A 53,075-nucleotide genomic window follows, 5' to 3' on the forward strand; every position below is an offset into this window, starting at 1 on the left:
CAGCGGCCGTTCGATCGCAGCGAGCGTCAGCCCGCGCTGTCCGGCAAGCATGCCCGCGCGGCGCAGAACCGGCGCGCGGAGCCGCGTCGGCAATCTGTCGACGTCAATCCGTTCGATAAAGCCGTTGACGATGCGGATGACAACCGTCCCGCCCGCTGCGATCTCCTGCGGCGGCACGGTGGCACGGACGAAGATGTAGCCGCGGCGGATGTGCGCAGCCTCGATCGCGCCGGCGGCGGCGTAGATCTCGGCGAGTGTCACCGTACGCCCGGCCAGACGGTCGGCGATCGCGTGCGCCGCCGCCGCGACTGCGGGCAGTGCACCATCAACGCGAACCGCCGCGATGCGCACCGACAGCCCCTCGCTACCCGGCGGCGGCGTCAGGCCACCGGGCGCGGGCAACTCTGGTGGAGCGTCGCCCCCGGTCACTGGCGGACGCAGGTTCGGCGGCGTGATCGAACTCGGCGCGGTCGCCTGCCCATGGGCGACCATGGGCAGCGTGACCGACACCGCGGCGGCTATTAGATGCCGCCGCAGCAGACGTTCCATCAGTTTGAAGTCTCGTCGAGACCATTGTAGCGACCACCGGCGCGGATAGTGCCGTAGCCGCGACCCCCGGCGGTGCCGTTGACCGATCCGGTCGACGACCCGCCGGTGACGGTTGCACCCTCGACGATGCCGACCAGGCCGCCGCTCTTGCCGGCCCGCCCGGTCACCGCGCCGCTCGCGCTGCTGTTGGCGACCGTCGAGTTGTAGAGCAGCCCGACCAGACCGCCGGCAGCACCCGTCGCGCTGACCGCGCCACTTGCGCTCGACGACGCGATCGACGTGCCGGACGCAAAGCCGACCAAGCCGCCGACGTACGCCGAACCCGTCGATCCGTTCACTCTCACCTGCGATGTTACCCCGCTAATGCTGCCGCCTTGCTGCAGGCCCACGAGGCCGCCGACGCTGACATAGCCGTTGACGGTTCCGGTGACCGTCAGGTTGCTGATGGTGCCCGCGGCACCACCGAACAGCCCGACGTTCTGCGTACCCGCGCGGTTCACGCTCAGGTTGGACAGCGTGTAGCCCGCGCCGTTCAGCGATCCGGTAAAGCCGGTCGCGGTACCCGCCCGTCCGACATCGGCATAGCCGACCGAAGTATAGCCGGTCCCGTTCCACAGGCCGCCGGTGCCGTTGCTGCCCAGCGGTACGAAGCCGGTCGACGCCCACATCCCCGCCGACGTCGCCGCGGTGCCGAGGTTCGCACCGGTTTCGGCAAGATCGATGCTGCGATCGAGCGTGAATGCACCGCCCTGCGTCGCGGCCGTTGCGTTGATCAGCTGCAACGCATGGCTGTTGGCGATCATGCCACCACTGGTCGGCACTTCCCACGCGCCGAACGGCCGCGTCTGGCCATCGAAGAACACCCAGTTGGCGGCAGTGAAGTTCGCGTAGGCCGATTTCCCGAAGGCGTAGTTGGCGGCGCCGGCCTGGGTCGGATCGCTGGTCACCGCCGTTGCCAGGGACGTGCCGTTGTTCGTTCCGATACCGACAGCCTGGCCGGTCGAGAAGCTGTCCCAATAGTTGTTGCCATTGACGGTGGCATTGTTGGACAGCGTACCGATCAGGCCGCCGCTGTTCGCGCCACTCACCGCGCCGCTGGCATAGGTGTCGGTCAGCATCGGATTGCCAAATCCGATCAGTCCGCCCACGGCGGTAGCGAACTGCCCCCCGCTCACCGCGCCGGTGGCGTAGCTGCGGGTAATGTTCTGGGCGAGTGCTCGTCCGCTAAGCCCGCCGACGGAAACGAAGCCGCCCGATTGCGTACCAGTGTAGCTGACCGAGCCGCTCGCCCAATTTTGATTGAGCGCCGAGGTACCGGACTGCCCGACCAGCCCGCCCACGGCGACGATCTGGCTGCCTGCCGGCGTCTGGCCGACCGTGACCGGCCCGGTCGCGAAGCTATTCGAAATGGCGGCACTAGTCAGGCCAACGAGGCCGCCAACATTCATGGGCGAGCTGGCGGTGTTGCCGGCGACGGTGACACTACCCGTTGCATAGCTGCCGGTGACCGCGCCCCGCGTAGTGGCAACGGCACCGACCAGACCGCCGGCGCCGACCTCCGACGGACCGGCCTCGACCGAAACATTTCCGGTTGCATAGCTGGATGAAATCGCGCCGGTCAAAAGAGCGTTGGAGCCGGTGCTCTGTCCGACCAGACCACCGGCGTACCGGATGCCAGTCCTGCCGGCGGCGACGTTGCCTGTCGCGAAACTGTTGTTCACCGTGTAGCCGTTGAGCAGCCCGATCAAGCCACCCGTGCTGACCGTGGCTGACCCGGCGCCGGTCACGGCACCCGATGCCGACGACCCGCTGATCGCAGCCGAACCGCTCGTGCGAACGGCTTGGCCGACGAGGCCGCCGACATTTGTCTGACCCGAAACGGCGCCCGATGCGGATGATGTCGTGATCGCACCGGCGCCGTCGGACCAGGCGATCAGTCCGCCGGCATTGTTGCCTGACCCCGTAACCGAACCGCTGGCGCGCGCGTTCGTCACCACTGCGTTATTCTTGATATAGCCAACCAATCCGCCGGTGTGGTTCACGCCGCTGACATTGCCCGTCGCATAGACGCTGCCCAGCGCCGTTCCCACGATGCTGCCGCCATCCTGATAGCCGACGAGGCCGCCGGTCGATGAGCCGGTCGAGGTAACGGTGCCGGTGGCGTAGGCGTCGGTGACGGATGCGGTGTTGTACCCGACCAGCCCGCCGACACTGCCGGCGGCCCCCGTATGGTTGACGGTGCCGGTCGTAAAGGCATTGGCGATCGATCCGGACGCGGCTCCGAACAGACCGCCCATATCGCCGCCCAGCGACGTGGCGTTACCGGTCGTCGATACGCGGTTCGCGGTCCCGCTGAACACACCGGCCAGGCCACCGGTCTGGCTTTGCGTGCTGGTGTTGACCACGTTCATGCTCGAACGCGAATCGGTCAGCGTGCCGCTGAACGAACCCGCCAAGCCCCCGACCGACTGGCCATTGCCCGAAATCGTCCCGGCGACGCTGGCGTTCGTGACGGTGCTGTTGCCGGTGATGCCGATCAGGCCGCCACTGCTTCCGGCGGCGCTGATGTTGACGCCGGTCAGCGCAATGTTCCGGATTGTCGCCTGACCGGCGCCGATCAGCCCTTGCGAACCGCTAGTCGGGCGCGCGATCGTCAGGCCCGAAACCGTTCGGTTCTGGCCGTCGAGCGTCCCGGTGAACCCGTTGCCGATGGTGATGCCGGCACCGTCGGTACCGATCGCTAGCCAGCCGAGCCCCGCGTTCCAGTTCGCCGAGCCGCTGGCATCGATGTTATTCGCCAGTGCGAAGCTGTTTGCCAGGAGGCCCGACGACGCGATCCCCTGGAGGCCATAAGCATCGGCGATCAGATACGGCGTGGCGGTGGTGCCATCGCCGCCGAGCGCGCGCAGGAAGCTGGCGCTGCCCGGCGAGACGCGGAAGTCGCGCGCTGCAAAGCCGGCGAGCGTCGCCGCGTTCTGTCGCCAGTTGCCCGAGGTCAGCGCAAACGTGCCGACATTGATCGCACCGGCCGCGGTGATCGGGCTGCCGGTCGCCGCGGACAGCGCCAGCGTGCCATTGGTGCCGGTCACCGTGCCGTTCAGCGCGATGGTATCCGCCGATTGAAGCCGCAGCGTGTTCGCGCTGGTCCACGATGTTGCCGCGCCAATCGTGATGCCGCCCGTCGTGGTGATCGCGGTCACGTTGCTGGCCGACAGAAGATTGCCCAACCTGGTCGGAGTATAGGCGCCTGCCTGTTGAAGCGTCAGCGTACCGGTCGAACCGCTCCGCGCGGTCGTGTCGACGGTAAGCTGCGAGGCATCGATGGTTCCACCCGAAAGCGTTATCGTGCCGCCGTTGAAACCGGCCGTAGTTGCGCCTGCATAGAGATAGCCCAGCCCGCTGATCCCACCGCCCCCGGTCGTCGATATCCGGATCGTGCCGCCGTCAGACGTCGCGCTGTCGGCATTAAGGAATCCGCCCACGTTGATCACGTTGCGAGTTGCATTCTGTGCGGTCGCTGCCGACACTTCGATCCGGTTCCCATTAATTCCGCCCGAGGCCTCGATCAGGGGCGCCCCGTTGGCGGTCAGTGCTGCGGTCGGCACGCTGACGCTCAGAAAATTGCCGCCGTTGATGTCGAGTGTGATCGCCTCACCGGAACCGAGCGCGACCCGCCCCCCATTCACGCGAAGCGTGCCGAAACCGTTCGACACCGTGCCGCCGAGCAGCGCTGCGAAGCCGGACGCGGTTATCGTGCCCTGGTTGTTCACCTGGGCCGACGCGCCGGTACCGGTGAAATTGTTGACGCCGGCATTAAAATCGCCGTCCGTGATGTTGAGCGTCGAGGCGACGAAACCGCCGCCGGTGTTGACGGTACCAGTCGAGGTGATCGCAATGCCGTTCGGGTTGACGAGGTAGACCGTGCCGTTCGCCCGGATGCTACCCGCGATCGTCGACGACGTGCTGCCGGTCACGCGATTCAGCGTTGCCGCCGATGCATTGGGCTGCCTGAAAACCACCGAGTAGCCCTGCGCGACGTCAAAGCTCTGCCAGTTGATTACGCTGCGATCGCTAGTCTGCGTGACCGTGAGCGTCGAGAGGTCAAAGCTCTTTTCAATCGTCACGTCTGCGGGCGTGACAGGCGTCCCGCCGACGGGCAGATTCTGCGCCTGCGCGACACCCGCTCCGAGCAGCATCACAGCGCCCAGCGCGCTGCTCGACATGACACGCGCCAACCGCACGCGACGTTCAACCTTGATCATTTTGAGCTTTCCCCGTCTCGAACCCCGCCGAAAGCCCGATCGCGGCGCATGATCGCGCCGTTCCAGCCGCCGACACCGGAAATCTGGCGGATCGCCTGACAGACGAAACGCGGCCCCCGGTTGCTAAGGCAAATGTAATATGGATTAGGCTCGGGCGTGTTGATGGCGTCGCGTCCCACAAGTGAGACGCAACGAAATAAGGTTGCGGGCATTGTTGCCGCCGCGGCTGATCGGCGCTTCGCGCGGCGGTCGGGCGGGCCGCACACGAGACTGGAAGGTACACGGCTCTTGAAGATGGATGTCAGTGACCGGCTGGATTTCGACAGCGATGCCTTCCCCGAAGACCTCCGGTTTGAGCGTTACCGTACGCTATACGGCATCATGACGGAGGTGCTGCTGACCGGGCCTGCGATGCGCGCGCGCGTCCGCGCGTGGCGGCTCGACCGGATATTGATCTACGATCGCAGGCTGCACGACGTCGGGCATAGCCGCGTGCCCGAGAGACTGGCCGCAGACAATTTCGATCACTTCACCGTCACACTGTTGATCAGCGGCGGCATCACCTTCCGATGTGACGGCACGACCCGTCGCCTTCAGCCCGGCGAGGCGATCATCCTGAGCACCGCGATTCCTTACGAAAACCGGATGGACAACGCGCATGTCGTGACCATCTCGATCGCTCGCGATCGGCTGACGAGTCTGATCGAGGATGTCGATGCGCTTCAGGGCGTGGTACTGCCGGCTGCGCGGGTGCGACTCCTTCAGGACACTGTCCTGGTTCTGTTGCAGAACCTGCCCGACATGGCACGTACCGTGGCGAAGTCCGCCGCCGACATGCTCATCGCGCTCCTGGCCGTGGTGATTGACAACAGCGGGATCGACCGCGGGGCGGCGCAATCGGCGGAAGCCGAACGGCTCGCCCAGCTGCGCCGGATCGTCGAGACGCATTTGGGCGATGCCGAGTTCGACGTTGCCGCTCTGATCCGGCTCTCGGGGCTGTCGCGATCGACGCTCTACCGCACGCTTGCCGCACAAGGTGGCGTTCAGGCGTTCATCCGGAGCCATCGCCTCGAGCATTTGCGACGACGTCTTGCCGATCCGGCCGAGACGCGAAGCTTCTCCGCGCTCGCGTCGGCAGCCGGTTTCGACGACACCAACGACGCCAACCGCGCGTTCTTCGATCGTTATGGCGCGCGTCCCGGAATGTATCGCCAGGTCATCGCGGCGGGCAGTGGCGTCGACAGTCTTCCTACGCTGCGCCTCTGGCTGAGCGAACTACGCTAGGGCGCTTAGGCGCCTATACGATCTACGACGCCGCCTACAGGGTGGCGCGCGGCTCGGCTCGACGACGATAGAGCATCAGCATCGCGGCCCAGGTGAGGATCGACCAGATCGCGCATGTCGTCGCGGTGGCTGCCAACGCTGCGCCAAGGTTGTGCAGATGGCCGGCGATAGCGCCGGTCAGGATGGGGCCCAGTCCGACGCCGACGAACGTCACCGTGCCCATCAAGGTCCCGTTACCTGACATCGCACCGTCCGCGGACAGGAGCTGCTGCCATCCGAAGATCGCGCCGAACAGCGCGATGGCCAACAGATAATAAGCCACGACGAAGGCTGCGACCGTACCGGCAATACCGTCTGCCGCGACCCCGACACCGATGAAGCCGGAGGCCAGGATGACAGCTGCGACCACGACGAGCGGTGCGATGTGAAAGCCCGTGCCCAGGCGTCGCATGAGCGTGCCACCTGTCAACTGACCGCCGGCACCGGCGACGATCGCCTGCACTCCCGCAACGGTGGCTGCGGTCGGAATGGTCAGCCCGCGTTCGTGCAGTAACGTCGGCAACCAGCCGACGAAGCCTTGAATGAGGACGAACGGCGCCGTAGCCAGCAGCAGGTAGGCGAACTTGACTCCGGTGGGCGGGATGATCGACGTTCCCGCCTCAACCGTCGGCGCTGCAACCGAACGCTCCCGCGCATGCCAAAGCACCGCAAGGAGGATGAGGTTTGGAACTGTCGTGACGGCGAATACCCAGCGCCACGGCGCCCCAGCCGCCACGAACCATTGCAACGCCGCGACGGCTGCCGCTACCAGAAGCAACCCGGCGCCCCGCCCCAATGACGCAGCTGCAAGAAAACGTGCCATCTGACGCGTGCGCAGTGGCAGAACGACGCTTGCATCCGCCAGCAACGTCAACGCCGCAGGAATAAACAGCGCCTGGCCGAACCCGAGAACGGCTCGGACCAGGATCAATTCGGTAAGCGATCGGACGAAACCCGTGGCGAGGCTCGCCGCAGCGCCAAGCCCGACACCGACCAGAATGCGCCACGTCGCGTTGTTCGAAAACCGCGGAGGCAAGACGGCTAGCGCGACGAGGCCGATAACATATCCAAGCGTGAATATCGTACCCAGCATCGCCCCGGCGACCGCATCCGACATGGGGATATCGTGTCGAATGAGAGGCAGCAGTCCGGCGATCTTCGACCGGTCCGCGAACGCCAACATATGCCCGATCGCGAGCCAGAAACCCATCGATGCGGCAGACGGCTTGGTCATCGAATCTGAGATGCGTTTAGACATTCCCGTGCCCAGTAGCGTTGACGTCGTTACCGCTGAAGGTGAAATCGACTTATCTCGCGAGTTTTAATCACAACGCCGTCGACGATCGCGTCACGTTCGAACGTCGCTCCACCGCTGTGTTCACTTTTTCCCGAGCCGGTATCTACAGGAGAGCGGCCGTGGCGCAGATTTGGGCACGATTGAAAAGGACTGTAGCTCTGATCGGGAAGTGATCTCAAACGGTCGGGCGCGTGCCGAGCTGCTCAAAGCGTTGCGCCTACTTATCGATCTGAAGCCGAGGCAGGGGGCGTGCTGGAGCGGTTCGTGGACCGGGCCGCTGGTGACGGCAGGGCAAGTAAGGGGGAGGCGCGGAATAAGATAGCCTTCCGCTTGCAGGGGCGCCTGAACAAATGGCCGAAGTTGGGAAGAAGGAAGAATGGTCTGAATGTCTGCCGATGGGTCATCGCGACAGCGTCATAACTTTTATCAGTTATCGTCCTCTTCTGGTAAAATGTTCGGACCAAAGATACGTATGCGTTCGGCGCGGGCTTCCTGACGCTCTCGCCTGCGATCCGCTTCAAATTCGGCAAACTCGTCGAGCTTGCCCGTTGCCTTGCACGAGAGCCGTTCGAGTTCTGTTAGCTCGTCATCTGAAAGATTCTCGAGACTCCAGACCAGCTCAGCCTCTTCCGGCTCTGGCGTCCCGAATCGCTCCATCAGTTTGAGCCCTTGCTCCGCTGCTCGCTTACCACCGCTCACCGCGTCCCGTAGCGTCCGCATCAGGATCGCTTCCCCGACTGACACGGTACGGGTGTGTCCATCCATCCGCACTTGCACGGTTCTAGCTAGGTTTTCTCGGACCAAGGCTGCAAAACCCTTTGCCCCCTTGGGCCTACCGCGGGGATTTCCCGAACGTCCTTTCTTAAATTGATGCTCCTTCGGCGGGCGCTTGTACCCGATCTGATAAATAGCATCGTCATCGTCGCCTGCGGTTTCATCGTTCACCGGCTTGACCTCGCTGCCTGCGGTCGCGTTTGTTCGAGACGATGGGCGGCGGTTTTGAAATCGTATATGTCGCCGGTGCTCGCATTGATCGGCGTAACGCCTTGCTCACGCGCAAACCGGAACAATGTGATGTCCACGTAGCCTGGGTCGAGCTCAATGAGCCGTGCACGCCGGCCTGTTCGTTGGGCTGCAAGCATCGTGGTGCCGGAGCCGCCAAACGGATCCAAGATAATGCCGTTCTGAGCCGAGCAGTCATAAATTGCATCTGCAACCAAGTCTGTCGGTTTGACGGTTGGATGCATCGCCAATGCTTCGTCCCGATCATGTCTGAAGCTGTTCATTCCAGCATAGGTCCAGACGTTGGTTCGGCTCCGTCCAAAGCGCCCAAGCTCGACATTGTTGATGTGACGGGCGGTTCCGACCTTAAAAACGCCGACCAGCTCGTGTTGCGAACGATACAGCGACCCCATTCCTCCGTTCGTTTTGACCCACACGCATATGTTCTTGGTTTCACTATAGACCCGTGCACCAGCGGCAAGCAGATCGCCGATGTGTCGCCAGTCCATGCATACGAAGTGAATGGCGCCGTTCGCGCTGGCTTCCGCGGCCAGTTGAAGTGAACAGGTCAGAAAACCGGCAAACTGGGAGGCAGTCATCTCGCCCGAGGCCATTGCAAACTCGCTGTGTCTAGCTTTTCCCAAACCAGACACATGACCCTTGATAGGCACATTATACGGCGGATCGGTAAAAACCATCTGCGCTTGCTCAGCCCCCAGCAGTGCCTGGTAGCTCGCAGCGTCAAGCGAATCGCCACAAAATACGCGGTGCTCTCCACACAGCCAAAGGTCGCCGCGCCGTGCTACAGGCGCCAAGGAACCGCGTTCGGGTAGCTCTGGCTCATCGGGCTTCGTAGCATTTGCGGCGACTGGTCCGACAAGCAGGTCGATCTCGGCAATCTCAAAGCCGATGTCCGTCAGTTCGAAATCGAGATCGATGTCGGCCAAATTCTGAAGTTCGATCGCCAGGATATCTTGATCCCACCCGGCAAGCTCAGCCAGCTTGTTGTCTGCAATGACGTAGGCGCGCTTCTGCGCGGCACTGAGATGTTCAAGGCGGACCGTTGGAACTACGACCATGCCGATCTGGATGGCTGCCGAGACGCGTCCATGCCCGGCGATAATTTCGTCGGCACCGTCGATCAGCACCGGGTTGTTGAATCCGAAAGCTGCAATGGATTTTGCTATTTGAGTGATCTGCTTGCGGCTGTGTGTGCGCGCATTCGAAGCATTCACTCGCAGCTCAGCGGGGTTACGATCAGTAATGTGCAAAGTGGCCATGGTGGTCTCCTCAGCCCCCCATTAATCAGCGAAATTACGGTACTGCAACAAGCTTCTAAGTGTGCCCTAGGAGGCCCGTAGAGGGGTCATAGAGCGGCTTTCTGGCGCCCGGATGAAATTTCATCCCAACGGATGACTTCCCATTTGTATGTCATACGCAAAAGTACGCATCTAAGTCGCGAATGCGGGTCGAAATGGCCTTTAAGGGCAAAAAAACTGACTACCACGCTTTCGTCAATCGTTGCGTTATCGAAACAACGCGCAGTTTTGCGTCGTTCACTGATTCGCGAGCATGGGATGTTCGGTGGGCGGCCTAGCAACCTGCGGCGCCGGGCGCGCGCTGTTCATAGTGCATTACAGCGCAGGCCTTGAGCCGATCGATGCAAAATTCCCTGGATATGTTTTGCCACTCGCTCTTCGAACGTCATATTTCCCTGATCCAACGGGTAGGGAACTCGATTAAAAAAGCCCAAGCATAAGCGGCTCAGGCGGCATGATCGCATTACGTATAACGGGTTTTTGATTATTTTCCCTGATAATGGGTATTTAGCTACGGAGACAGGTTCGCAGCCGACTGCGTCCCGCACCATTCTTCCGTGATCGTGTCGCCCGGCGGCGCCGGCGGCGACGTCTGCGGTGACTTCTGGCGAAACCTGCTCTCAACTGCGTATTCTTGCGACTGATCCGCGATGCACGTGCGCGTCAGTCGGGCGCCGCCAGCTGTGGCAGTAGCGTGATCGATCACCGGACGCTGTGACTACAGACCATCATTTTAAGATCTGTATGACAAATAATATGCGATGTGCAGGTCAGTCGGTGCGCCGATGCCGGCCGTCGCTCCACCGGAAACGCTGCCCGCGGCACAGGTGCGCAGCGCGACCGTCGCGGTCGCGCGCCGGATCTTTGCCGATCCGACCAATTTCGACGCGGCGGGTTTCCTGACAATCGGCTTCACCCGGGCGCAGCTGACGCTGGGCGACATCTGTTCGAACGCCGGGAGCACGTACATCACGTCCGAAGGCCTCGCCGCGCTGGGCCTGCAGGCAAGCGACCGCTACTGGACCGCGCCCGCCATGCCCTGGACGATGCGGCGTCCCTATTCCGGCGCGGATTTTCGCGAGGATTACGCGGTGGATTACTGACGATTGCCGGCGCGGCGCGGTGGCGCCGGGCAGGGCCATGCTTTCCTCCCCTGGCCGTCTTGGGCTTTTTCGCGCGCTTCGGCTAGGCAGGGGCCATGGATTTCGACCAGCTGCTCGTCCGCTTCTTCAACACCACCGAGATTCAGGATCTGCCGCCCGAGCAGGTCGCAGCCGGCGTCGACCGGCTGCGCCTGCAATTCGGGCTGGAAAAGGATTCGGGGCGGCGGTTCGCGCTGTGGTGCCTGATGTTCATGCTGGGCATAGCCCCCGACATCGACGAGGCGTTCGAGGACCCCGAGGACCGCGACGCCGCGCGCGACTTCATGGAAGCGGCGGAAGAGGAGATGGACGCGGAGGACGAGGGCGACCCGGCGTAATCGCCGCTGCATCATTTTCGTTGCCATACACCCTCTCGCGAAACAGCGGGGTCAGGTCGTGCGGTGTTGACCGCTGCATCGCGTGCTGGAAATCCAGGGACGTGACGGTGCCGCCGGCGTTGGCCCGCGTGTAGCGGCGCAGACCCGCCCAGAACGCCGCGTCGCCCATCGTGTCGCGCAATTCGGCGACGAACAGCGCGCCCTTCGAATATTGGATCGCGCGGCGTAGTCGCAGCGACGGATAGCGGCCGTCCCAGGCGAGCGGCCTGTCGAATCCGGCGACGCGTGCCTGATCGACGCGGGCGCGCGCGATATCCAGGCTGCGGCGATAGGCGGCTTCGCCGAAGCGCTGCTGCTGCCATGCGGCGACCATGAAGGTCGTGATCCCTTCGTTCAGCCAGAAATCGCGCCACGTCGCGCAGGTGACGAGGTTGCCCCACCACTGGTGCGCCAGTTCGTGCGCCATGACCCAGGCACCGGCGGGGTCGTCGCGGTCGCGCGCGAGTTCGTCCACGCCGATCAGCGAGAAGCTGGCGGTCTCCTGCGCCTCGCGGCCGGGGACGAGCAACTGGGCATAGCGGCGGTCGGGTAGTGCGACACCCGCACGCTCGGCGAGGAAGGCGACCATCGCCTGCGTTTCGGCCAGCTCCGCGGTCACGTCGCGCGCGGTGCCGGTCGCATCGGCGATCATGATCCTGCCGTGGCGTGTGTCGCGACCGCGCTGCGGAAGGGCGCCGGCGGCGAAGGCGAACAGATAGGGCGAATAGGGGCGGGTGGCGCGCCAGCGGTGGCGGACCAGCCCGCCACCCGTGCCGCGCATGGCAACCCGCCGGCCCGTACCGAGCGATTGCACCCCCGCGGGCAGGTCGAGATCGAGGTCGAACCACGCCTTGTCGCCGGGGCTGTCCTGCCGGCAGACCATCCAGTCGCAGGCGAAATAGCCGGCGTACAAATGCCCGGCGGTCGCGGTCAGGCCGCGGGCGGGTGTGCCGGACAGCGCGAACGATAGCGTGACGCGCTCACTGCGGCGCAAGGGGCGGGGCAGGGTGAAGCGCGTGGCCTGCGCGGTTCGCGTGACGGTGATCGGCCGGCCGGCGATGGTCGCGTCGGCGATCGCCAGGGCGTTGGGCGAAAAGTCGAGTGTCGCGACGCCACTGGTCGTCGCGCGCAGGATGATGCGTTCGCGTGCCGACACTGCGGCGGTCGCGACGTCGGGGCGCAGCGTCACCTGATAGCGCTCGACATCGAAGCCTTGGCCCGGAGGCGGGGCGGCTGCGAGCAGCAGGGGGGCGAGGGCGAGTGGTAGCAAACGCGTCATCGCGGATAAGGTATCGGCCGAGAGCGTCACGCGACAGCCGCTTGTGCTCACGGGGCAGGAACAACAAAAAACCGCCGCCCGGACATCCCCGGACGGCGGTTCCTCGATAGCTTAGGGCCACGCCGTTGGACATGACCGGCTGTGCCGGTCACGCCGCCCGTCGTGGCAGCTCTTGGGATTGCTGGCGCAATCCCAAGGTGCCCGCGCCTCAGTCTTCCGTGTTCAGATACTCGCCGGCATCCGCATCGGTGCCCGAGCCGCTGGGGACGACCGCCGCCAGCGGATCGTCGCCGGTGCCGACCTCGTCGCGCGGGCTACGGGCGGCTTCCGCTGCCCGCTCTTCCGCGGCCGACTGCGGTGCCATCGCCGCAACCAGCGCGCGCTGCTGCGCCCGCAATGCCGCGTCGCGCGACGATGCCGCCACGCGCAGGCGGTTCATGCCCGCACCGGTACCCGCCGGGATCAGGCGGCCGACGATGACGTTTTCCTTCAGGCCGTTCAGCGAGTCGATCTTGCCCTGCACCGAAGCCTCGGTGAGCACACGGGTCGTCTCCTGGAACGAGGCGGCCGAGATGAAGCTACGGGTCTGCAGCGACGCCTTGGTGATGCCCAGCAGGATCGGCTTGCCCTGGGCCCGCGCCTGCTTCTTGTCGAGCTTGGCGTTGGCTTCGTCCATCTCGTCACGATCGACCTGTTCGCCGGCCAGCAGCGTGGTGTCGCCGCCGTCGGTGATCTCGACCTTCTGCAGCATCTGGCGAACGATCACCTCGATGTGCTTGTCGTTGATCTTCACGCCCTGGAGTCGATAGACTTCCTGGATTTCGCTGACCAGATATTCGGCCAGCGGCTCGATGCCCATCACTTCCAGGATGTCATGCGGATCGGGCGAACCGCCGATCAGGTTGTCGCCACGCTTGACGTAGTCGCCTTCCTGAACGTCGATCACCTTAGACTTGGGGATGAGGTACTCGACCACATCGCCGCCGTCCTCCGGCATGATCCCGATCTTGCGCTTCGCCTTGTAGTCCTTGCCGAATACGACACGGCCCGAGACCTTCGCGATGATCGCGTTTTCCTTGGGCTTGCGCGCTTCGAACAGCTCGGCGACGCGCGGCAGACCGCCGGTGATGTCGCGGGTCTTGGCCGATTCACGCGCGACACGCGCCAGAACGTCGCCGGCCTGGACGGTCGCATTGTCCTCGACCGACAGCACCGCGCCCGGCGCCAGCATGTAGCGCGACCCTTCGCCTTCGCCATCGCCGGTCAGGGTCAGGCGGGGACGCAGGTCCTCCTTCGTCTTGGACGACGTGGCGCGATATTCGATGACGACGCGCTGGGTGATGCCCGTCGCTTCGTCGGCCTGTTCGGTCATCGTGCGGTTGTCGATCAGGTCCTGATACTTAACCGTACCGCCGGTTTCGGTGATGACCGGCATGGTGAACGGATCCCATTCCGCCATCCGGTCGCCCTTCGATACGATGTGTCCATCGTCGAACAGGACATACGCACCGTACGGCACGCGGTCGGTCGACAGTTCGCGGCCGTCCATATCCTTGATGACGATCTCGCCCGAACGGCTGAGCACCACGCGGCGACCCCGCTGGTCGACGATGACGCGCAGGTCGCGGAATTCGACCGTACCGTCGGCGTGCGCTTCCAGGTTCGACGTTTCGTTCAGCTGCGCCGCACCACCGATGTGGAAGGTACGCATGGTCAGCTGCGTGCCCGGCTCACCGATCGACTGCGCCGCAATCACGCCGACCGCTTCGCCGATGTTGACCGGCGTACCGCGGGCGAGGTCACGGCCGTAGCACTTGCCGCACACGCCGACCTTGGCTTCGCAGACCAGAGGGCTGCGGATCTTCATGCCCTGGACGCCCAGCGCCTCGATCTGCGCGACCATCGGCTCGTCGAGCAGCGTGCCCGCCGGGATGACGACCTTGCCGTCCTTGCTGACGACGTCCTCGCCGGTGGTCCGGCCGAGGATGCGTTCGCCGAGCGACGCGATGGTGCTGCCGCCCTGAACGATCGCCTTCATCTCGAGCATCCGCTCGGTCCCGCAATCCTCCTCCATCACGACGCAGTCTTGGCTGACGTCGACGAGGCGGCGGGTGAGGTAGCCCGAGTTGGCGGTCTTCAGCGCGGTATCCGCAAGGCCCTTACGAGCGCCGTGGGTCGAGTTGAAGTATTCAAGGACGGTCAGGCCTTCCTTGAAGTTCGAGATGATCGGCGTTTCGATGATTTCGCCCGACGGCTTGGCCATCAGGCCACGCATGCCGGCCAGCTGCTTGATCTGCGCCTGCGAACCACGGGCACCGGAGTGCGCCATCATGTAGATCGAGTTGATCGGCGCCTCGCGACCGTCATCCAGGCGCTTCACCGCCTTGATCTCGTCCATCATGGCCGCCGCCACCTGGTCGCCGCAGCGGCTCCAAGCGTCGATCACCTTGTTGTACTTCTCCTGCTGCGTGATCAGGCCGTCCTGATACTGCTGCTCGAAGTCCTTCACGAGCGCCTTGGTCTCGTCGACCATGCCGGTCTTCGCGTCCGGAATGATCATGTCGTCCTTGCCGAACGAGATGCCGGCCTTGAACGCGTGGCGGAAGCCCAGCGCCATGATGGCGTCGGCGAACAGCACCGTCTCCTTCTGACCCGTATGACGATACACCTCGTCGATGACGTCGGTGACGTCCTTCTTGGTCAGCAGGCGGTTGACGGTCTCGAAGGGCACCTTGTGGTTCTTGGGCAGCGTCTCGCCCAGCAGCATGCGGCCCGGCGTGGTTTCGAAGCGCTGCATGCGCTCGACGCCCTTCTCATCGACCTGCGGCACACGGCTGGTGATCTTGGTGTGCAGCGTGACGGCGCCGGCGTGGAGCGCCTGGTGCACTTCAGACATGTCGGAAATCAGCATGCCTTCGCCCGGCTCGCCGGTCTTCTCCATCGACAGATAATAGAGCCCCAGCACCATGTCCTGCGACGGCACGATGATCGGCTTGCCGTTCGCGGGGCTCAGGATGTTGTTGGTCGACATCATCAGGACGCGCGCTTCCAGCTGCGCCTCGAGGCTCAGTGGAACGTGCACGGCCATCTGGTCGCCGTCGAAGTCGGCGTTGAATGCCGAGCAGACCAGCGGGTGCAGCTGGATCGCCTTGCCCTCGATCAGCACCGGCTCGAACGCCTGGATGCCGAGGCGGTGGAGCGTCGGCGCGCGGTTGAGCAGCACGGGATGCTCGCGGATCACCTCGTCGAGGATGTCCCAGACTTCCTTGCGCTCCTTCTCGACCCACTTCTTGGCCTGCTTGAGGGTCATAGACAGACCCTTGGCGTCGAGGCGCGCGTAGATGAACGGCTTGAACAGCTCGAGCGCCATCTTCTTGGGCAGGCCGCACTGGTGGAGCTTGAGCTCCGGCCCGGTCACGATGACCGAACGGCCCGAATAATCGACGCGCTTGCCGAGAAGGTTCTGGCGGAAGCGGCCCTGCTTGCCCTTCAGCATGTCGGACAGCGACTTCAGCGGACGCTTGTTGGCGCCCGTGATCGTGCGACCGCGGCGGCCATTGTCGAAGAGGGCATCAACCGCTTCCTGCAGCATGCGCTTTTCGTTGCGGACGATGATGTCCGGCGCGCGCAGCTCCATCAGCCGCTTCAGGCGGTTGTTGCGGTTGATCACGCGGCGATACAGGTCGTTCAGATCCGACGTCGCGAAGCGGCCGCCGTCCAGGGGAACGAGCGGACGCAGCTCGGGTGGGATGACCGGCACGACGTCCAGGATCATCCATTCCGGGCGGTTGCCCGAATCGATGAAGCTCTCGACGACCTTCAGGCGCTTGATGATCTTCTTGGGCTTCAGCTCCGACTTGGTCGTCGCCAGCTCTTCCAGAAGTTCCTTGCGCTCACCCTCCAGGTCGAGGTCCATGAGCATGATCTTGACCGCTTCGGCACCGATCCCGGCCGAGAACGCGTCCTCGCCATACTGGTCCTGCGCTTCGAGCAGTTCGTCCTCGGTCATCAGCTGGAATTTCTCCAGCGGCGTCAGGCCCGGCTCGGTGACGATGTAGCTTTCGAAATACAGCACGCGCTCGAGCTGCTTCAGCTGCATGTCGAGCAGCAGGCCGATGCGGCTCGGCAGCGACTTCAGGAACCAGATGTGCGCGACGGGCGCGGCGAGCTCGATATGGCCCATGCGCTCGCGGCGGACCTTCGACACGGTAACTTCGACACCGCACTTCTCGCAGACGATGCCCTTGTACTTCATGCGCTTGTACTTGCCGCACAGGCACTCGTAATCCTTGATCGGACCGAAGATGCGCGCGCAGAACAGGCCGTCACGTTCCGGCTTGAACGTACGATAGTTGATCGTCTCGGGCTTTTTGATCTCGCCGAACGACCACGACCGGATGCGGTCGGGCGATGCGATGCCGATCTGGATCTGGTCGAAGGTTTCCGGCTTCGCGAGCGGATTGGCGAAATTGGTCAGTTCGTTCATTTTTCAGTCCCTCTACGGGGTCAAATCAGTCGGGCGGGGGGAGGGACCCCGCAGCGGTTTTCAAGACCGCTGCGGGATCACCGATCACTCCGCCGCGTCGGCCAGCGCGTTGCCGTCTTCGTCGACCTCGGCGGTCTTCAACTCGACGTTCAGGCCCAGCGAGCGCATTTCCTTGACGAGCACGTTGAAGCTCTCCGGAATACCCGCCTCGAAGGTGTCGTCGCCCTTGACGATCGCTTCGTACACCTTGGTGCGGCCGACCACGTCGTCCGACTTCACCGTCAGCATTTCCTGCAAGGTATACGCCGCGCCGTAGGCCTGGAGCGCCCAGACCTCCATCTCTCCGAAGCGCTGTCCGCCGAACTGCGCCTTACCGCCCAGCGGCTGCTGGGTGACGAGGCTGTACGGCCCGATCGAGCGCGCGTGGATCTTGTCGTCGACCAGGTGGTGCAGCTTCAGCATGTAGATGATGCCGACGGTTACCTTGCGGTCGAACGCGTCGCCGGTGCGGCCGTCGTACAGCGTCGACTGGCCCGACGTGTCGAGACCCGCCAGTTCCAGCATGTCCGACACGTCGCTTTCGCGCGCGCCGTCGAACACCGGGGTGCCCATCGGCACGCCGGTACGGATGTTGTGGACCAGCTCGGCGACCTGCTCCGGCGTCCGCGACTGGATGTCCTCGGCATAATGGTCGCCGTAGATCTCGACCAGGCGATCCTTGACCGCACCCGGCATTTCGCCGGCCTGCGCATCCGGGTTCGCCTCCCGCCAGTCGTCCAGCGCCGCCGCGACCTGCATACCCAGGTTGCGGGCGGCCCAGCCGAGGTGGGTTTCGAAGATCTGCCCGACGTTCATGCGGCTCGGCACGCCCAGCGGGTTGAGCACCAGGTCGACCGGCGTCCCGTCGGCGAGGAACGGCATGTCCTCCGCCGGCAGGATGCGGCTGATGACGCCCTTGTTGCCGTGACGGCCGGCCATCTTGTCGCCCGGCTGCAGCTTGCGCTTCACCGCGACGAAGACCTTGACCATCTTCAGCACGCCCGGCGGCAGCTCGTCGCCCCGCTCCAGCTTCTCGCGGCGATCCTCGAACTTCTCGCGGATGCGCTTGGCGGCTTCGTCGTACTGGCCCTTGACCGCTTCCAGGTTCGACTGGACGGCGTCGTCGGCTACCGCGAACTTCCACCATTCGTGGCGATCGACGCTGTCGAGCAGGTCCTGATCGATCACGGCACCCTTCTTCAGGCCCTTCGGCACCGCGGTCGCGGTCTGGCCGACCAGCATGTCCTTCAGACGCGACCAGGTGGCGCGGTTCAGGATGGTGCGTTCGTCGTCCGAGTCCTTCTTCAGGCGTTCGATCTCCTCGCGTTCGATCGCCAGCGCGCGCTCGTCCTTGTCGATGCCGTGGCGGTTGAACACGCGCACGTCAACGATCGTGCCCGATACGCCCGGCGGCAGGCGCAGCGAGGTGTCGCGGACGTCCGACGCCTTTTCACCGAAGATGGCGCGGAGCAGCTTTTCCTCCGGCGTCATCGGGCTTTCGCCCTTCGGCGTGATCTTGCCGACCAGGATGTCGCCCGGCTCGACCTCGGCACCGACGTAGACGATGCCGGCTTCGTCGAGGTTGCGCAGCGCTTCCTCGCCGACGTTCGGGATGTCGCGGGTGATGTCCTCCGGCCCCAGCTTCGTGTCGCGGGCCATCACTTCGAACTCGTCGATGTGGATCGACGTGAACACGTCGTCCTTCACGATCCGCTCGGAGATCAGAATCGAGTCCTCGTAGTTGTAGCCGTTCCACGGCATGAACGCGACGAGCGCGTTGCGACCCAGCGCCAGCTCGCCGAACTCGGTCGACGGACCGTCGGCCAGCACGTCGCCGACGTTCACCACGTCGCCGACCTTCACCAGCGGACGCTGGTTGATGCAGGTCGACTGGTTGGAGCGCTGGAACTTCATCAGCGTGTAGATGTCGACGCCCGATTCATTGGCATCGACGTCACCGGTCGCGCGGATGACGATTCGGCTCGCGTCGACCTGGTCGACGATGCCCGAACGACGCGCCGAGATCGCCGCGCCCGAATCGCGGGCCACGGTCTCTTCCATGCCGGTGCCGACGAACGGCGCCTCAGCACGGACCAGCGGCACGGCCTGACGCTGCATGTTCGAACCCATCAGCGCGCGGTTGGCGTCGTCGTTTTCCAGGAACGGAATCAGCGACGCGGCGACCGAAACGAGCTGCTTGGGGCTGACGTCCATCAGCGTGATGGTTTCCGGCAGCGCCATCAGGAATTCGCCGGCCTGACGTGCCGAGATCAGTTCCTCGGTAAAGCGGTTGCCGTCGTCGACTTCGGCGGAGGCCTGCGCGATCGTGTGCTTGGCCTCTTCCATCGCCGACAGGTACACGACCTCGTCGGTGACGACGCCGTCGTTCACCTTGCGGTACGGCGTTTCGATGAAGCCGTACTTGTTGACACGGCTGAACGACGCGAGGCTGTTGATCAGACCGATGTTCGGGCCTTCCGGCGTTTCGATCGGGCAGATACGACCATAGTGGGTCGGGTGAACGTCGCGGACTTCGAAGCCCGCACGCTCACGCGTCAGACCGCCCGGCCCGAGCGCCGAGACACGACGCTTGTGCGTCACTTCGGACAGCGGGTTGGTCTGGTCCATGAACTGCGACAGCTGCGACGAACCGAAGAACTCGCGCACCGCGGCGACCGCGGGTTTTGCGTTGATGAGGTCGTTGGGCATGACCGTCGACACGTCGACCGACGACATGCGCTCCTTGACCGCACGCTCCATGCGGAGAAGCCCGACACGGTACTGGTTCTCCAGCAACTCCCCGACCGAGCGGACGCGACGGTTGCCGAGGTTGTCGATGTCGTCGACTTCGCCCTTGCCGTCCTTGAGATCCACCAGCGTCTTGACGACGGCCAGGATATCCTCGGTGCGCAGCGTGGTGTGCGTATCCGGCGCATCGAGGTCGAGGCGCATGTTGAGCTTCACGCGGCCGACGGCCGACAGGTCGTAGCGCTCGGGGTCGAAGAAGAGCCCTGCGAACAGCGACTCCGCCGTCTCCAGCGTCGGCGGCTCGCCGGGGCGCATGACGCGGTAGATGTCGCTGAGCGCCTGCTGGCGCTCCTCGGCCTTGTCCGCCTTCAACGTGTTGCGGATCCACGGACCCGTCGAGATGTGGTCGATGTCGAGCAGTTCGATCCGCTCGATGCCTGCCTTGTCGAGCAGTTCGAGGTTCTCGGCTGACACTTCGTCACCGGCCTCGATGTAGATCTCGCCGGTCTTCTCGTTGATCAGGTCGTATGCGCTGTAGCGGCCGAAGATTTCTTCCGTCGGGATCAGCAGGTCGGAGAGACCATCCTTCGCCGCCTTGTTGGCCGCGCGGGGCGAAATCTTCTGGCCCGCCGGGAAGACGATCTCGCCCGACTTCGCGTCGACGATGTCGAACATCGGCTTGGCGCCGCGCCAGTTTTCGGCGGCGAACGGAATCTGCCAGCCGCCCTGGCCGCGGACGAAGGTCACGCGGTTGTAGAAGTGGTTGAGGATTTCCTCCGAATTCAGGCCGAGCGCATAGAGCAATGTCGTGACCGGCAGCTTGCGCTTGCGGTCGATACGGACGTTGACGATGTCCTTGGCGTCGAATTCGAAGTCGAGCCAGCTGCCGCGATAGGGGATGACACGCGCGGCGAACAGGAACTTGCCGCTGGCGTGGGTCTTGCCGCGGTCATGGTCGAACAGCACGCCGGGTGAGCGGTGCATCTGGCTGACGATGACGCGCTCGGTACCGTTGATGAAGAAGGTGCCGTTGCCCGTCATCAGGGGCATGTCGCCCATGTAGACGTCCTGCTCCTTGATATCGATGACCGACTTGGCTTCGGTATCGGGATCGACCTCGAACGCGGTCAGGCGCAGCGTGACGCGCATCGGGGCTGCATAGGTGATGCCGCGCTGGCGGCATTCCTCGACGTCGAACTTCGGGTCTTCAAGGACGTAATCATCGAAGTCGAGATAGGCGGTGCCGGCGAAATCCTGGATCGGGAAGACGCTGCGCAGCGTCTTTTCGAGGCCGGAGACATGGCCTGTGCTCTTGTCGGAGCGCAGGAACTGTTCGTAGCTTTCGCGCTGAACCTCGATCAGGTTCGGCATCTGCACCACTTCGTGGATGTCGCCGAACACCTTGCGGATGCGGCGCTTGGTCGTGCCGCCGGTCGCGATCGCTTTGGTTGCCATGTCTTTTATCTTGCCTCGTCAGCCGTCAATTGCCCCGGTGAAACCCGCGGGGCGCGGACGCAGCAAAAGACGCATAAAAGGCCGCGCGAAATCCTCGTCGGAAATCGGCAGCCTCACCAGCGTCCTTACGTCGAAACCGACCAGTCCCCATTCGTACGATGCACTGCGCGACGGCGCATCATGTCCCGAAACTGTGGTAGGACACACCATATAGGCGTGCCGCAGAGGTTAGTCAAACCGGACGTGGAAAGCCGACTTCGCTCGCTTCGTCGTCGATCTGACACGGCCTGCCGCTAATTTGGACCGTTTCGGGGCCGGAATCGTCGCGGCGGTCATTGAGGCTGCGATATGAAACAGGATAGCACCCCCGCTCGTACCGCGGCTTGGCTGTTCCTAGCAGCCCCCGCGTTCCTCGCCATTCCTGCCCATGCGCAGGAAGCCACACCGCAGGCGGCAACCCCGCCGCCGCCGGTCGTCCGGACCGTGCCGCAGCCGGCGACCCCGCCGGAGACTTCGATCGACGCCCCTGCGACGGTGCGCGGTGCCGATCCCAACTCGTCCACCCGGATCGCGCCGGGCGCAGCGGATGTCGTGGATGACGCGCGCATCGCCGCGCGCGCCGAGCAGCGGACGCAGGTCCGTCGCGAACCGCGCCGCACGCCGACCGTGACCCGCGCCGCGGCGCCGGTAACTGCCGTCGCTGCATCTGCCCCGACCCCGGCGCCGTCCCCCGCTGCCGCCGCGCCGGTCGAAGCAGCGCAAGCCCCCGCTGCGCAGCCCGCGGCTCCGGCCGAGCCCGCCGCGACGACGACCGAAGCCACCACGACGCAGGCGACCGACGACGGCGGCGTGCCGCTGTGGCCGCTCGCCGCGATCGTCGCGCTGATCGTCGCGGTCGGCGCCTTCTTCCTGCTGCGCCGTCGCAAGGCCGACGCATACGACGATGAGGCGGTCTATCACGAAGAGCCGGTCTATGCCGAGCCTGCGCCGGTCGCCACGGCGCCGATGGCTGCCACCGCCCCGGTCGCGACGCCCGTCGCGGCCGCAGTCGCGATGACGCCGAAGGATGAACCCGTAGCCGCCGGTCTTGTCGACGAAACGACCGTGACCGACGCGCCGGCGGAGGATGTCGCCGCGCTAACCGGCGGTGCCGCGGCGGTGCACGACCGTCCGTGGCTCGAACTGGCGATGCGTCCGGTGCGCGCCGGCACCAGCGCCGACGAAGCACTGGTCGAGATCGAACTGACCGTCGCCAACTCGGGCAGCGTCAAGGCGGAGGACGTCCGCGTCTCGACCTTCATGCTAACCGATGCGCACGCCAGCGAAATGGAGCGACTGCTGGTCGATGCCCCAGCCGACGCCGCGATCGATCCGGTGACGATCGAACCGGGCGAAGGCACGCGCATCGACGCGACGCTCGCCGCGCTGAAGGCTGATCTCGGCACCGAAGGCCGCTTTACGCCGGTCGTCGTTGCCGACGCCCGCTACCGCCTGCCCGACGGCAGCGAAGGGCGAACCTCCGCCTCGTTCGTGGTCGGCGTCTCGGATGAAGAGGGCGGGACGCTCATCCCGATCGACCTCGCCGACCGTGTGATGCGCGAGGACGTCGAAGCCCGTCTGCACGGCGAACCCGAACACGCTTGATCCCTGGCAGTTACTACGGCGGACAGGCCCGTCTCCACTTCGGTGGGGGCGGGCCTTTCTGCGGTCGCCAAGGCCCCTCGCGTCGCCTGACAGGCAACTCATGCCAACGCCGTTTCCCTTTCGACCCGCCGCGGCCTAGCATCGGCGGCATGACATCTTCCGGAGACGTGCCCGCCATGAAGCTGATCCTCCTCGCCGCGACCGCCGCCATCGCCGTCACGCCGCTCGCCGCGCAGCAGCAGGCCGCACCGGCCGGCGACATTCCGGCGAAGTACGAAGTCCCCAAGACCGGTTACGACTACGACAAGCGTGTCGTCATGGTGCCAATGCGCGACGGGACGAAGCTCTATACCGTCATCGTCGTGCCGAAGGGCGCGACCAACGCGCCGATCGTGCTGACTCGCACCCCGTACAACGCCGCCGGCCGCGCCAACCGGATGGACAGCCCGAGGATGCTGTCGGCGCTGCCGCTGGCGGACGAAGGCTTCGTGAAGGACGGCTATATCCGCGTCTACCAGGACATCCGCGGCAAATACGGCTCGGAAGGCGACTATGTCGTCACGCGCCCCGTCATCGGCGCGCTGAACCCGACCAAAGTCGATCACACGACCGACGCCTATGACACGATCGACTGGCTGGTGAACAAGGCGAACCTGCCCGAAAGCAACGGCCGCGTCGGCATGATCGGGTCGAGCTACGAAGGCTTCACTGTCGTCATGGCGCTGCTGAATCCCCACCCGGCGCTGAAGGTCGCAGCGCCCGAAAGCCCGATGATCGACGGCTGGATGGGCGACGACTGGTTTCACTACGGCGCGTTCCGCCTGGCGAACATCGCCTGGCTCGGCGGGCAGACCGGGTTCAAGGGCGCGGGCAAGGCGCCGTCGAGCGGCGGCTACGACGACTACGAGAACTTCCGTTACGGGTCGGCCGGCGACTGGGCGAAGAAGGCGGGTTACGACGGGCTGCCCTATTGGCAGCGGATGCAGGCGCATCCGGCCTATGACGCCTTCTGGCAGGGCCAGGCGCTCGACAAGCTGGTTGCGGCAAACCCGTCGAACGTGCCCACCATCTGGGAACAGGGCCTGTGGGACCAGGAGGACATGTATGGCGCGATCCGGACGTGGGAGGCGCTGAAGGCCAAGGGCAAGACCGGCAACAACTTCCTGGTCATGGGGCCGTGGCGCCACAGCCAGGTTAACCGCGAGGGGCGCAGCCTGGGCCCGTTCCAGTGGGACGGCGATACCGCCGCGCAATTCCGCGACGACATGGTCCTGCCGCTGTTCAACCAGTATCTGAAGGATGCCGCGCCCGCGAACCTGCCGCAGGTCGCGATCTACAACACGGGCGAGAACCACTGGGATCGCCTGAGCACCTGGCCGCTGGCGTGCGAACAGGGCTGCGCCGCGCCGCTCCGGCCCATCTACCTCCAGGCGGGCGGCAGGCTCGGCTGGGACAAAGGCGGGGCAGGGGGCGATTCCTACATCTCCGATCCCGCCAAGCCCGTCCCGCACCTCTCGCGGCCGGTCAATTTCGGTGACGGCCGCTGGGGAGACTGGCTGGTCAGCGACCAGCGCCATGTCGACGGCCGCCCGGACGTCATGACTTATCAGACCGACGTCCTGACCGCGCCCGTTCGCGTCTCCGGCGCGCCGTTTGCCGAGGTGTTCGCCAAGACGACCGGGACCGACGGCGACTTCGTCGTCAAGGTGATCGACGTCTACCCGGACGAGGTCGCGAGCGATGCGAAGATGGGTGGATACCAACTCGCCATCGCGCAGGACATCTTCCGCGGCCGCTACCGCGACAGCTTCGAGAAGCCGTCCGCGATTCCGGCGAGCAAGATCCAGAAATATCGCTTCCGCCTGCCGACCGTGAACCACGTGTTCCAGCCCGGCCACCGCATCATGGTCCAGGTCCAGTCGAGCCAGTTCCCGCTCTACGACCGCAACCCGCAGACGTACGTGCCGAACATCTTCCTGGCCAAGCCGGAGGACTATAAGGCGGCGACCGTCACGCTGCAACGCGGTGGCGCTGCGGCAAGCGCCGTGTGGCTGCCGGTGGTGGCGCTCGACCAGAGCGCGGTGGCGGTGTCTGAGCGCTAAAAGCGGCTTGGCACGGACGGCCGGGGTGGCGGATCGCCCCGGTCGTTCCTATATTGTGACCATCACCGGCATGACTCTGTCCGTAGGCGCCGGTGACTGAGAGACCATCTGTGCTTTCGCTTACGTGCCGAAAGCTGTCCTTATGGATCTCAACTATCTGCTGTCCCGCCACCAAATCTCGCTGATGCTGGCGCAAGCCGCACCGACGATCGAGGCGCGGCATTCGCATCGTGGCCTGGCGGCCGGCTATGCCGACACGATCCGTTCGATGCAGGCGCTACTCGGGGCCGATGCCTCGCTGGTCGGGGGACGCTGAACGATATGTCGGCCATCACTATCCTTCCCGCATCGGGCGACCTGTCGCCGGCCCCCACCAAGCGCTTCCGCCGCACGTTTTCCGGACGGCGCGACACACCCGAGGCTCTGGCCCGCCAGGCGAAGGTGACGCTTCTCGCGTTTCGCGCCCATGAGACGCGCGAGGATGCCGTCGCTTTTCTCAACGTCGAACACGCCGATCTTGGCGGACGCCCGATCGACATCGGCGCACGCGACGATGCGGGCTACGCCGCGGTCGAGGCAATCCTGCTGCCGGCCGCGCCCGGCGCACGCTGAGACGTCCGAGGCCTCGCGTCGATTGTCCTTCGATCGACACGCGCGTGAGGGGGCCTGGTTGCTGGAGGATTGAACCGATTTGAAGTTCATCGGTCGTTCATCTGACATACAGGAACGTGTCTTTTCGTCGTTCGACAGGAGGATTCGATGTCTCTGATCTTGCTCGCCGCCGTTGCCGCCGCGGGGACTGCGCCTGCTGAACCTCGAGTTTTCGAGAAGATCCGGTCGGACGGCGTGACGGTCGTCTGTGTGCGACATGACGAAAAGCCGACGATCCTCACGTCGCGCGTCGAATGTCGCGAGCGGGCGGACTGGATCCGGTCGTCGGCCTACAATCGCCTGGTCGGCGCAGGCGATCGGCCCAATTTCGACTATGTGTTTTCGTCGCCGCAGCGCGTGCCGACGATCGTCGGTCGATAAGCTAAAGCGCGATCGGATAACGGTCGGGAGACATTGACCTTCGGCGCGCTTGACCCGACAGGTTCGGGCATGATCCTGTCGAACATGAATCTCATCGAAGACCGTCCCGGCTTCGTCACCCACCTCGAATGCGGTTTGACCGGCGAGCGATACGACGCCGATGTCCTGCAAGGGCTCAGCCGGGTCGGGCGGCCCTTGCTGGTGCGCTACGATCTGGACGGGGTCCGCGCCGCGATGACGAAGGACGTGCTGGCTGCGCGTCCCGCCGACCTCTGGAAATACCGGGAACTGCTGCCCGTCCGAACGGCCGCAAACATCGTCAGCCTGGGTGAAACCGCGACACCGCTCGTCACGCTCGACCGGGTGGGTGACGCGCGGGGCGCGCGCGCGCCGATCGTGAAGGACGAGGGGCGCCTGCCGACCGGCAGCTTCAAGGCGCGTGGCCTCGTCATGGCGATCAGCATGGCGAAGGCGCTGGGCGTCCGTACGATCGCGATGCCGACCAACGGCAATGCGGGGGCTGCTGCGGCGGCCTATGCGGCGCGTGCAGGCATCGAGGCAGTGATCTTCTGCCCCGACGACACACCCGAGATCAATGTGCGCGAGATCGCCGCGCAGGGTGCGCGCGTGTACCGCGTCAACGGCCTGATCGACGATTGCGGCGCGATCGTCGGTGCCGCGTGCAAGCAGAACGGCTGGTTCGACCTGTCGACGCTGAAGGAGCCGTACCGGATCGAGGGCAAGAAGACGATGGGGCTGGAGCTTGCCGAGCAGCTCGGCTGGACGCTGCCGGATGCGATCTTCTACCCGACCGGCGGCGGCACCGGCCTGATCGGCATGTGGAAGGCGTTCGACGAGCTGGAGCGGATCGGCTTTATCGGCCCCGAGCGCCCCCGCATGTACGCGGTGCAGGCCGAAGGCTGCGCGCCGATGGTCCGCGCGTTCGAAGCGGGCGAGCGTCATGCCGAGCGCTGGGAGGACGCGCACACCGTCGCCGCGGGCATCCGCGTGCCCAAGGCGGTCGGCGATTTCCTGATCCTGGACGCGGTGCGCGAGAGCAAGGGCGCGGCGCTGGCGGTCAGCGACGACGCGCTTCTGGCGGCAGTCGATGAAGCGGCGGGCGACGGCCTGCTGCTGTGCCCCGAAGGCGGCGCGACGCTGGCGGCGTATGACCGTGCGCTCGCCGAGGGCATGGTCGGCCGGGACGAGCGCGTCGTCCTGTTCAACTGCGCGACCGGCTTGAAGTACCCGATGCCCGACAAGTCGCGAACGCTCGACCGCCACGGCGCGATCGACCTGACGGGGTTGTAGGATGCGTGCAGCCGATGTTCAGCCGCGCGGGCGTAGCGGCGCGCGCGTGAAAACCGCGATCCTTGCCACGATCCTGTTCGCTCTCGGCACCCCGCCGGCTCCGGCGCAGGACACGATCCAGACGCTGCCGGGGGCCGACCGCTTCCAGCTGCCGCCCGGTAACAGCCAGGCGACGCCGACGCCCAGCCCGACGCCGACGCCGTCTCCGACACCGAGCGCCGTCGCGCCACCACCGGTCGTTCGCACGGTTCCGAGTCCGACGCCGACGCCGGCTGCGACACCCGGTCCGGCTGTGACCCGTACGCCGGCGCCGCGGCCGACGCCCACCCCGACGCCATCGCCGACCCCGCGTGCGACCGAAACTCCGACGCGCACGCAAACCGTGCCGCCGTCACCTGCAGGCGAGGCTGCACCGCTGCCGAGCCCGACGCCGCGTGTGAGTGCCACGCCGACCGTGGCCGCGACGCCGGACGCTGCCCCGGCGCCGGCCGGCGAGGCTGGTCCGCCGGCCTGGCTGTGGTTGCTCGCCGGGCTCGGCTTGGTCGCGGGCGCGGGCGTCTTCCTTGTCGCCCGACGGCGGAAGCGCGTCGGGGTCGACGAGGTCATCTACGAGCCTGTCGCGCCGCCGCAGGCTTCGCCACCGCCCATACAAGCGCCGAAGCCGAAGCCGAAGCCGCAGGCACCCGCAGCCGCGCCCGTGGTCCCATCGGCGACACCCTCAAGGCCGCTCGCCCTGGATTTCCGTCCGCAGCGCCTCTGGACGCGCGGGCCCAATGCGTATCTCGCGTTCGAACTGATGCTGACCAACGCGGGATCGACGCCGCTGTCGGGCGTCCGCCCCGTCGTCACTCTGGCGAGTGCCGGGCCCGACACCGCCGCCGAATTGGCGGGGTTCGCGGCGCAGGTATCCTCCCTGCCGGGCGGCGAGCCGTTCGACCTGCGCGCGGGCGAAACGCGCAAGATCTCGGGCGAACTTACCCTGCCGGGCGACGCGATGCACGTGACGACAGTCGCGGAGCGTGAGATGATCGTGCCGGTCGCGATGATCGGCATGGCGTGGCGCGGCGGCCTGTCGGTCGCGTCGGCGGCGGAAGCGTTCGTGATCGGCGTCGGCGATCCGACCGCGGCCAAGCTGGGGCCGGTATGGGTCGATCGTCCGGGGCAGATCTACGGCCGGTTGGACGCACGACGCTTCACGCCGCGCTGACGATCAGAACATCGAGTTGATGTTGGAGGCGACCAGCGTCCAGCCCGACGCTTCTCGCCGCAGAGCCCAAAGGCCAGCGGCCGTACCGCTGTTGTAACCGACGAACGCCCAATCGCCGCGGATCGTCGGGCGACTTAGCTGGGCGCGGCAGTCGGCCCGCAGGCGGATGTCGTCGGGCAGCATCGCCTGGGTCAGAAGCATCTGGCGCCCCTTTCGCGGCGCGGCCATCACGGCATCGGCATAGGCGTCGAGCAATGCGATCCTGACTGCTGCGGGCAGGGGAGCGGGACCGGGTCCAAAGCCGGCCCAACTTTCGCGCACGCCGTCGATGATCGCCGTCCGGACCGCAGCCTTGCTCGGCTGACGTTGTCCCGCCTCCTCCAGGTCGACGACGGCGTCCTCTCGCTCACCGCTGCTGATATAGGGCGCGACCAGCATTGGGTTGAGGCACCCGACTGTGCCCTTCCGGTCGAGCACGCGGTGCAGATCGACGATGACCGCGACCTCTGCGGCCGAGCCGGTTGGGGCGGCGGTGTTCGGGAGGAACAGGACGCTGCCCGTTCCGCCGATACGGACCGGTGGCGAGTAGACAGCGATCGTCTGCGCTGGTGTCGACGGAGAGGTCGCGGAGCAGGCCCCGAGCAGGAGCAGGGCGGGCGCGGCGCGGAGCATGGAGGAGTGTAGGCGCAGCTCGGGGCAAAAGAAAAGGGCGGCCTGCGGTGTGCAGGTCGCCCTTTTCTTTCGAAGCGGCCGCCATGAGAATAGATCCCATGGCGTCGGACATCGGCGGAGCCGATGCCGGCTGGCCTTGTCGGGGTGGGCTGGCGTGCCAGCCTTTCCCCGACTGCGGCTTACTTGAGTTCGACGGTCGCGCCGGCTTCTTCAAGCTGCTTCTTGATCTTCTCGGCTTCGTCCTTGGCGATGCCTTCCTTGACCGGCTTCGGCGCGCCTTCGACGAGCGACTTGGCTTCCGTCAGGCCCAGGCCGGTGATGGCGCGGACTTCCTTGATGACGTTGATCTTCTTGCCACCGTCGCCGGTGAGGATCACGTCGAATTCGGTCTTCTCTTCGACGGCCGGGGCGGCAGCGCCACCGCCAGCGGCAGGAGCGGCAACCGCAGCGGCGGCCGAGACGCCCCACTTCTCTTCGAGCAGCTTCGACAGCTCGGCGGCTTCGAGGACGGTCAGTTCGCTCAGCTGGTCAACCAGCGCGTTCAGATCAGCCATTGTAAAACTCCAGTATCAGATCGGGTTGTAAGTATTGGGACAGTCGCATTTTTGGGTCCCCATCAAAGTACCACTTTGATGAGATCGAAATTATGCGGCGTCCTTTTCTGCGTAAGCTGCCAGCACGCGGGCGATCTGCGCCGCCGGTGCCTGGGTGATGGTGGCGATCTTCGTTGCCGGAGCAACGATGAGGCCGACCAGCTTCGCGCGCAGCTCGTCCAGCGACGGCAGCGATGCGAGGGCCTTCACCCCGTCCGCGTCGAGCACCTGGCTCCCCATCGCGCCGCCGACGATTTCGAACTTGTCGTTCGTCTTCGCAAAGTCGACCGCTGCCTTGGCAGCCGCGACCGGATCGGCGGAGGTGGCGAGCCCGACCGGACCGGTCAGCAGGTCGGCGAGACCCGCATAATCCGTGCCCTCGAGCGCGATCTTGGCAAGCTTGTTCTTGGAGACCTTGTAGGTCGCGCCGACGTCGCGCATCTTCCCGCGGAGCTGGGTCGACTGTGCGACGGTCAGCCCCAGGTTGCGGGTCACGACGACCACGCCCTCCTGCGAGAAGGTGTTCTTCAGTTCGGCGACGGCCTGGGTCTTCTGCGAACGATCCATGCCATTCTCCTCAAATTAGGCTGTGCCCCGAAAGACGCAGCCCGGTTACATGTCCGCGTGCCCGTGAAGCCACGCAAACGGTTCAGTCCGTTGAGGGGGAAGGATCGTGTCGAGAAGCGCGCACAAAAGGCCTCGCTTGCCCGATCCGAAGCCGCAGGCGTTCCGCGGCCCTAGAAATCATTTCCCCGTCTCGGCAGGGCATTAAGGTCGGGCAAATCCCGGCCACCTGCTGTCTCGGACGGCGTGCAAGGATCGGGGCAGGCCCCGACCGTTGCGACCGGCGCGCCTTAACGGATTGCCGGGGGATGTCAATCGCGAGTGGTAGCAGCGCGGGCGTCAGGCCTGGGCGTCGATGTCCGGACGCGCGGCGGCGGTCGCTTCTTCACGCTCGATACGGCGCTGGGTCGTCCGCTCTGCGCTGACGGCCATCGCCTCGAACGCGGCGACCGAACGCATGGCGCGATCGCGGACATTGTCGAGCTGGGCAGAATCGGCATCGGTCCGGGCACGGTCTGCCTGGGCGCGGAAATAGGCTGCGTCATGGGCCATCGTCGGATCCTTTGCATAGGTACAGGAAAGACCGGCCCGCATCGAATCGACACGGGCCGGAATGTCCGAGATCAGTCGACCGACTGGAGGTTGATCGCGCTGGTCTTGCCGCGACGATCGGTTTCCAGTTCGTAGCTGACGCGCTGGTCCTGCTTCAGCGTCGCCATGCCGGCGCGCTCGACCGCGCTGATGTGCACGAACGCGTCATCGCCGCCGGTTTCCGGCGCGATGAAGCCATAGCCCTTGGTTTCGTTGAAGAATTTGACGGTGCCGGTGATCGACATGGGAGATACTCCTTTTTCGGTTTGCGGCACCCCCAAGGCGGCGGCGCCGGCTGTAGGGCAGAAAGAAGGAGTAAGGGGCCGCAAAGCGCCGAAGACCGTCGATGTGCGACTGTAGCGGATGCAATGTGGGGAGGGGGTGGGCGTTACGCAAGGGTAACGGTTTGGGAAGTGCGCCGGGACGGTCGAGAGGTCTCGACCCTGCCAGTTCGGGACTTGGCGTGGATCGCTGCCTGGGGGCCGAGGACGTCACGGGATTACATCCCGCGACGTCGGACGGCGCCTTGCACCGCCGGCCGGCCTTGCGGCGGTGCGCGCCAGCGTGGCGCGTCTCCGCCGCTGCGGCTCACTTCTCCTCTGAAACCGTCCCCGACTGGTTCGCCGCCGGCGCTTCGTCCTCGTCGCGGTTCACCCGCGCGGTCATGCCCGTCGCGTCGGCATCGGCCTGGATCTGTTCGCGCTCGTCGACGGTCGGCTCGGGCTCGGACGCCAGGTTAGTCGCCGGAGCCTCGGGGACGTTCATCGTCACCGGCGCTTCCGCGACGTTGACCGCCTCGTTCGTCACGTCGAGCATCTCGGTCCCGTTGTCCTCGACCGGCGGCGGGGGCGCGTCGTTCGACGAGCAGGCGGCGAGCAGGGCGAGGGCGGCGAGGGCGGGCAGTGTCTTCTTCATGGCGGTGTCCCCTTTTGGTGTCAGTCGGCCATCGTCGGTGCGGCGGCCTGGATCTGCGAGCGCTTCTCTATCTTGGCGGCGAGTTCGCCGTCCCAGCTGTACGGATCGGCGCGAAAGTTCATGACGCCGTTACCGGATGCGAACGCGGTCCAGTATAGCAGATACACGGTCGCCGGGGTCGGCAACTGCGCACGCGTGGTCTTGCCGCCGGCGATCTGCGCATCGATTGCCTCGGGCGTCCATTCGGCCGAGCCCCGCAGCAGCAGCCGGGCAAGATCGGCGGGCTTTTCCAGCCGCACGCAGCCGTGGCTCGCCAACCGGTCGAAACTCGCGAACTTCGCCTGTGCCGGCGTGTCGTGGAGATACACCGCATAGGGGTTGTCGAAATCGAACTTGTACCGGCCCAGCGCCGACTGCGAACCGGCCGCCTGCTGCAGGCGGCGGTTGGGGCCTTCGCCGATGATGCGGAAGCCGTTGGCCTTCAGATAGCCCGCACCCTTCGGAAACAGCTCGCGCGCGGCGATACCGGCGGGCACGTTCCACGGCGGGTTGAGCACGACCGAATGGATCGACGATTGCAGCATCGGCGTCTCGTCGCCCGGACGCCCGGTCACGCCGCGCATCGACATCACGGGCTGGTCGCCCTCGAACACCGTGACCAGCGCGGCGGCGATGTTGACCTGGATGCGGTTCTTGTCGAGCTCGCGCGGGATCCAGCGCCAGCGTTCCATGTTCGCCATGATCTGCGCGACGCGGTCGGTCGCCGACACGTTCAGCGCGGTCAGCGTCTGGGTGGACACGGTCCCGGCCGGGTTCAGCCCGAAGCGGCGCTGGGCGCGCTGGACCGCCGCCTTCAGATCGCCGTCGAAGGTGTCGCCGGTCTTGGCGACCTGCGGGTCCTCGACCGCCAGGCGCTGGCGCAGCGCGCGGACGCGCGGTCCCTTGACGCCGATTACCAGGTCCGGTCCGCCCGCGATCCGCGGCCAGCCACCCGCTGCTTCGAGATCGCGATAAGCCTTCAGGCCGTCCTTCAGACCGTCATAGCCCGAATACGGCGGCGGCAGCTGGCGTGCCCAGCGCGCAAGGCCGTTCCTGGCGACCGCATCGGCGAAGCTCGGCAACGGGTCCCAATATTGCGGGCGCAGGCCCCAGTCTTCCTTGAAGTCGGCCTCGGCCAGGCGCCCGGTGCGGACGGCACGGGCATAGTCGAGCGCCGCGCGCACCAGCGTGTCGTTGTCGCTTGCGGTCACCTTCGATGCCGCGACATCGTGACGCAGGCCGTGGTCGATCCGGCCGGCCTCGATGATCGCGACCAGTTGCCGGGCCTGCGCCTCGCTCAATTGCGGCAGCGGCACGGTGACTGCGACTGGCGCGACCGGGGTAGACTGCGCGCCGGTCTGGGCCGGGGCGGCCTGCGACGGCGGGATCGCGGTCGGCCGGATGGGCGGGGGCGGTGTCTGCTGGGCAAGCACCGGCGACGCAAGCGTCGCGAGAAGGGTGGATCGGAACAAGAAGCTACGCATGGATCCTGTACGCCTGGGGGAGGAACGGGCCGCCCTATGTAACGGTGGCAGGGGGCTGGTTTCAAAGGAAAACGCGCGAAACCGTACCATGGCTGCGTCGGGACGCACGAAAAGCCGACCCGCCTGTGTCGCCGTCGCAGGATCCCAAGGCCGGTTTGCCGGGCCCCAAGCCTATCTTGGCATTGCCGCGCCGCCGCCCGCGGGCCATCTAGGCGTCATGCACACGACGCAAGACACGCTATCGCTGATCGGCAACACGCCCCTCGTCCGCCTGAAGGGGCCGAGCGAGGCGACCGGTTGCGACATCTATGGCAAGTGCGAATTCGCCAATCCGGGTGCGTCGGTAAAGGATCGCGCGGCGCTGTTCATCGTCGAGGATGCCGAACGGCGCGGTGCGATCGCGCCGGGCGGGACGATCGTCGAGGGGACGGCGGGCAACACCGGCATCGGCCTGGCGCTGGTCGCCAATGCCAAGGGGTACCGGACGATCATCGTCATGCCCGAGACGCAGAGCCGAGAGAAGATGGATACGCTGCGCGCGCTGGGCGCCGAGCTGGTGCTGGTTCCTGCCGCGCCCTATTCCAACCCGGGCCATTTCGTGCACACCAGCCGCCGGATCGCGGAGGAAACGCCGAACGCGATCTGGGCCAACCAGTTCGACAATATCGCCAACCGGCGCGCACACATCGTCGGCACGGCGGAGGAAATCTGGCAGCAGATGAACGGCCGCATCGACGGATTTACCTGCGCGGCGGGCACCGGCGGGACGATCGCGGGCGTCGGTCTGGGTCTCAAGGAAAAGGACGAAGGCGTGACGATCGCGCTCAGCGACCCCCACGGCGCCGCACTCTACGATTATTACGCGCACGGCGAATTGCGGTCGGAAGGCTCGTCGGTCGCCGAAGGCATCGGGCAAGGGCGCATCACCGCCAATCTGGAAGGCGCGCCGATCGATACCCAGTATCGGATCAGCGACGAGGAAGGGCTGGCGTGGGTCCGTCGCCTGCTGGCGGAGGAGGGGCTGTGCCTGGGCCTGTCGTCGGGGATCAACGTCGCCGGCGCGGTGCGGCTGGCGCGCGACCTGGGCCCGGGCAAGCGGATCGCGACGATCCTGTGTGACAGCGGCTTCCGCTATCTCTCGACGCTTTACGATCCCGAATGGCTGGCGGCGAAGGGGCTGTCGGTCGGCAACGGTTGATCGACGGGATCGAACGGCTCGACAGCGCGCGCTCTGTGCGTTACATTTCTGCCACAGTGACGAAGATCAAGACTTCCAGGATGTTACCCGAAGCGTCCCAGACGGGGCAGCGTGTTCGGGTTGCGATTACCGGTCTGGCGGCGGTGATGCTGTTCATCGCGATCGCCAGCGCGGTCTTCAACTATGCCATTAGCGAACCTGCGGTGACCGCGATCGGCGCGGCCAAGCCCGATGTCGTGGCCAACATGGTCGATACCGGCGCCGGCAATACGACCGAAAACGAGCCGCTGGCTGAAATGGGTATCGCGCCGGGCCCGGTCACGCCAACCGCAAACAGCGCGGCGGTCAAGTAGCGCAGCGGATCAGTCCGCGCGTCAATCGGCCAGTTTTGCCATCCGCGCCGGCAGCGTCCGCATCACCGCATCGCGCGCATCGTCGTCGATCGCGGTCCATCGCGCGATCTCCGCACCCGTCCGCCCGCAGCCGACGCACCACCCAGTCGCTGCGTCGAGCCGACAGACGTTCACGCACGGGCTGACGATCCGTACCGGATCGAGATATTCAAAGATCGGGCCGCCCACGGTCGCCCCCCTCCCGCTGGATCAGGCGCCGATCTTGAAGTCCAGGAACGACGGGATCGGACCGTTCCAGCCGACATCGGGCCCATCGTCATAGCCATCGCGACCACGCCGGCGATCGTCGCGGCGCGGTGCACGGTCGTTGCGGGCGGACCGGTCGTCGCGGAAGTTCCGCTCCTCGCGGGCCGGGCGCTCTTCGCGGACCGGGCGCGCTTCGCGGGCCGGGTGCTCGTCGCGGACCGGGCGCTCGTCACGGGCCGTGCGTTCCTCGCGAGCAGGCCGGTCGTCGCGGGTCGGGCGAGCTTCGCGCGGGGCCCGATCTTCGCGGGGCGCTTCGACGACGCTCTCGTCGCGCTCGCCGCCACCGCGACGTACCCGCCGTGGGCGCTCCTCGCGCTGCGGTGTGTCCTGCACAGGACGGCTCGTCTCGACCGCAACCTCTTCGCGCGGGATCGTCTGGCCGGTCAGCTTCTCGATATTCTCGATATTCTCGGCATCGTCGGGCGTGACGAAGGTGTAGGCGGTGCCCGTCGCGCCCGCGCGGCCGGTGCGGCCGATACGGTGGACATAGTCGTCCGGGTGCCACGGCGCGTCGAAATTGTAGACGTGGCTGACGCCCTTGATGTCTAGGCCGCGCGCGGCGACGTCGCTGGCGACCAGGATATTGATCTCGCCCGACTTGAACAGCGCCAGTTCGGCGAGCCGCTGCGGCTGTTCCATGTCGCCATGGATCTCGCCCGACTTGAAGCCGTAGCGGCGCAGCGACTTGTTGAGCTCACGCACCGTCGTCTTGCGGTTGCAGAAGATGATCGCGGTCTGGATGTTGTCGCGCGTCAGCAGCGTGCGCAGCACGTCGCGCTTGCGGTCCGACTTCACCGGGACCAGCCGCTGGGTGATGTTGAGGTTGGTCGATGCCGGGCGCGACACCTCGATCTGCTTGGGGTTGGTCAGGAAACGGTCGGCCAGCTTCTTGATCGGCGGCGGCATGGTGGCCGAGAACAGTAGCGTCTGCCGCGTCTTGGGCAGCTTGGTGCAGATTTCCTCGATATCGGGGATGAACCCCATGTCGAGCATCCGGTCCGCCTCGTCGATGACCAGCAGCTCGCAGCCCGTCAGCAGGATCTTGCCGCGCTGGAACAGGTCCATCAGCCGGCCTGGCGTCGCGATGAGGACGTCGACGCCCTTTTCCAGCGCCTTGACCTGATCGCCCATCTGCACGCCGCCGATCAGCAGCGCCATGCTCAGCTTGTGGTTGACGCCGTACTTCTCGAAATTCTCGGCGACCTGCGCGGCGAGTTCGCGCGTCGGCTCCAGGATCAGGCTGCGCGGCATCCGCGCGCGGCTGCGACCCTGCGCCAGGATGTCGATCATCGGCAGCACGAAGCTGGCCGTCTTGCCCGTGCCCGTCTGGGCGATGCCGATCAGGTCGCGCATCATCAGCACGCTCGGGATCGCGGCGGCCTGGATCGGCGTCGGTACGCTGTAGCCTGACGCTTCGACAGCGCTCAGCAGTTCGTCAGACAGGCCGAGGTCGGCAAAGTTCATGCAGATGTCCGGATAGGGGGCGACAGGAAACAGTCCCGGCGCAGATATTCCGCCACGCGCTCGCGGATCGGGCGGTAAAAGTCAAGATCAGCGCTTGGCGATCAGCGTCCGGAAACCCTTGATCCGACATTCCGCGCCCGAACGTGACCGAAACGCATCACGCCCGGCGCACGCCCGGCCGTCCGGTGTCATGCGGACATAGAAGCCGGCGTAAAAATCCAGTGCCCGACAATCGCTGTCCAGCCGCGCGCGCAACCGGCGCCCGCCGTTCAGGATCAGGTCGACGCTGTCCTCGCTCGGCAGGGACGCGGCGGCGATGTCGATCAGGGGGACGCATTTGTCCGCCTTCTTCTCCGTCCAGCGGGTCTGCTGCGGCGTGCTGGCCAGAGCGGTCGCGGCACCCGGGCGCGCCGACAGGCGGGGTACGCGGATGACCATGCGCTGCTGGATGGTCACTGTCGTCATCGACACGCCGCCCCCGGCACGCGCGACCGGGCGCTGCTGCGCCTGTGCGGTCAGCACGGGCAGCAGGATCGCCGCGGCGAGAAAGGGCAGGCGGGACAGCGGAATCACGACAGGCGGCGGATGACCCAGAATCGTTGAACCGCCGATGAATTGGCGGGGAGGGAGCGGACGATAGCGTGCACGCCCGACCGTACAAGCCCCGCGCGGCGGGGGTGGCGCGGCTTGCGTCGACCGTGGGCGCTCCATAAGCTGGCGTGGCCCGCTTCACGGGCGGAGAACGACAGATATGCGCAGTGCCGTCATCCGAACCGATCGCTACGCGCGCGGGTCGATCGTCTTCCACTGGACGATCGCTGTCGCCATTCTGCTGAACTTGGCGATCGGCATCGGCCACGACGCGATGCCGCGCGGATGGGGCGTGATGCCGCTGCACAAGTCGCTGGGGATCACCGTGCTGGTGCTGACACTGGCGCGGCTCGCCTGGCGCCTGGTCCACCGTCCGCCGCCGCTGCACCCGGACATGCCGGTGTGGGAGCGGCTTGCGGCCAATGCCTCGCACTGGGCGCTCTATGCTTTCTCCATCCTGGTCCCGCTGACCGGCTGGGCGATGGTGTCAGGCGGCGAAGTCCGGCGCCCGCTCGACTGGTTCGGCCTGTTCCCGATACCCTATCTGCCGGTGTCGCAGGCGACCGCGGGCGCGGCACACGAGGGACATGAGGTCCTCGGCTATGCGCTGCTCGCGCTTGTCGTGCTGCATACGCTGGCTGCGCTGCGCCACCACCTGATCCTGCGCGACTCGACCCTGGTGCGGATGCTGCCGATCCTGCGGGCGCCGACGCCCCGGTGAGCGCCAGCCCTCCGGAAATCTTTTTTATAAGCCGCTGAAAACGCGACAAAAATCTATCCTTGAAAGCCGATTGCACTCGACCTACATTGTGTTGGCAAGGCTTCGTGTCCCCCCTTTCGCGGGGCTTTGCGGCACGCCTTCGGGTGTGTCTCCTCCCTGAACCTTGGCCACTCCGGAGCTTGCTCCGGGGTGGTTTTTTTATTCTGCGGCCAGGGCGTCCGGCAGAGCCTCGTCGGTCAGTGCGTCGATGACATCGCGGACGAACTTGGAGACCGCGTCGAATCGACCACCCGGCGCATCGCGCGCGTCGTCAAGATACAGCGCGCGATCGACCTCGAGCTGCAAGGCATGGATACCGCGCGCCGGGGCGCCGTGCCGCTCCAGGATATGGCCACCGGCATAAGGGGTGTTGAGCGCGCACCTGAAGCCGCTGCGGCGGGCGCAGCCTTCGACCCGCCCGACGAAGCGCGCTGCCGCCGTCCGCCCGAACCGATCGCCGATCACAATGCCGGGCGGCGCCGCACCGGGCAGCGACGGCATCGAATGCACGTCGAGCAGGATCGCGATCCCGAACCGCAAGCGCGCCGCCGCGATCGCATCGGCGAGTGCCGCATGATAGGGGCGGTGGTCCTGCGCGATCCGTGCGGCGACCGCATCGGCGCTCCACGGTTCCGACCAGATCTCGGTCCCCGCCGCCGCGCGCCGGGGAATCAGGCCCAGGCCGCCGCGCACGCGGGTCGACAGCTGCGGCATCCCGTACCGCGCGGCACCCAGGTCGACGCGCGGATCGCGATCCCGCTCGCCACGGTTCAGGTCGATCCACGCGCGCGGCCGCCGGGCGAGAACCGCGACCTCGTCCACCCGCGCCGCCAGCGCCAGCGTATCGACGTGGCGATCCTCCAGCGGGCGCAACTGTTCCAGCGGCACCCGTGCCCGCGCGATCAGCGCCTGGGGGTAGTCGCGGCCGGCGTGCGGCACCGACAGCACGACCGGGCTGGTCGGAAGGGCAGGGCCGATGCGGTCGAAACTGGGGCTCACGGGGCGGACGCTAGGCGCAGCGCCGGCGGAGAACAATCGTTGCGACGAACCGCGCGGCGAAACCGGCGCGCTCCGTCTGGAATTTCTTAAAGCCTTGGCAGATAGAGGGAGGCGACGGGCCGGCGGTGTTCGCCACGGCGTGAGGGTGTTTCGATGATACGGATTCTGCTGGCCGAGGACGACGACGTGATGCGCGAGTATCTGACGCGCGCGCTCGAACGCTCGGGCTACGGCGTGACCGCGGTCGATCGCGGCACCGCGGCGCTGCCGCTGCTGGAGGCAGAAGCATACGATCTGCTGCTGACCGACATCGTCATGCCCGAGATGGACGGGATCGAGCTTGCCCAGCGCTGTGCCGACATCGCGCCGGACACGCGGGTGATGTTCATCACCGGGTTCGCCGCCGTGACGCTGAAGGCCGGCAAGGCGATGCCGCAGGCCCGCGTCCTGTCCAAGCCCTTCCACCTGCGCGACCTGGTCCTGGAAGTCGATCGCATGTTCGAGGTCGGCAGCGCTAGCGGTCAGGTCTGAATTTTATCGCCGAAGCCGCTTGCACCGATCCGATTCGGCAGCTAGGAGCGCGCTTCCCGCAAGGGCAAGTGGGCGTGTAGCTCAGTGGTAGAGCACTGTGTTGACATCGCAGGGGTCGCAAGTTCAATCCTTGCCACGCCCACCATTAAAAAGCCCGCCAGGTCAGCGACTTGGCGGGCTTTTTCATGTGTGATGCGGGATGTGTCGGGTCCGATCCACGCCAAGGTCCAAATCCAATCGCGACGTCCGGCCTGACGGGTTCCGGCTTTACGCGTCGCTCGACCAGCGGCGCTGGATCCAGCCGTAGAGGCTCGGCAGCAACAGCAATGTCAGGATGGTCGAGGTGATGATGCCGCCGATGACGACGGTGGCGAGCGGGCGCTGCACTTCGGCGCCGGCGCCGGTCGCGATGGCCATCGGGATGAAGCCGACCGAAGCGACGAGCGCGGTGGACAGCACGGGGCGCAAGCGATCGTGCGCGCCCTGCCGGATCGCGTCGGCGATGGGCAGCGGATCGCCCTCGCGGCCGTCGCGCAGGGCGTTGATATGGTCGATCAGGACCAGCCCGTTGAGCATCGCGATGCCCGACAGCGCGATGAAGCCGATCGCGGCGGTGATCGAAAAGGGCATTCCGCGCAGCCACAGCGCCAGGACGCCGCCGGTCACCGCGAACGGAATGCCGGTATAGACGATCGCCGCTTCTCGCACGCTGCCGAGCGCTGCGTAGACGAGCGCGAAAATGAGGATCAGCGCGGCGGGAACGACGATCGACAGCCGCTTCTGCGCCGCTTCCAGCTGGTGATACTGGCCACCGAATTCGACGCGGTATCCCGCCGGCAGCTTGAGCTGGCCGTCGAGCGCGGCCTTGGCCCCCTGCACATAGCCTTCGAGGTCGCTGGTCGACAGGTTGACCATCAGCGCGGCGCGGCGGTTGGTATCGTCGTGCAGGATCGGTTCGACGATCCGCGTCTCGCGCAACCGTGCGACGCGCGACAGCGGCACCATGCCGTATTCGCCGACGCGCAAGGGGAGCGCGAGGATCGCGGCCGGGTCGGCGCGCAGGTCGTCGGGCATCCGGATGACGATCGCGTGGCGCGCGGGGCCGTGCGGAATGAAGCCGACCTCGGCGCCGGCCAGCGCATCGCGTACTGCATCGTTCACGGCCTGCGTGCCGAGCCCCAGGCGCAGCAGGGCGGCATGATCGACCTCGACGACGATGCTCCTGGGCCGGCCCGAGGTTTCGAATTCGACGCCTTCGGTGCTGGGCAGCCTCTGGAGGATCGCCTTGGCCCTGGCCGCGGCCTTTTCCAGCGTGTCGTAATCGTCGCCGAAGATCTTGACCGACACATCGGCGCGCACGCCCTCCAGCATCTCGTTGAAGCGCATCTCGATCGGCTGGGCGAATTCGAAATTCTGGCTCTTGTAGACACGCTGCGCCACCCGCTCGATGCCGGCGATCAGTTCGTCCTTGGTCGTCGGCAACCCGTCGCCGGTCGGCCAGTCCTTCATCGGCGCGTAGAAGATATAGAGGTCGTTCTGCTCGGGCGGCATCGGATCGGTCGCGACTTCGCTGGTGCCGATGCGCGAGAAAGTGTGCGTGACCTGCGGATAGGCCCGGCGGATCGCGACCTCGGTCTTCTGCTCGATCGCGAGGCTTTGCTCCAGCGACATGCCGACCGGGCGATAGACCATCGCGGTGATCGCGCCTTCGTCGAGCTGGGGCGTGAACTGCGACCCCAGCGTCTTGAAGACCAGGAACGCCGCGACCAGCAGCGCCAGCGCACCGACCGTGAGCAGCGCGGGATGGCGGACCGCCCGGTCGAGCGCGGGGGTATAGACGCGCTCCGCCAGGCCGACGAAGCCGGTGCGGCGATCCTCGTCCGCCGCACCCGCCGGCGCGCGCAGCAGCCACGCGGACAGCGCCGGGACGATGGTGAAGGTCCAGAGAAGGCCCGCGACGATCGCCAGCATCACCGCCTGTGCCATCGGCTGGAACAGCTTGCCCTCGACGCCGCCCAGGCTCAGGACCGGGACATAGACCAGGGCGATGATCGCGATGCCGAACCTCGTCGGGCGCGCGACCATCCGCGCGGCATCGGTGACGACCCCACGCCGTTCCTCCGCGGTCAGTGCGGCGCCCTTCTCGCGCGTGCGGACGCCCAGCAGGCGCAGGCTGTTCTCGACCACCACGATCGCGCCGTCGACGATCAGCCCGAAGTCCAGCGCGCCCAGGCTCATCAGGTTTCCGGACAAGCCGATGACGTGCATCCCCGAGACGGTGACCAGGAAGGCGAGCGGGATGACCAGCGCGACGATCAGCGCCGCCCGCCAGTTGCCCATGACGAGCAACAGGACGAGCGCGACCAGCAGCGCGCCTTCGCCCAGATTGTGCTCGACCGTCGATATGGTCCGGTCGACCAGGTCGGCGCGACTGTACTGGCGGTCGATCACCATGCCCTTGGGCAATGCCGACGCGATTCCCGGCAGCGCACCTTCGACCGCGACCGCGGTGGCACGACTGTTCTGGCCGACGAGCATCATGACCGTGCCGAGCACCGTTTCGTGCCCGTTCTGCGTCGCGGCACCCTGGCGCGGGGCGGCGCCGATGACGACATTCGCCAGGTCGCGGACCTGAAGCGGCAGGACGCCGCCGGCGAACTTGACCGGGATGTCGCCGATCTGCGTCGCGTTCAGCACGCGCGCGTCGGTGCGTACGGTGAAGCGTTCGGGGCCGCGGCGGATGCTGCCGCCCCCGGCATTCTCGACGTTCTTCGCGACCGCCGCGGCCAGCTCGCCCGCGGTCACGCCGTGCATCGTCAGCCGTACCGGATCGGGTTCGACGACGAACTGTTCCTCCAGCCCGCCGTTCGAATTGACGTCGGCGACGCCGGGTACGGCGCGCAGCATCGGGCGGACGGCATATTCCTGCGCCTCGTACAGCTCCATCAGCTGGCGCTGCGCATCCATGCCGCGCGGCGGGCGCTGCCATTCGAGCGTGTAGTAAAAGATTTCGCCGAGCCCCGTGGTGATCGGGGCGAGCTGCGGCGTGCTGCCGGGGGGCAACTGGCCCTGCACCGCGGTCAGCCGTTCGGTGACGAGCTGCCGCGCCTTCAGCTGGTCGGTGCCGTCCTTGTAGAGCAAGGTGACCTGGCTGAGGCCCGTTTTGGTCAGCGAGCGCGTCTGGTCGAGGCCGGGCTGGCCGCCCATCGCACGCTCGATCGGTTGGGTGACCAGCCGTTCGATCTCCTCGGGCGCCAGCGCGGGCACCTGCGTGTTGATCTGGACCTGTACGCCGGTGATGTCGGGGATCGCGTCGATCTGCAGGCTGGCGAACGACCACAGGCCGATGGCCGCGACCAGCGCGGTGACCAGCGCCACCGCGAGGCGGTGGTGCGTCACGTACGTCAGCCAGCGGTTCATCGGGCGAGCGGCAGGCCGCCGTTGAGTGCGCGCAGCTGCAACAGCGCCTCCAGCGCTTCGCGCCGCGTGTCGAGCGTCGCATTGACCGCCGCGACATAGCTTTGCTGGAGCTGGGTGTAGGTGGTCAGCGGAATGGCCCCCAGGCGATAGTTGCGGTCGGCATCGGCCGCCGCCTCCGCAAAGCGCTTGGGCGTATCCTCCGCCCATTTGGTCAGCGCGGTGCGCTTCGCATCATATTGCGCGGCCTTGTCGAAGACGTCGCGCGTGATGCGGCGCTCGGCATTGATCAGCGTCGCGTTCGCCTGCGCCTGCTTGCCCTGTTCGGCCGCCACGTCGCCGGCCTGACGGTTCCACAGCGGCAGCGTCGTCGACAGGCGCACGCCGTAGTTCGTCTCGCGGATGTCGGACCGGGCGCGATCGTAATAGGGCCCGACGCTAACGGTCGGCAGGCGTGCCTTGCGTGCCAGGTCGACGCGCAGCCCCTGCTGCTCGAACTGCGCCCGCAGCGCCTTCAGCTCGAAGTTGTTCTCCGCCGCCCGCGCGGCCAGCACCGGTTCCGCCGGAAGCGCGGGCAGCGTCATGTCGGGCCGGATGATGCGGATGCGAGCCGCAAAGGGCGCACCGCGCACCTGGTTGAGTTCGTAGAGGATCGAATTGGCGTCGGCGTCGGCAGTGGCCGCGGTCCGTTCGGCGTCGATCGCGCTGGCCACCAGCGAAGCCGCCTCCAGCTGCGGGGACGGACCGGCCGGATCGCGCGCGACGATCACGCGCGCCAGGGTGCGCATACGGTTCGCGACCTCGCGCGCGGCGGCAGCCTTTTCGTCGGCGGCGAACAATCCGTAGCCGAGCGAGCGGGCACGCGCGACCAGTGTCGCATCGAATTGTTGCAGGCCCAGCCGCGCCAGCGCGACCTGACGCTCCGCGATCGCCCGGCGCAGCGCGATGCGGCCGCCGAATTCGATCGGCTGGACGACCGAGGCGGCATAGGTCAGCCCTTCGCCGACGACGGCGCCACTGACGGTATCCTGCGCCCGGCGCTGGCCGAATTCGACCTCCACCGTCGGATCGGCCCAGCGCCCGGCGGCGTCGCGCTCGACGCCGGCAGTCTCGATCTGGCGCTGGTAGAACTGCCGCTCGGGATTGCCCGCCACGACCTCCTGCGCCAGCGCATCGAGCGAGATGGCGCGCGACTGGGCCATGGCGGGCGAGGTGGCGACCATCAGGCAGGCGAATGTCAGCCGACGCATCGAAAACTCCGAACGGTATGAGAGGCGCGGCGTACGGCGCACCGTCGCCAGCGTCGACTAAATCCAGATTTAGGTTCGCACGCCGACTTGTCGGTTGACCGCACGGCCCGTCTGCGGCGATCCAGCGGCCATGGCGCAGATCCTGCTGATCGAGGACGACGATGGCACCGCGGACGAGATCGTGCTCGAGCTGGCGGGGGCGGGGCATGCCGTCACCCGCGTCGCGACGCTGCGCGACGGCGGCGACCATGCCCGCGGCGACGGCTTCGACCTGCTGATCCTCGATCGCCAGCTGCCCGACGGCGAGGGGCTGGACCTGGTCGCGGCGCTTCGCGGCGACGGACGCCGGACCCCCGCCCTCGTGCTGAGCGCGCTCGGCAGCCTCGACGATCGCGTGCGCGGCCTGCGGGCGGGCGGCGACGATTACCTGCCCAAGCCCTTCGCGCTGGTCGAGCTGGTCGCCCGCGTCGAGGCTCTGTTGCGCCGGCCGAACGATACGCGCGAGACCCGGCTGATCGCCGGGCCGCTCGATCTTGACCTGCTGGGCGGCACCGCGACCCGCGCGGGCCGGCAGCTCGACCTGTTGCCGCGCGAACTGAAGCTGCTCGACTATCTCGTGCGCCGCGCCGGGCAGGTCGTGACCCGCGCGATGCTGTTGCGCGATGTGTGGGGCTACAGCTTCGAGCCGAACACCAATGTCGTCGACGTGCATCTCGGTCGGCTTCGGCGCAAGATCGACGGCGAGGGCGAGCCGCCGCTCATCCGCAACATCCGCGGGCAGGGCTATGTTCTCGATCTCGCGCTCTGATCCGCGCCGCCGGGCGACGTGGCGGTGGGGCGGGGCGCTGGGCGCGCTGCTGGTGCTGCAATCGATCGTGGTGGCGGCGGTGTTCTGGGCGCTGGCCAACGACAGCCACCGCCGGACGATCGACCATGCGCTGGCCGACGACTGTACCTTTTTCGCGCTGAGCCCGCCGGCGAAGCGGGTGGACGAGGTGCGTGACCGGCTGGTGCGCGATATCCACCGCGACCGCTTCCTCGGGCTGTTCGACGCGGTGGGCCGGCCGGTCGCGGGCAATGTCGCCCGGTTGCCGGCGCGGCCCGACGGGGGCGGTGCCTTTGTCACGACCGTTGCGCCGACCCAGCTTCCCGGCAAGCGCAGCGACGTCGCGCGCGTGGTCGTCTGCGCGATGCCGGACGGCATGGCGCTGCTGACCGGGGTCGACCTGGACGATTCGCAGGAGGCGTTGCGGCTGGTGTGGCAGTCGTTGCTGCTCGGCCTGGTGCCGGGTGTGCTGCTGGCCCTGATCTTTGGCTTCGTCGCCGGGCGGCGCGCGGCGCGACAGGTCGATGCGGTGCGCCATCTGACCGAACGGATCATGGCCGGCGACCTGAACGGGCGACTGCCGGTGCCCGCCGACCCGGACAGTTTCGGGCTGCTGTGCGCCGACATCAACCGTATGCTCGACCGGTTGCAGATTCTGGTCGGCGACGTCCGCGGCATCGGCGACGACATCGCGCACCAGATGCGCACGCCGCTCACCCGGTTGCGGGCACGCATCGACCGGGGCCTGCGCGATGCCAGCGATCGCGCGGCATTCGTTGCGACGGGCGAGCGTGCCCTGGTCGAGATCGATACGCTGCTCGGGATCGTCAGCGCGCTGCTTCGCCTGCGCGAGCTGGAGGACCATGCGCGCCGCAGCCGCTTCGCGCCCGTCGATCTCGCCCGGCTGGTCGAGGATGCCTGCGACCTCTACCGACCGATCGCCGAGGATCGCGGGCTCTGCCTGACCTGCGCGGTCGAACCCGTGCCGGCGATCGACGGCGACGCCAGCCTGTTGATGGAGGCGGTCGCCAACCTGATCGACAATGCCCTGAAGTTCGGACCCGCCGGTGGCCGGATCGGCGTGTCGCTGGCACCGCGGGACGGGCGCGTGGCGATCACCGTATCGGACGATGGTCCGGGCATTCCGCCCGCCGACCGCGGCCTCGTCACGCAGCGCTTCTACCGCGCGCGTACCGATGGCGACGGGGCCGGGCTCGGCCTCAGCCTGGTCAAGGCGATCGCCGATCTGCACGGACTGGACCTGCACTTTGCCGACGCGGGCAGCGCCGTATCGCTCGTCGACCGGAACGGTTGAGCGGCGGGCACGGCGGATCGGCGCGCTCGCCGCGGCCTCAGTGCCCCCGGCAGCTCATCGCTTCCAGGATGTCCTCGACCCGCGCGGCATCGCCCGCGGCGATGACGTCGCCTGCACTGCCGGCATGGAGCGGATCGCCGCTCCAGTCGCACATCACGCCGCCGGCCCCCTCGACCACCGGAACCAGCGCTGCGAAGTCGTGGAGCTTCAGACCGCTTTCGACCACCACGTCGAGATAGCCCGACGCCAGGCAGGCGTAATTGTAGCAATCGCCGCCGAGCACGGTCGATCGCACCTTGGCATCGAGATGTTCGAATGCGTGGAGCTCGTCGTCGGCGAACAGAGCCGGGCTCGTCGTCGCCAGCAGCGCGTCGGCCAGATCGCGGCAGCGGCGGGTGCGCGTCGGCTTGCCGTTCAGTTCGGTATCGCGACCGGCGACGCCCACCCAGCGTTCGGTCAGGATCGGCTGGTCGATGATCCCGAGGATGGGAAAGCCGTCCTCGACGAGGGCGATCAGCGTGCCGAAGATCGGGCGGCCGGCGATGAAGGCGCGCGTGCCGTCGATCGGATCGAGCACCCATTGCCGCCCGCTGGTGCCGACGGTCGTGCCTTCTTCCTCGCCGACGATGCCGTCGCGCGGCGCCTCGGCCAGGATCAGCCGGCGCATCGCGGCCTCCGCTTCGCGGTCGGCGCGGGTGACGGGGCTTTCGTCGGCCTTGGTCTCGAGACCATAGTCGGCGCGGAAATAGCGGCGGATGACCCCGCCCGCCGCATCGGCGAGGGCGTGGGCGAGGGCGAGATCGGAAGGAGAAACCGGCATACTTGGCGACTAGCGGAGCGCGCGGCGTCCGGCTAGGTTCGCCGCGTCCAATCGAAAGGCTTTTGCCCATGCGCCGTCTGCTTGCCCTTGCCGCCCTGGCTCTCGCCGCCGCTCCTGCCACCGCCGCGCTGGCTCCCGGCGCCAAGGCCCCCGACTTCAAGACGCGCGGCGGGTACCAGGGCAAGGTCGTCAACGTCCATCTGGCGCAGCTGCTGAAGAAGGGGCCGGTCGTGCTGTATTTCTTCCCGGCCGCCGGCACCTCGGGCTGCAACGCCGAAGCCGCCGCCTTCGCCCAGGCGATCCCGCAGTTCGCGGCCGCGGGCGCGACGGTGCTGGGCATGTCGGCCGATTCGGTCGATGTCCTGCGCGATTTCTCGACCAAGGAATGCGCCGGCAAGTTCACAGTCGCGAGCGCCGGGCCGAACGTCGTCGCCGGCTACGACGTGGCGCTGGGCCGCCAGATCAAGACGCCGTCGGGCGCGATGATCAACGCGACCAACCGCACCAGCTATGTCATCGGCCGCGACGGGCGCATCGTCTTTGCCCACAGCGAACTGGATGCCGCGCACCATGTCGAACAGACGCTGGCCGCGGTGCGTGCGATAAAGCGCGGCTGATCGCGCTGGTCAATCGCTTGTTAGGAATGCCGCGCTACACCGTCCCGCACGATTATCGGTGAGGGATCGGACGGACATGGGGGTCGCAAGGGGCGCTGTAGCGCAGACCGGCGCGCGGGGCGCGGCGCCCGGCCTGTATGACCGGATCGGCAAGTTCCTGGCCGACCAGCGGCTGTCGGTCGATCCGGTCAACTATGTCTTCGCCTACAACGTCCTCAGCCAGCCGGGCAGCCCGCTGGCGAAGGCGGTCGCGTCGCTGACCGATGGCGGCATCCGGCTGACGATGAAGGACATCGAGGAACTGGGCGCCGACATCGCGACCGCCGCCGATGCGATGGACGAGGCGAAGGCGGAAGCCGCCAAGATGGTCGCGCGCACCCAGATGCAGCTGGATGGTTTCGTCGACGTGGTGCAGGATCTGCACGCCGATACCGCAGGCTTCGGTCGCGATCTGGCAGCGAGCGCGGAGGCGATCCGCCGCACGCTCGACATCGACGAAGTGGTGCGGCTGACCGCGGGGATGGCCGAGCGGATGCAGGCGGCGGAGGCGCGGCTGGATACGGCGACGCGTGAGGCCGCGCAGCTGCGCGCCGAGCTGGAGGAGGCGCGCGACAATGCCCGGCGCGATCCGCTGACCGACCTGCCCAACCGCCGCGCGTTCGAGGAAGCGTTCGCCGAACGGGTGGCCGCGGGCCAGGCGCTCTGGCTGGCGGTGTGCGACATCGATCATTTCAAGTCGGTCAACGACCGGTTCGGCCATGCGGTCGGCGACCGCGTGCTGAAGGCGATCGGCAGCGCGCTGGCCGAACAATGCCAGGGGCATTTCGTGGCGCGCTACGGCGGCGAAGAATTCGTCGTGCTGTTCGCCAACCTGTGCGCCGACCAGGTCCACGGCATCATGGACGCTGCGCGCGCGCATATCGCCGACAAACGCTACAAACTGCGCGAAACCGATGCGCCGCTGGGCGCGGTGACGCTGTCGGCGGGCATCACCGAAGCGGCGATCGGCGACAATCCGCGCGCGGTATTCCAGCGCGCCGACCGGCTGCTGTATGCGGCCAAGAGCGATGGTCGCAACCGGATCCGCATCGGCTGACCAGCGCCCGCCGACGCCTTGGTAAAATACGCCGAAATGTGGCGTTCATCAGGCCGCAATGTTGGCGTAAATTGCACCAGTACTTTGTCGGATCGTTATAAAACAACGACTTAGAAAACTGGCACGGCCCCTGCAAAGTACCTTGCATCAGCGTCGGATCGACCGGCGCTCGACACGACAAGGATCAGGGACATGACTTTCCGCCTCGAAACGCTGCAGCGCTCCACCGTCGCCATCCTCGGTTCGCTGCTGTTCACCGCCATGCTGGTCGTCGCTTCGGCTCCCCAGGTCACCATCGCCTGAGCGCGCATCCTACTGACCATTCTTCAAGAGGGATTTTTCACCATGCTTCGCTCGTTCGCCATCAGCCTCTTCTCCTTTGCCGCCACCGTCCTGCTGGTCGTCGGCAGCAGCCATCCGGGTCCGGGCTTCCTGGCCTGAACCCGATGATGCCGGGAACCGCGTAGCGCGCCGCCTCTCACACGGGGCCGGCGCGCAGGGCGCTTGCCCGAAGACCCGAAGATCCGAAGGCTCGATCCGCCCGTCGACTTGCCTTCCCGCTTGCGCCCGGTGCCGCTTGGCCGCACGCTGGCCGCGTGCCACCCGACAGCGCCCCTCCACCCAAATCCCCCCGTCGCCGCCGTGGCGGTGCCACGATCGACGATGTCGCGCGCCAGGCCGGTGTATCACCGATGACCGTGTCGCGCGTCGTCAACGGCGCCACCAATGTCCGCAGCGAAACCCGCGAGCGCGTCGCCGCCGCGATCGCTGCGCTGGACTATGCGCCCAACCTGGCCGCGCGGTCGCTGGCGAGCGCCGGCGACGTCCGGCTGGCGCTGCTCTATGCCAACCCCAGCGCCGCCTACCTCAGCGCCTTCCTGCTCGGCAGCCTGGACCAGGCGACGCGGATCAATGCGCAACTGGTCGTGGTGCCGTGCGCCGACGCCGACGACATCGCGCAGGCCGCCGCGCGGCTGGCGCGTGCCGGCGTCGACGGGGTCATCCTGCCCGCACCCCTGTGCGACAATGTCGAGATACAGGCGCTGGTCGCCGATGCCGGCCTGCCCGCGGTCGCGGTCGCGTCGGGGGCGCCGCCGCCCTCGCTCGCCGCGGTCGGCATCGACGATTTCGCCGCAGCGCACGACATGACCGCGCATCTGGTGGAACAGGGGCATCGCCGCATCGGCTTCATCGCCGGCAACCCAGACCAGACCGCCAGCGCGCGGCGCTTCGCCGGATATCGCGAGGCGCTGGCGGCGGCGGGGATCGCTGTCGACGATGGTCTGGTCGCGCCGGGGCTCTACAGTTACCGATCGGGGGCGATCGCCACCGAACGGCTGCTGGCGCTGCCCGAGCGGCCGAGCGCGATCTTTGCCAGCAACGACGACATGGCCGCGGCCTGCGTCGCGGCGGCGCACCGGCTGGGGCTGGATGTGCCGCGAGACCTGAGCGTCGTCGGCTTCGACGACACCGCGCTTGCGAGCGAGATCTGGCCCGAACTCACCACGATCCGCCAGCCGATCGCCGACATGGCGCGCACCGCGATCGACCTGCTGGTCGCATTGATCCGCGACCGCCGGGCGGGGCAGGGGGACGCGGTGCCCGAGCACCGCATCCTGCCGTTCGCGCTGATACGCCGCGGGTCGGATGGGGTAGCTTGAGGCTTTCACTTCGCCAGCGCGACGACGGCAAAGCCGCCGTCGTCGACCGGGCCGACAGTGTCGGCCCGCCGGCCGCGCGGCGCCGCGCGGCGGAGCCGTCGCGCTGCGCGCCGACGCTCCTCGGCGCCTAGCGCGTCGGGAACCCCCGGCGCTTGAACAGCGCATCGACATCCGGGTCACGCCCGCGGAAGCTGCGATAGGCGTCCTTGCGATCGGTTTCGTTGCCCGTCGACAAAAGTGTGGTGCGGAAGCGGTCGGCGGTCGCCTTGTCCCATACGCCCGCCTGCTCGAACGCCGCCCAGGTGTCGGCGTCCATCGTCTCCGACCAGAGATAGCTGTAATAGCCGGCCGAATAGGCGTCGGACGAGAACAGATGCCCGAACTGCGGCAGACGGTGCCGCATCACCATTTGCCTAGGCATCCCGAGCTCGGCCAGCGTGTCGCGCTCGAACGCGGCGATGTCGGTCACCGGCGTTTCACGATCGTGCAGCTTCATGTCGAGCAGCGCTGACGACAGATATTCGACCGTGTCGAACCCCTGGTTGAAGGTCGACGACTTCTCGATCTTGTCGACCAGCGCCTGCGGCATCGGCTGGCCCGCCGCGTTCTTCGCATAGCGATCGAGCACGTCGCGGGTCAGCAGCCAGTTTTCGTTCACTTGGCTCGGATACTCCACGAAATCGCGCGGCGTGCCGGCGAGGCCGGGATAGGTCACGTTCTGCAACAGCGAATGGATCGCGTGGCCGAATTCGTGGAAGGCGGTGGTCGCATCGTCCAGGCTGACGAGCGTCGGCTGGCCCGGTGCGCCCTTCACGAAGTTGTTGTTGTTCGACGCCAGCACCGTGCGGTCGCCGCCCAGCTTCTGCTGGCTGCGGTACGTGGTCGCCCACGCACCCGACCGCTTGCCGGGACGGGCATAGGCGTCGAAGTAGAAATAGCCGACGAACTTGCCCGTCTTGGTGTTCGTCACTTCGAACGTGCGCACGTCGGGGTCGAACACGGGAATCTGCCCGGTGTTTTCCTTGAAGCCCAGATCGTACAGGCGACCCGCGGCATAGAAGGCGCCGTTCAGGATGTTGCCGAGTTCGAGATACGGTTTGATCTCGCTTTCATCCAGGTCGTACTTCGCCTTGCGCACCTTCTCGGCGTAGTAGCGATAGTCCCACGGCTGGATGGTGACGCCGGCCTTTTCGGCATCCGCCACCTTCTGCATGTCGGCGACTTCCTCGCGGACGCGGGCCACCGCGGCGGGCCAGACGCGCATCATCAGCGCCATGGCGTTGGCCGGAGTCTCGGCCATGGTGTCGTCCATGCGGAAATAGGCGTGATTCTTGAAGCCGAGCAGCTTGGCGCGCTCCTGCCGCAGCTTCAGGATTTGCGCGATCGTCGCCTTGGTGTCGTTCGCGTCGCCATTGTCGCCGCGGTTGACGAAGGCCTTGAAGACCTTTTCGCGCAGAGCCCGGTCGCGGGCGTAGGTCAGCACCGGCTGCGCGGAGGAACGCGTGTTCACGACGACCCACTTGCCGGGTAGTTGCCGTGCGGTCGCCGCCGCCGCCATCGCCGCCTTCACGCTGTCGGGGACGCCCGCCAGCTGCGCTTCGTCATCGACGACGATCCACGTCTCTTCGTCTGCCAGCAGCTTGCTGCCGAAGTCGGTGAAGGCGGTGGCGAGCTGCTGGTTGAGCTGGGTCACCTGTGCGCGCTGAGCGGGCGACAGCATTGCGCCGCGGCGGACGTAGCTGCGATAGGTCCGCTCGACGAGACGCATCTGCTGCGCATCGAGCTTGGCGGTCTTGCGCCCGTCATACACCGCCTTGATCTTGGCGAAGAGTGCAGGGTCGAGCGTCAGTTCGTCGTAGAAGGCGGCGAGCTTCGGGCTCAGCACGCGGTCGATGTCCTGAACCTCCTTGGTCGCAAGGTTGGAGGTGTAGACGCCCCACATCGCGCCGACCCGGCTCATCGTCTCGCCGGCCAGTTGCAGCGGCACGATGACCGTCTGGAAGGTCGGGCTGCTGCGGTTGTCGCGGATCGCGTGGATCTCTCGCCGATAGTCCGCCATCGCCGCGTCATAGGCGGCTGGGAACATCGCCGGCTTCACCTTGTCCCACGGCGGCACGCCGCCGTTCGGGCCGCTCCAGGGAGCAAGCAGAATGGCGGTGTCGCCGGCTGGGGCGGCGGCGGGCTGGGTCTGGGCAGTGGCCATGACCGGGGAGGTCGTGGCGAGAAGCGCAAGCGTCAAGCGAAAGGTCATGCAAGGGGCCTATGCCGATGTTAGGATGGCGCGCAGATTAACGCGATGGCCGGGCGGGTCCAGTGCGGTTCGTGTGAGAGGTGCGCGGCTCACAAATTCCTCCCCCAGCTTGCTGGGGGAGGGGAACCGCGCCCGCAGGGCGTGGTGGAGGGGCGGCGCGGCATGCGCCGGACGCCCCCCCCCCCCCC

The 53,075-nt window shown here is 66.7% G+C and carries 42 protein-coding genes and 1 tRNA gene (1 of these 43 running past the window's edge); 20 read left to right on the forward strand and 23 right to left on the reverse strand.

The genetic code is table 11. The annotated features are described in order from the left end of the window. Window positions 1-549, reverse strand: the 5' end (the start) of a protein-coding gene (locus ASE86_RS13710; RefSeq protein WP_056428070.1) for a ShlB/FhaC/HecB family hemolysin secretion/activation protein. The gene continues 1,134 nt to the left of window position 1, outside the view; only the first 549 of its 1,683 coding nucleotides appear in the window; the start codon lies at window positions 547-549; the stop codon falls past the left edge of the window. After that, window positions 549-4,811 (reverse strand): beta strand repeat-containing protein, encoded by a 4,263-nt coding sequence (locus ASE86_RS13715; protein ID WP_056428073.1) that lies wholly within the window; start codon window positions 4,809-4,811, stop codon window positions 549-551. Before ASE86_RS13715 ends, ASE86_RS13710 begins: the two co-directional genes overlap by 1 nt. 162 nt (window positions 4,812-4,973) lie before the next feature. Here ASE86_RS13715 and ASE86_RS13720 point away from each other — a divergent pair, with 162 nt between their 5' ends. Further along, entirely contained in the window at window positions 4,974-6,095 is a 1,122-nt protein-coding gene (locus ASE86_RS13720; protein WP_082441936.1) for a helix-turn-helix domain-containing protein, read from the forward strand. A 34-nt stretch (window positions 6,096-6,129) separates the two neighbouring features. On the opposite strand, the gene ASE86_RS13725 is transcribed toward ASE86_RS13720, so the two are convergent. The 3 genes from ASE86_RS13725 to ASE86_RS13735 all read right to left on the reverse strand — a co-directional run bounded on the left by ASE86_RS13725 (window position 6,130) and on the right by ASE86_RS13735 (window position 9,713). Continuing rightward, window positions 6,130-7,392, reverse strand: a complete 1,263-nt coding sequence (locus ASE86_RS13725) for an MFS transporter (RefSeq protein ID WP_082441937.1) — start codon at window positions 7,390-7,392, stop codon at window positions 6,130-6,132. A gap of 465 nt (window positions 7,393-7,857) precedes the next feature. After that, on the reverse strand, window positions 7,858-8,376 hold the full coding sequence (locus tag ASE86_RS13730; RefSeq protein WP_156347189.1) for a DUF5681 domain-containing protein: 519 nt from the start codon (window positions 8,374-8,376) through the stop codon (window positions 7,858-7,860). Continuing rightward, complete coding sequence (locus tag ASE86_RS13735) at window positions 8,373-9,713, reverse strand: site-specific DNA-methyltransferase (protein ID WP_082441938.1); 1,341 nt, start codon at window positions 9,711-9,713, stop codon at window positions 8,373-8,375. The genes ASE86_RS13730 and ASE86_RS13735 overlap by 4 nt, the downstream gene beginning before the upstream one ends. Window positions 9,714-10,513: 800 nt before the next feature. Here ASE86_RS13735 and ASE86_RS13740 point away from each other — a divergent pair. Together ASE86_RS13740 and ASE86_RS13745 are read left to right on the forward strand one after the other, a co-directional pair. After that, the gene (locus ASE86_RS13740) at window positions 10,514-10,855 is read left to right on the forward strand and encodes a DUF2264 domain-containing protein (protein ID WP_056428086.1); all 342 of its coding nucleotides are present in this window, start codon (window positions 10,514-10,516) and stop codon (window positions 10,853-10,855) included. 95 nt (window positions 10,856-10,950) lie between these two features. Beyond that, window positions 10,951-11,232 (forward strand): hypothetical protein, encoded by a 282-nt coding sequence (locus ASE86_RS13745; protein WP_056428092.1) that lies wholly within the window; start codon window positions 10,951-10,953, stop codon window positions 11,230-11,232. Here ASE86_RS13745 and ASE86_RS13750 read toward each other — a convergent pair. The 3 genes from ASE86_RS13750 to rpoB all read right to left on the reverse strand — a co-directional run bounded on the left by ASE86_RS13750 (window position 11,177) and on the right by rpoB (window position 21,278). Continuing rightward, on the reverse strand, window positions 11,177-12,550 hold the full coding sequence (locus ASE86_RS13750) for a M1 family aminopeptidase (protein ID WP_082441969.1): 1,374 nt from the start codon (window positions 12,548-12,550) through the stop codon (window positions 11,177-11,179). The two genes, ASE86_RS13745 and ASE86_RS13750, sit on opposite strands and share 56 nt — an antisense overlap. 208 nt (window positions 12,551-12,758) lie before the next feature. Next, complete coding sequence (rpoC, locus tag ASE86_RS13755) at window positions 12,759-17,036, reverse strand: DNA-directed RNA polymerase subunit beta' (RefSeq protein ID WP_056428095.1); 4,278 nt, start codon at window positions 17,034-17,036, stop codon at window positions 12,759-12,761. Between the two features lie 84 nt (window positions 17,037-17,120). Further along, window positions 17,121-21,278 (reverse strand): DNA-directed RNA polymerase subunit beta, encoded by a 4,158-nt coding sequence (gene rpoB / locus ASE86_RS13760; RefSeq protein WP_056428098.1) that lies wholly within the window; start codon window positions 21,276-21,278, stop codon window positions 17,121-17,123. A gap of 348 nt (window positions 21,279-21,626) precedes the next feature. Here rpoB and ASE86_RS13765 point away from each other — a divergent pair, with 348 nt between their 5' ends. The 7 genes from ASE86_RS13765 to ASE86_RS15800 all read left to right on the forward strand — a co-directional run bounded on the left by ASE86_RS13765 (window position 21,627) and on the right by ASE86_RS15800 (window position 28,574). After that, complete coding sequence (locus ASE86_RS13765) at window positions 21,627-22,922, forward strand: hypothetical protein (protein ID WP_056428101.1); 1,296 nt, start codon at window positions 21,627-21,629, stop codon at window positions 22,920-22,922. 149 nt (window positions 22,923-23,071) lie between these two features. Beyond that, on the forward strand, window positions 23,072-25,024 hold the full coding sequence (locus ASE86_RS13770; RefSeq protein WP_235524118.1) for a CocE/NonD family hydrolase: 1,953 nt from the start codon (window positions 23,072-23,074) through the stop codon (window positions 25,022-25,024). Window positions 25,025-25,166: 142 nt separating this feature from the next. Next, window positions 25,167-25,340 carry a hypothetical protein gene (locus ASE86_RS16330; protein ID WP_200911557.1) on the forward strand — a complete coding sequence of 58 codons (174 nt, stop codon included), beginning with the start codon at window positions 25,167-25,169 and terminating at the stop codon, window positions 25,338-25,340. Window positions 25,341-25,345: 5 nt separating this feature from the next. Next, the gene (locus ASE86_RS13775) at window positions 25,346-25,636 is read left to right on the forward strand and encodes a hypothetical protein (RefSeq protein ID WP_056428107.1); all 291 of its coding nucleotides are present in this window, start codon (window positions 25,346-25,348) and stop codon (window positions 25,634-25,636) included. Window positions 25,637-25,783: 147 nt separating this feature from the next. Then, the gene (locus tag ASE86_RS13780; RefSeq protein ID WP_056428109.1) at window positions 25,784-26,056 is read left to right on the forward strand and encodes a hypothetical protein; all 273 of its coding nucleotides are present in this window, start codon (window positions 25,784-25,786) and stop codon (window positions 26,054-26,056) included. Window positions 26,057-26,140: 84 nt separating this feature from the next. Beyond that, the gene (locus ASE86_RS13785) at window positions 26,141-27,367 is read left to right on the forward strand and encodes a threonine synthase (RefSeq protein WP_235524119.1); all 1,227 of its coding nucleotides are present in this window, start codon (window positions 26,141-26,143) and stop codon (window positions 27,365-27,367) included. A 46-nt stretch (window positions 27,368-27,413) separates the two neighbouring features. Continuing rightward, window positions 27,414-28,574 (forward strand): hypothetical protein, encoded by a 1,161-nt coding sequence (locus ASE86_RS15800; RefSeq protein WP_156347190.1) that lies wholly within the window; start codon window positions 27,414-27,416, stop codon window positions 28,572-28,574. A 3-nt stretch (window positions 28,575-28,577) separates the two neighbouring features. On the opposite strand, the gene ASE86_RS13795 is transcribed toward ASE86_RS15800, so the two are convergent. From ASE86_RS13795 to ASE86_RS13825, 7 genes are all read right to left on the reverse strand, one after another. After that, a complete protein-coding gene (locus ASE86_RS13795; RefSeq protein ID WP_056428116.1) occupies window positions 28,578-29,246 on the reverse strand; it encodes a hypothetical protein in 669 nt (222 codons plus the stop codon). 179 nt (window positions 29,247-29,425) lie between these two features. Then, complete coding sequence (gene rplL / locus ASE86_RS13800; protein WP_056428123.1) at window positions 29,426-29,800, reverse strand: 50S ribosomal protein L7/L12; 375 nt, start codon at window positions 29,798-29,800, stop codon at window positions 29,426-29,428. Window positions 29,801-29,890: 90 nt separating this feature from the next. Beyond that, the gene (gene rplJ / locus ASE86_RS13805; RefSeq protein WP_056428128.1) at window positions 29,891-30,406 is read right to left on the reverse strand and encodes a 50S ribosomal protein L10; all 516 of its coding nucleotides are present in this window, start codon (window positions 30,404-30,406) and stop codon (window positions 29,891-29,893) included. A gap of 336 nt (window positions 30,407-30,742) precedes the next feature. Further along, a complete protein-coding gene (locus tag ASE86_RS13810) occupies window positions 30,743-30,955 on the reverse strand; it encodes a hypothetical protein (protein WP_056429007.1) in 213 nt (70 codons plus the stop codon). A 71-nt stretch (window positions 30,956-31,026) separates the two neighbouring features. Further along, a complete protein-coding gene (locus tag ASE86_RS13815; protein ID WP_056428131.1) occupies window positions 31,027-31,239 on the reverse strand; it encodes a cold-shock protein in 213 nt (70 codons plus the stop codon). A 343-nt stretch (window positions 31,240-31,582) separates the two neighbouring features. Next, the gene (locus ASE86_RS13820) at window positions 31,583-31,909 is read right to left on the reverse strand and encodes a hypothetical protein (RefSeq protein ID WP_056428134.1); all 327 of its coding nucleotides are present in this window, start codon (window positions 31,907-31,909) and stop codon (window positions 31,583-31,585) included. A gap of 20 nt (window positions 31,910-31,929) precedes the next feature. Further along, window positions 31,930-33,432, reverse strand: coding sequence for a L,D-transpeptidase family protein (locus tag ASE86_RS13825; RefSeq protein WP_056428137.1), 1,503 nt, complete (start codon window positions 33,430-33,432; stop codon window positions 31,930-31,932). A 217-nt stretch (window positions 33,433-33,649) separates the two neighbouring features. Here ASE86_RS13825 and ASE86_RS13830 point away from each other — a divergent pair, with 217 nt between their 5' ends. Together ASE86_RS13830 and ASE86_RS13835 are read left to right on the forward strand one after the other, a co-directional pair. Next, window positions 33,650-34,630, forward strand: a complete 981-nt coding sequence (locus ASE86_RS13830; protein WP_056428139.1) for a cysteine synthase A — start codon at window positions 33,650-33,652, stop codon at window positions 34,628-34,630. Beyond that, on the forward strand, window positions 34,591-34,983 hold the full coding sequence (locus ASE86_RS13835) for a hypothetical protein (protein ID WP_235524120.1): 393 nt from the start codon (window positions 34,591-34,593) through the stop codon (window positions 34,981-34,983). The genes ASE86_RS13830 and ASE86_RS13835 overlap by 40 nt, the downstream gene beginning before the upstream one ends. 21 nt (window positions 34,984-35,004) lie before the next feature. Here the strand turns inward: ASE86_RS13835 and ASE86_RS13840 are convergent, their stop codons facing one another. From ASE86_RS13840 to ASE86_RS13850, 3 genes are all read right to left on the reverse strand, one after another. Continuing rightward, window positions 35,005-35,211, reverse strand: a complete 207-nt coding sequence (locus tag ASE86_RS13840; RefSeq protein ID WP_056428144.1) for a DUF1289 domain-containing protein — start codon at window positions 35,209-35,211, stop codon at window positions 35,005-35,007. Between the two features lie 21 nt (window positions 35,212-35,232). Then, window positions 35,233-36,753: a DEAD/DEAH box helicase gene (locus ASE86_RS13845; protein ID WP_056428146.1), complete on the reverse strand. Its 1,521-nt coding sequence runs from the start codon at window positions 36,751-36,753 to the stop codon at window positions 35,233-35,235. Between the two features lie 87 nt (window positions 36,754-36,840). After that, on the reverse strand, window positions 36,841-37,326 hold the full coding sequence (locus ASE86_RS13850) for a hypothetical protein (protein WP_156347191.1): 486 nt from the start codon (window positions 37,324-37,326) through the stop codon (window positions 36,841-36,843). Window positions 37,327-37,504: 178 nt separating this feature from the next. Here ASE86_RS13850 and ASE86_RS13855 point away from each other — a divergent pair, with 178 nt between their 5' ends. After that, window positions 37,505-38,065 (forward strand): cytochrome b, encoded by a 561-nt coding sequence (locus ASE86_RS13855; protein ID WP_056428149.1) that lies wholly within the window; start codon window positions 37,505-37,507, stop codon window positions 38,063-38,065. A gap of 198 nt (window positions 38,066-38,263) precedes the next feature. Here the strand turns inward: ASE86_RS13855 and ASE86_RS13860 are convergent, their stop codons facing one another. Next, on the reverse strand, window positions 38,264-39,103 hold the full coding sequence (locus tag ASE86_RS13860; protein WP_235524121.1) for an N-formylglutamate amidohydrolase: 840 nt from the start codon (window positions 39,101-39,103) through the stop codon (window positions 38,264-38,266). Window positions 39,104-39,256: 153 nt separating this feature from the next. Between ASE86_RS13860 and cpdR the strand changes: the two genes are divergently transcribed. Both cpdR and ASE86_RS13870 read left to right on the forward strand, forming a co-directional pair. Next, a complete protein-coding gene (gene cpdR / locus ASE86_RS13865; protein WP_056428154.1) occupies window positions 39,257-39,634 on the forward strand; it encodes a cell cycle two-component system response regulator CpdR in 378 nt (125 codons plus the stop codon). A gap of 70 nt (window positions 39,635-39,704) precedes the next feature. Next, a tRNA-Val gene (locus tag ASE86_RS13870) sits at window positions 39,705-39,779 on the forward strand. 122 nt (window positions 39,780-39,901) lie between these two features. Here the strand turns inward: ASE86_RS13870 and ASE86_RS13875 are convergent. Together ASE86_RS13875 and ASE86_RS13880 are read right to left on the reverse strand one after the other, a co-directional pair. After that, window positions 39,902-43,054: an efflux RND transporter permease subunit gene (locus ASE86_RS13875; RefSeq protein WP_056428157.1), complete on the reverse strand. Its 3,153-nt coding sequence runs from the start codon at window positions 43,052-43,054 to the stop codon at window positions 39,902-39,904. Further along, window positions 43,051-44,301 (reverse strand): TolC family protein, encoded by a 1,251-nt coding sequence (locus tag ASE86_RS13880; protein WP_056428158.1) that lies wholly within the window; start codon window positions 44,299-44,301, stop codon window positions 43,051-43,053. Before ASE86_RS13880 ends, ASE86_RS13875 begins: the two co-directional genes overlap by 4 nt. A 130-nt stretch (window positions 44,302-44,431) precedes the next feature. On the opposite strand from ASE86_RS13880, the gene ASE86_RS13885 reads away from it, so the two are divergent. Continuing rightward, entirely contained in the window at window positions 44,432-45,109 is a 678-nt protein-coding gene (locus tag ASE86_RS13885) for a response regulator transcription factor (RefSeq protein WP_056428164.1), read from the forward strand. Next, window positions 45,087-46,442: a sensor histidine kinase gene (locus tag ASE86_RS13890; RefSeq protein ID WP_056428167.1), complete on the forward strand. Its 1,356-nt coding sequence runs from the start codon at window positions 45,087-45,089 to the stop codon at window positions 46,440-46,442. Before ASE86_RS13885 ends, ASE86_RS13890 begins: the two co-directional genes overlap by 23 nt. Before the next feature lie 37 nt (window positions 46,443-46,479). On the opposite strand, the gene hisN is transcribed toward ASE86_RS13890, so the two are convergent. Further along, window positions 46,480-47,262, reverse strand: a complete 783-nt coding sequence (gene hisN / locus ASE86_RS13895) for a histidinol-phosphatase (protein WP_056428168.1) — start codon at window positions 47,260-47,262, stop codon at window positions 46,480-46,482. 68 nt (window positions 47,263-47,330) lie between these two features. Between hisN and ASE86_RS13900 the strand changes: the two genes are divergently transcribed. The 3 genes from ASE86_RS13900 (at window position 47,331) to ASE86_RS13910 (ending at window position 50,636) form a co-directional block, all read left to right on the forward strand. Beyond that, entirely contained in the window at window positions 47,331-47,879 is a 549-nt protein-coding gene (locus tag ASE86_RS13900) for a peroxiredoxin (protein ID WP_056428181.1), read from the forward strand. Window positions 47,880-47,955: 76 nt separating this feature from the next. Then, window positions 47,956-48,975 (forward strand): GGDEF domain-containing protein, encoded by a 1,020-nt coding sequence (locus ASE86_RS13905; protein ID WP_056428184.1) that lies wholly within the window; start codon window positions 47,956-47,958, stop codon window positions 48,973-48,975. 596 nt (window positions 48,976-49,571) lie between these two features. Further along, complete coding sequence (locus tag ASE86_RS13910; protein ID WP_268795328.1) at window positions 49,572-50,636, forward strand: LacI family DNA-binding transcriptional regulator; 1,065 nt, start codon at window positions 49,572-49,574, stop codon at window positions 50,634-50,636. A gap of 127 nt (window positions 50,637-50,763) precedes the next feature. Here the strand turns inward: ASE86_RS13910 and ASE86_RS13915 are convergent, their stop codons facing one another. Further along, window positions 50,764-52,887, reverse strand: coding sequence for a M3 family metallopeptidase (locus ASE86_RS13915; protein WP_056428190.1), 2,124 nt, complete (start codon window positions 52,885-52,887; stop codon window positions 50,764-50,766). Window positions 52,888-53,075 lie beyond the last annotated feature (188 nt).

The sequence above is a fragment of the Sphingomonas sp. Leaf33 genome (assembly GCF_001421785.1).
GTDB lineage: Bacteria > Pseudomonadota > Alphaproteobacteria > Sphingomonadales > Sphingomonadaceae > Sphingomonas.

Excerpts from the sequence above, each read along its gene's own strand:
- ASE86_RS13890 (WP_056428167.1), top strand. The coding sequence starts at position 45,087 with ATGTTCTCGATCTCGCGCTCTGATCCGCGCCGCCGGGCGACGTGGCGG.
- rplL (WP_056428123.1), bottom strand. The coding sequence starts at position 29,800 with ATGGCTGATCTGAACGCGCTGGTTGACCAGCTGAGCGAACTGACCGTC.
- ASE86_RS13735 (WP_082441938.1), bottom strand. The coding sequence starts at position 9,713 with ATGGCCACTTTGCACATTACTGATCGTAACCCCGCTGAGCTGCGAGTG.
- ASE86_RS13825 (WP_056428137.1), bottom strand. The coding sequence starts at position 33,432 with ATGCGTAGCTTCTTGTTCCGATCCACCCTTCTCGCGACGCTTGCGTCG.
- ASE86_RS16330 (WP_200911557.1), top strand. The coding sequence starts at position 25,167 with ATGGATCTCAACTATCTGCTGTCCCGCCACCAAATCTCGCTGATGCTG.
- ASE86_RS13720 (WP_082441936.1), top strand. The coding sequence starts at position 4,974 with ATGGCGTCGCGTCCCACAAGTGAGACGCAACGAAATAAGGTTGCGGGC.
- cpdR (WP_056428154.1), top strand. The coding sequence starts at position 39,257 with ATGATACGGATTCTGCTGGCCGAGGACGACGACGTGATGCGCGAGTAT.
- ASE86_RS13855 (WP_056428149.1), top strand. The coding sequence starts at position 37,505 with ATGCGCAGTGCCGTCATCCGAACCGATCGCTACGCGCGCGGGTCGATC.
- ASE86_RS13820 (WP_056428134.1), bottom strand. The coding sequence starts at position 31,909 with ATGAAGAAGACACTGCCCGCCCTCGCCGCCCTCGCCCTGCTCGCCGCC.
- rpoC (WP_056428095.1), bottom strand. The coding sequence starts at position 17,036 with ATGAACGAACTGACCAATTTCGCCAATCCGCTCGCGAAGCCGGAAACC.
- ASE86_RS13905 (WP_056428184.1), top strand. The coding sequence starts at position 47,956 with ATGGGGGTCGCAAGGGGCGCTGTAGCGCAGACCGGCGCGCGGGGCGCG.
- rplJ (WP_056428128.1), bottom strand. The coding sequence starts at position 30,406 with ATGGATCGTTCGCAGAAGACCCAGGCCGTCGCCGAACTGAAGAACACC.
- ASE86_RS13815 (WP_056428131.1), bottom strand. The coding sequence starts at position 31,239 with ATGTCGATCACCGGCACCGTCAAATTCTTCAACGAAACCAAGGGCTAT.
- ASE86_RS13810 (WP_056429007.1), bottom strand. The coding sequence starts at position 30,955 with ATGGCCCATGACGCAGCCTATTTCCGCGCCCAGGCAGACCGTGCCCGG.
- ASE86_RS13900 (WP_056428181.1), top strand. The coding sequence starts at position 47,331 with ATGCGCCGTCTGCTTGCCCTTGCCGCCCTGGCTCTCGCCGCCGCTCCT.
- ASE86_RS13745 (WP_056428092.1), top strand. The coding sequence starts at position 10,951 with ATGGATTTCGACCAGCTGCTCGTCCGCTTCTTCAACACCACCGAGATT.
- ASE86_RS13880 (WP_056428158.1), bottom strand. The coding sequence starts at position 44,301 with ATGCGTCGGCTGACATTCGCCTGCCTGATGGTCGCCACCTCGCCCGCC.
- rpoB (WP_056428098.1), bottom strand. The coding sequence starts at position 21,278 with ATGGCAACCAAAGCGATCGCGACCGGCGGCACGACCAAGCGCCGCATC.
- ASE86_RS13715 (WP_056428073.1), bottom strand. The coding sequence starts at position 4,811 with ATGATCAAGGTTGAACGTCGCGTGCGGTTGGCGCGTGTCATGTCGAGC.
- ASE86_RS13770 (WP_235524118.1), top strand. The coding sequence starts at position 23,072 with ATGACATCTTCCGGAGACGTGCCCGCCATGAAGCTGATCCTCCTCGCC.
- ASE86_RS13830 (WP_056428139.1), top strand. The coding sequence starts at position 33,650 with ATGCACACGACGCAAGACACGCTATCGCTGATCGGCAACACGCCCCTC.
- ASE86_RS13885 (WP_056428164.1), top strand. The coding sequence starts at position 44,432 with ATGGCGCAGATCCTGCTGATCGAGGACGACGATGGCACCGCGGACGAG.
- ASE86_RS13725 (WP_082441937.1), bottom strand. The coding sequence starts at position 7,392 with ATGTCTAAACGCATCTCAGATTCGATGACCAAGCCGTCTGCCGCATCG.
- ASE86_RS13875 (WP_056428157.1), bottom strand. The coding sequence starts at position 43,054 with ATGAACCGCTGGCTGACGTACGTGACGCACCACCGCCTCGCGGTGGCG.
- ASE86_RS13795 (WP_056428116.1), bottom strand. The coding sequence starts at position 29,246 with ATGCTCCGCGCCGCGCCCGCCCTGCTCCTGCTCGGGGCCTGCTCCGCG.
- ASE86_RS13785 (WP_235524119.1), top strand. The coding sequence starts at position 26,141 with ATGAATCTCATCGAAGACCGTCCCGGCTTCGTCACCCACCTCGAATGC.
- ASE86_RS13845 (WP_056428146.1), bottom strand. The coding sequence starts at position 36,753 with ATGAACTTTGCCGACCTCGGCCTGTCTGACGAACTGCTGAGCGCTGTC.
- ASE86_RS13750 (WP_082441969.1), bottom strand. The coding sequence starts at position 12,550 with ATGACGCGTTTGCTACCACTCGCCCTCGCCCCCCTGCTGCTCGCAGCC.
- hisN (WP_056428168.1), bottom strand. The coding sequence starts at position 47,262 with ATGCCGGTTTCTCCTTCCGATCTCGCCCTCGCCCACGCCCTCGCCGAT.
- ASE86_RS13775 (WP_056428107.1), top strand. The coding sequence starts at position 25,346 with ATGTCGGCCATCACTATCCTTCCCGCATCGGGCGACCTGTCGCCGGCC.
- ASE86_RS13765 (WP_056428101.1), top strand. The coding sequence starts at position 21,627 with ATGAAACAGGATAGCACCCCCGCTCGTACCGCGGCTTGGCTGTTCCTA.
- ASE86_RS13835 (WP_235524120.1), top strand. The coding sequence starts at position 34,591 with ATGGCTGGCGGCGAAGGGGCTGTCGGTCGGCAACGGTTGATCGACGGG.
- ASE86_RS13915 (WP_056428190.1), bottom strand. The coding sequence starts at position 52,887 with ATGACCTTTCGCTTGACGCTTGCGCTTCTCGCCACGACCTCCCCGGTC.
- ASE86_RS13780 (WP_056428109.1), top strand. The coding sequence starts at position 25,784 with ATGTCTCTGATCTTGCTCGCCGCCGTTGCCGCCGCGGGGACTGCGCCT.
- ASE86_RS13740 (WP_056428086.1), top strand. The coding sequence starts at position 10,514 with ATGTGCAGGTCAGTCGGTGCGCCGATGCCGGCCGTCGCTCCACCGGAA.